The organism is Pandoraea sp. XJJ-1 (assembly GCF_026802345.1).
In the GTDB taxonomy this organism is placed as follows: Bacteria; Pseudomonadota; Gammaproteobacteria; order Burkholderiales; family Burkholderiaceae; genus Pandoraea; species Pandoraea cepalis.
Genome location: NZ_CP113827.1, coordinates 3,667,027 through 3,722,842, shown reverse-complemented (window position 1 = coordinate 3,722,842; position 55,816 = coordinate 3,667,027). Strand labels below are relative to the sequence as shown.

At 64.5% G+C, this 55,816-nt stretch carries 57 protein-coding genes (1 of these 57 cut by a window edge); 25 read left to right on the top strand and 32 right to left on the bottom strand.

Features of this window, described 5'->3' with window-relative positions; all coding sequences use genetic code 11:
- The 12 genes from OYT13_RS17130 to OYT13_RS17075 form a co-directional block, all read left to right on the top strand.
- On the top strand, positions 1-384 hold the 3' portion of the coding sequence (locus OYT13_RS17130) for a CopG family transcriptional regulator (protein ID WP_247561223.1). It extends 81 nt beyond the left edge of the window; the window shows 384 of its 465 coding nt (coding positions 82-465); the start codon falls outside the window, past its left edge; its stop codon occupies positions 382-384.
- Positions 381-1,421, top strand: coding sequence for a P-type conjugative transfer ATPase TrbB (gene trbB / locus OYT13_RS17125; protein ID WP_247561221.1), 1,041 nt, complete (start codon positions 381-383; stop codon positions 1,419-1,421). The genes OYT13_RS17130 and trbB overlap by 4 nt, the downstream gene beginning before the upstream one ends.
- Positions 1,418-1,795 carry a TrbC/VirB2 family protein gene (locus OYT13_RS17120; protein ID WP_247561218.1) on the top strand — a complete coding sequence of 126 codons (378 nt, stop codon included), beginning with the start codon at positions 1,418-1,420 and terminating at the stop codon, positions 1,793-1,795. Before trbB ends, OYT13_RS17120 begins: the two co-directional genes overlap by 4 nt.
- On the top strand, positions 1,792-2,061 hold the full coding sequence (locus tag OYT13_RS17115; RefSeq protein ID WP_247561216.1) for a VirB3 family type IV secretion system protein: 270 nt from the start codon (positions 1,792-1,794) through the stop codon (positions 2,059-2,061). Before OYT13_RS17120 ends, OYT13_RS17115 begins: the two co-directional genes overlap by 4 nt.
- A gap of 10 nt (positions 2,062-2,071) precedes the next feature.
- Positions 2,072-4,522: a conjugal transfer protein TrbE gene (trbE, locus tag OYT13_RS17110; protein WP_247561214.1), complete on the top strand. Its 2,451-nt coding sequence runs from the start codon at positions 2,072-2,074 to the stop codon at positions 4,520-4,522.
- Positions 4,519-5,247, top strand: coding sequence for a P-type conjugative transfer protein TrbJ (trbJ, locus tag OYT13_RS17105; RefSeq protein ID WP_247561212.1), 729 nt, complete (start codon positions 4,519-4,521; stop codon positions 5,245-5,247). The genes trbE and trbJ overlap by 4 nt, the downstream gene beginning before the upstream one ends.
- 11 nt (positions 5,248-5,258) lie before the next feature.
- On the top strand, positions 5,259-6,635 hold the full coding sequence (gene trbL / locus OYT13_RS17100) for a P-type conjugative transfer protein TrbL (RefSeq protein WP_247561210.1): 1,377 nt from the start codon (positions 5,259-5,261) through the stop codon (positions 6,633-6,635).
- A gap of 12 nt (positions 6,636-6,647) precedes the next feature.
- On the top strand, positions 6,648-7,352 hold the full coding sequence (gene trbF / locus OYT13_RS17095; protein WP_247561208.1) for a conjugal transfer protein TrbF: 705 nt from the start codon (positions 6,648-6,650) through the stop codon (positions 7,350-7,352).
- Positions 7,349-8,374, top strand: coding sequence for a P-type conjugative transfer protein TrbG (gene trbG / locus OYT13_RS17090; protein WP_247561206.1), 1,026 nt, complete (start codon positions 7,349-7,351; stop codon positions 8,372-8,374). The genes trbF and trbG overlap by 4 nt, the downstream gene beginning before the upstream one ends.
- A gap of 2 nt (positions 8,375-8,376) precedes the next feature.
- Complete coding sequence (locus OYT13_RS17085; protein ID WP_247561204.1) at positions 8,377-9,669, top strand: TrbI/VirB10 family protein; 1,293 nt, start codon at positions 8,377-8,379, stop codon at positions 9,667-9,669.
- Entirely contained in the window at positions 9,666-9,917 is a 252-nt protein-coding gene (locus OYT13_RS17080; protein WP_247561201.1) for a DUF2274 domain-containing protein, read from the top strand. The genes OYT13_RS17085 and OYT13_RS17080 overlap by 4 nt, the downstream gene beginning before the upstream one ends.
- A gap of 1,181 nt (positions 9,918-11,098) precedes the next feature.
- Positions 11,099-14,605 carry an autotransporter family protein gene (locus tag OYT13_RS17075; RefSeq protein WP_268566698.1) on the top strand — a complete coding sequence of 1,169 codons (3,507 nt, stop codon included), beginning with the start codon at positions 11,099-11,101 and terminating at the stop codon, positions 14,603-14,605.
- Positions 14,606-14,821: 216 nt separating this feature from the next.
- On the opposite strand, the gene OYT13_RS17070 is transcribed toward OYT13_RS17075, so the two are convergent.
- Together OYT13_RS17070 and OYT13_RS17065 are read right to left on the bottom strand one after the other, a co-directional pair.
- A complete protein-coding gene (locus tag OYT13_RS17070) occupies positions 14,822-15,886 on the bottom strand; it encodes a porin (protein WP_017234248.1) in 1,065 nt (354 codons plus the stop codon).
- A gap of 519 nt (positions 15,887-16,405) precedes the next feature.
- Entirely contained in the window at positions 16,406-17,335 is a 930-nt protein-coding gene (locus tag OYT13_RS17065; RefSeq protein WP_017234246.1) for a LysR family transcriptional regulator, read from the bottom strand.
- Positions 17,336-17,510: 175 nt separating this feature from the next.
- Here OYT13_RS17065 and OYT13_RS17060 point away from each other — a divergent pair, with 175 nt between their 5' ends.
- The 3 genes from OYT13_RS17060 (at position 17,511) to OYT13_RS17050 (ending at position 21,772) form a co-directional block, all read left to right on the top strand.
- Positions 17,511-18,392 carry an NAD(P)-dependent oxidoreductase gene (locus OYT13_RS17060; RefSeq protein WP_261938180.1) on the top strand — a complete coding sequence of 294 codons (882 nt, stop codon included), beginning with the start codon at positions 17,511-17,513 and terminating at the stop codon, positions 18,390-18,392.
- A gap of 102 nt (positions 18,393-18,494) precedes the next feature.
- A complete protein-coding gene (locus OYT13_RS17055) occupies positions 18,495-20,009 on the top strand; it encodes an aldehyde dehydrogenase family protein (RefSeq protein ID WP_017234244.1) in 1,515 nt (504 codons plus the stop codon).
- A gap of 395 nt (positions 20,010-20,404) precedes the next feature.
- Positions 20,405-21,772: a DUF3100 domain-containing protein gene (locus OYT13_RS17050; protein WP_017234243.1), complete on the top strand. Its 1,368-nt coding sequence runs from the start codon at positions 20,405-20,407 to the stop codon at positions 21,770-21,772.
- Between the two features lie 104 nt (positions 21,773-21,876).
- On the opposite strand, the gene OYT13_RS17045 is transcribed toward OYT13_RS17050, so the two are convergent.
- Both OYT13_RS17045 and OYT13_RS17040 read right to left on the bottom strand, forming a co-directional pair.
- Positions 21,877-22,449 (bottom strand): EF-hand domain-containing protein, encoded by a 573-nt coding sequence (locus OYT13_RS17045; RefSeq protein ID WP_017234242.1) that lies wholly within the window; start codon positions 22,447-22,449, stop codon positions 21,877-21,879.
- Between the two features lie 100 nt (positions 22,450-22,549).
- On the bottom strand, positions 22,550-22,816 hold the full coding sequence (locus OYT13_RS17040; RefSeq protein ID WP_017234241.1) for a glycine zipper 2TM domain-containing protein: 267 nt from the start codon (positions 22,814-22,816) through the stop codon (positions 22,550-22,552).
- A 779-nt stretch (positions 22,817-23,595) separates the two neighbouring features.
- Here OYT13_RS17040 and OYT13_RS17035 point away from each other — a divergent pair.
- Positions 23,596-24,270, top strand: a complete 675-nt coding sequence (locus tag OYT13_RS17035; RefSeq protein WP_261938183.1) for a TetR/AcrR family transcriptional regulator — start codon at positions 23,596-23,598, stop codon at positions 24,268-24,270.
- 11 nt (positions 24,271-24,281) lie between these two features.
- Positions 24,282-25,238, top strand: a complete 957-nt coding sequence (locus OYT13_RS17030) for a LysR substrate-binding domain-containing protein (protein WP_017234238.1) — start codon at positions 24,282-24,284, stop codon at positions 25,236-25,238.
- 210 nt (positions 25,239-25,448) lie between these two features.
- Here the strand turns inward: OYT13_RS17030 and OYT13_RS17025 are convergent, their stop codons facing one another.
- The 12 genes from OYT13_RS17025 to OYT13_RS16970 form a co-directional block, all read right to left on the bottom strand.
- Positions 25,449-25,808, bottom strand: coding sequence for a helix-turn-helix domain-containing protein (locus OYT13_RS17025; RefSeq protein ID WP_017234237.1), 360 nt, complete (start codon positions 25,806-25,808; stop codon positions 25,449-25,451).
- 212 nt (positions 25,809-26,020) lie between these two features.
- Complete coding sequence (locus tag OYT13_RS17020; protein WP_017234236.1) at positions 26,021-26,731, bottom strand: ABC transporter ATP-binding protein; 711 nt, start codon at positions 26,729-26,731, stop codon at positions 26,021-26,023.
- Positions 26,728-27,498: an ABC transporter ATP-binding protein gene (locus OYT13_RS17015; RefSeq protein WP_017234235.1), complete on the bottom strand. Its 771-nt coding sequence runs from the start codon at positions 27,496-27,498 to the stop codon at positions 26,728-26,730. The genes OYT13_RS17020 and OYT13_RS17015 overlap by 4 nt, the downstream gene beginning before the upstream one ends.
- Positions 27,495-28,469, bottom strand: a complete 975-nt coding sequence (locus OYT13_RS17010) for a branched-chain amino acid ABC transporter permease (protein WP_017234234.1) — start codon at positions 28,467-28,469, stop codon at positions 27,495-27,497. The genes OYT13_RS17015 and OYT13_RS17010 overlap by 4 nt, the downstream gene beginning before the upstream one ends.
- Positions 28,470-28,477: 8 nt before the next feature.
- Entirely contained in the window at positions 28,478-29,398 is a 921-nt protein-coding gene (locus OYT13_RS17005) for a branched-chain amino acid ABC transporter permease (protein WP_017234233.1), read from the bottom strand.
- Entirely contained in the window at positions 29,395-30,267 is an 873-nt protein-coding gene (locus OYT13_RS17000; RefSeq protein ID WP_017234232.1) for an alpha/beta hydrolase, read from the bottom strand. Before OYT13_RS17000 ends, OYT13_RS17005 begins: the two co-directional genes overlap by 4 nt.
- A gap of 159 nt (positions 30,268-30,426) precedes the next feature.
- Entirely contained in the window at positions 30,427-31,620 is a 1,194-nt protein-coding gene (locus OYT13_RS16995) for an ABC transporter substrate-binding protein (protein ID WP_017234231.1), read from the bottom strand.
- 209 nt (positions 31,621-31,829) lie between these two features.
- Positions 31,830-32,825 carry an amidohydrolase family protein gene (locus tag OYT13_RS16990; RefSeq protein ID WP_017234230.1) on the bottom strand — a complete coding sequence of 332 codons (996 nt, stop codon included), beginning with the start codon at positions 32,823-32,825 and terminating at the stop codon, positions 31,830-31,832.
- Positions 32,826-32,862: 37 nt separating this feature from the next.
- Complete coding sequence (locus OYT13_RS16985) at positions 32,863-33,417, bottom strand: 3-hydroxyanthranilate 3,4-dioxygenase (protein WP_268566697.1); 555 nt, start codon at positions 33,415-33,417, stop codon at positions 32,863-32,865.
- Positions 33,418-33,462: 45 nt separating this feature from the next.
- On the bottom strand, positions 33,463-33,897 hold the full coding sequence (locus tag OYT13_RS16980) for a RidA family protein (RefSeq protein ID WP_017234228.1): 435 nt from the start codon (positions 33,895-33,897) through the stop codon (positions 33,463-33,465).
- A gap of 88 nt (positions 33,898-33,985) precedes the next feature.
- A complete protein-coding gene (locus OYT13_RS16975; RefSeq protein ID WP_017234227.1) occupies positions 33,986-35,458 on the bottom strand; it encodes a 2-hydroxymuconic semialdehyde dehydrogenase in 1,473 nt (490 codons plus the stop codon).
- A gap of 192 nt (positions 35,459-35,650) precedes the next feature.
- Positions 35,651-36,217 carry an SRPBCC family protein gene (locus tag OYT13_RS16970; RefSeq protein ID WP_261938187.1) on the bottom strand — a complete coding sequence of 189 codons (567 nt, stop codon included), beginning with the start codon at positions 36,215-36,217 and terminating at the stop codon, positions 35,651-35,653.
- 314 nt (positions 36,218-36,531) lie between these two features.
- Here OYT13_RS16970 and OYT13_RS16965 point away from each other — a divergent pair, with 314 nt between their 5' ends.
- The 6 genes from OYT13_RS16965 to OYT13_RS16940 all read left to right on the top strand — a co-directional run bounded on the left by OYT13_RS16965 (position 36,532) and on the right by OYT13_RS16940 (position 42,398).
- Positions 36,532-37,575, top strand: a complete 1,044-nt coding sequence (locus tag OYT13_RS16965) for a LacI family DNA-binding transcriptional regulator (RefSeq protein ID WP_017234225.1) — start codon at positions 36,532-36,534, stop codon at positions 37,573-37,575.
- 186 nt (positions 37,576-37,761) lie between these two features.
- Positions 37,762-38,775 (top strand): extracellular solute-binding protein, encoded by a 1,014-nt coding sequence (locus tag OYT13_RS16960; protein ID WP_017234224.1) that lies wholly within the window; start codon positions 37,762-37,764, stop codon positions 38,773-38,775.
- A gap of 55 nt (positions 38,776-38,830) precedes the next feature.
- Complete coding sequence (locus OYT13_RS16955) at positions 38,831-39,655, top strand: ABC transporter permease (RefSeq protein ID WP_268566696.1); 825 nt, start codon at positions 38,831-38,833, stop codon at positions 39,653-39,655.
- A complete protein-coding gene (locus tag OYT13_RS16950) occupies positions 39,595-40,476 on the top strand; it encodes an ABC transporter permease (protein ID WP_442796419.1) in 882 nt (293 codons plus the stop codon). The genes OYT13_RS16955 and OYT13_RS16950 overlap by 61 nt, the downstream gene beginning before the upstream one ends.
- Positions 40,477-40,519: 43 nt before the next feature.
- Complete coding sequence (locus tag OYT13_RS16945) at positions 40,520-41,563, top strand: ABC transporter ATP-binding protein (protein WP_017234221.1); 1,044 nt, start codon at positions 40,520-40,522, stop codon at positions 41,561-41,563.
- A gap of 7 nt (positions 41,564-41,570) precedes the next feature.
- The gene (locus OYT13_RS16940; protein ID WP_261938190.1) at positions 41,571-42,398 is read left to right on the top strand and encodes a phosphodiesterase; all 828 of its coding nucleotides are present in this window, start codon (positions 41,571-41,573) and stop codon (positions 42,396-42,398) included.
- 106 nt (positions 42,399-42,504) lie between these two features.
- Here the strand turns inward: OYT13_RS16940 and hmpA are convergent, their stop codons facing one another.
- From hmpA to OYT13_RS16925, 3 genes are all read right to left on the bottom strand, one after another.
- Positions 42,505-43,707 (bottom strand): NO-inducible flavohemoprotein, encoded by a 1,203-nt coding sequence (gene hmpA / locus OYT13_RS16935; RefSeq protein WP_268566694.1) that lies wholly within the window; start codon positions 43,705-43,707, stop codon positions 42,505-42,507.
- A gap of 323 nt (positions 43,708-44,030) precedes the next feature.
- Positions 44,031-45,734, bottom strand: coding sequence for a hypothetical protein (locus tag OYT13_RS16930; RefSeq protein WP_268566693.1), 1,704 nt, complete (start codon positions 45,732-45,734; stop codon positions 44,031-44,033).
- 153 nt (positions 45,735-45,887) lie between these two features.
- Entirely contained in the window at positions 45,888-46,964 is a 1,077-nt protein-coding gene (locus OYT13_RS16925) for a hypothetical protein (protein ID WP_261938193.1), read from the bottom strand.
- Between the two features lie 161 nt (positions 46,965-47,125).
- Here OYT13_RS16925 and OYT13_RS16920 point away from each other — a divergent pair, with 161 nt between their 5' ends.
- Together OYT13_RS16920 and OYT13_RS16915 are read left to right on the top strand one after the other, a co-directional pair.
- Positions 47,126-47,266, top strand: a complete 141-nt coding sequence (locus OYT13_RS16920) for a hypothetical protein (RefSeq protein WP_017234215.1) — start codon at positions 47,126-47,128, stop codon at positions 47,264-47,266.
- Positions 47,267-47,304: 38 nt separating this feature from the next.
- Positions 47,305-47,934: a DUF1415 domain-containing protein gene (locus tag OYT13_RS16915; protein ID WP_017234214.1), complete on the top strand. Its 630-nt coding sequence runs from the start codon at positions 47,305-47,307 to the stop codon at positions 47,932-47,934.
- A 248-nt stretch (positions 47,935-48,182) separates the two neighbouring features.
- Here OYT13_RS16915 and OYT13_RS16910 read toward each other — a convergent pair whose 3' ends face one another.
- From OYT13_RS16910 to OYT13_RS16850, 13 genes are all read right to left on the bottom strand, one after another.
- Positions 48,183-48,479, bottom strand: coding sequence for a helix-turn-helix transcriptional regulator (locus tag OYT13_RS16910; RefSeq protein WP_268566692.1), 297 nt, complete (start codon positions 48,477-48,479; stop codon positions 48,183-48,185).
- A 73-nt stretch (positions 48,480-48,552) separates the two neighbouring features.
- Entirely contained in the window at positions 48,553-48,900 is a 348-nt protein-coding gene (locus OYT13_RS16905) for a DNA cytosine methyltransferase (protein WP_268566691.1), read from the bottom strand.
- Entirely contained in the window at positions 48,897-49,259 is a 363-nt protein-coding gene (locus OYT13_RS16900) for a four helix bundle protein (protein WP_268566690.1), read from the bottom strand. Before OYT13_RS16900 ends, OYT13_RS16905 begins: the two co-directional genes overlap by 4 nt.
- 38 nt (positions 49,260-49,297) lie before the next feature.
- A complete protein-coding gene (locus tag OYT13_RS16895; RefSeq protein ID WP_268566689.1) occupies positions 49,298-49,762 on the bottom strand; it encodes a hypothetical protein in 465 nt (154 codons plus the stop codon).
- 41 nt (positions 49,763-49,803) lie between these two features.
- Positions 49,804-50,232, bottom strand: coding sequence for a hypothetical protein (locus OYT13_RS16890; protein WP_268566688.1), 429 nt, complete (start codon positions 50,230-50,232; stop codon positions 49,804-49,806).
- Between the two features lie 53 nt (positions 50,233-50,285).
- Positions 50,286-52,025, bottom strand: coding sequence for an AAA family ATPase (locus OYT13_RS16885; protein WP_268566687.1), 1,740 nt, complete (start codon positions 52,023-52,025; stop codon positions 50,286-50,288).
- The gene (locus OYT13_RS16880) at positions 52,022-52,684 is read right to left on the bottom strand and encodes a DNA translocase FtsK (RefSeq protein ID WP_268566686.1); all 663 of its coding nucleotides are present in this window, start codon (positions 52,682-52,684) and stop codon (positions 52,022-52,024) included. Before OYT13_RS16880 ends, OYT13_RS16885 begins: the two co-directional genes overlap by 4 nt.
- A gap of 11 nt (positions 52,685-52,695) precedes the next feature.
- Entirely contained in the window at positions 52,696-53,742 is a 1,047-nt protein-coding gene (locus OYT13_RS16875) for a hypothetical protein (RefSeq protein ID WP_268566685.1), read from the bottom strand.
- Positions 53,739-54,230, bottom strand: coding sequence for a hypothetical protein (locus OYT13_RS16870; protein ID WP_268566684.1), 492 nt, complete (start codon positions 54,228-54,230; stop codon positions 53,739-53,741). Before OYT13_RS16870 ends, OYT13_RS16875 begins: the two co-directional genes overlap by 4 nt.
- A gap of 7 nt (positions 54,231-54,237) precedes the next feature.
- Complete coding sequence (locus OYT13_RS16865) at positions 54,238-55,035, bottom strand: RecB family exonuclease (RefSeq protein WP_268566683.1); 798 nt, start codon at positions 55,033-55,035, stop codon at positions 54,238-54,240.
- A gap of 114 nt (positions 55,036-55,149) precedes the next feature.
- The gene (locus tag OYT13_RS16860) at positions 55,150-55,302 is read right to left on the bottom strand and encodes a hypothetical protein (protein ID WP_268566682.1); all 153 of its coding nucleotides are present in this window, start codon (positions 55,300-55,302) and stop codon (positions 55,150-55,152) included.
- A complete protein-coding gene (locus tag OYT13_RS16855; RefSeq protein ID WP_268566681.1) occupies positions 55,299-55,529 on the bottom strand; it encodes a hypothetical protein in 231 nt (76 codons plus the stop codon). Before OYT13_RS16855 ends, OYT13_RS16860 begins: the two co-directional genes overlap by 4 nt.
- On the bottom strand, positions 55,526-55,720 hold the full coding sequence (locus OYT13_RS16850; RefSeq protein ID WP_268566680.1) for a hypothetical protein: 195 nt from the start codon (positions 55,718-55,720) through the stop codon (positions 55,526-55,528). The genes OYT13_RS16855 and OYT13_RS16850 overlap by 4 nt, the downstream gene beginning before the upstream one ends.
- Positions 55,721-55,816: the final 96 nt, after the last annotated feature.

The window sequence follows — 55,816 nt, the reverse complement described above, 5'->3', positions numbered from 1 at the left end:
TCCAAGTCATCCATCGTCGCGGCGGCACTGGCCTCGTGGCTGTCGCCGGATGCGGGCGATCAACGCGAGGCGGCTATCGCCAAGCGGCTTGATCGGCTGTCACGCCAGTTCGAGCGGCTGGAGCGCGACCAGAACATTGAGATCGAGACACTGGCGCTATTCGTTCGCTACTTCCTGACCGTCAGCACGCCGGTTCCCGAGGCGCATCAGGAAGCAGCCCGCGCCCAAGGCAAGGCGCGCTTCGAGCAGTTCGTCGAACAGCTCGGCCGTCACTTGTCGCGTGGGCGCAGTCTGGTGCGCGACGTGGTGGAGGAACTTCAGCCCGATACTGCGCGGCTGGACGAAGCGACGGCGTTGGCCGAGGCCCAGGAGCGTGCCTCATGAGCGCGCTGCCCAAATGCTTCGCCATTACATCGCTTGACCGGCGCATCCGCATGCTGCGCACGGCCATGGGGCCAGTGATCGCCGCCGCGTTGGAAGACCCGGACGTGGTGGAAATCATGCTCAACCCCGACCGGTCACTGTGGGTAGATCGCCTGTCCTCCGGCCGCGCACCACTGGGCGTGGAGCTGTCCGAGGAGGATGGCGAGCGGATCATCCGGCTGGTCGCAGCACACGTCGGCGCGGAAGTTCATCGCGGCCAACCGCTCTTGACTGCCGAGCTGCCCGAGACGGGCGAACGCTTCGAAGGCATCCTGCCGCCCGCCGCACCAGGGCCAGCCTTCGCGCTGCGCAAGCGAGCCGTGAACATCATCGGCCTAGATCGCTACGTGGCCGACGGCATCCTGTCGGTCCCACAGGCCGAGTTCCTGCGTCATGCCGTGCGTGAGCGGCAGAACATCCTGATCGCCGGCGGCACCAGCACCGGCAAGACGACGCTGGCGAACGCCTTGCTCGCCGAGATCGCCGTTACCGGCGACCGCGTGCTGGTGCTCGAAGACACCATCGAGCTGCAATGCGCTGCACGCGACCATGTGCCGCTGCGGACGCGTGCGGGCGTCGTGTCCATGACCGAACTGGTGCGCGCCACGATGCGGCTGCGCCCCGACCGAGTGGTGGTCGGCGAAGTGCGCGGCGGCGAGGCTCTGGATCTCATCAAGGTCTGGGGCACCGGCCACCCCGGTGGCATCGCCACCATTCATGCCGGCTCCGCACTGGGCGCGCTGCTGCGTCTGGAGCAATTGGTTCTCGAAGTCGCGGTGAATCCGCCGCGCGCACTGATCGCCGAGGCGGTGAACGTCGTTGTGTTCATCGTCGGCCGTGGCCGCAAGCGCCGCATTGAAACCATCGCCCGTGTCGCCGGCTTCGACGGCGCGGGCTATCGCCTGGCGGATGTGCTGGAAACGCCGTTTCCAGAGCTGCTACCGCCTTCTTCCGTCGTTCCTTCCCTGTCCCTCAACCACTCTGGAGAACTGCCATGACGCACGCCCATGCTTTCCGCTTTTCCGTAAATCCGGTTTCGATCCTCGCTCGCCTGCGCCGTCTGACCGGGCCGGCGCATCACGGCCTGCTGCTGGCTGCCGCAATGCTGACGATGGCCGGCACCGCGAAGGCAGCCGGCTCCTCGATGCCCTGGGAAGGACCGCTGCAATCCATCCTCGACTCCATCCAGGGGCCGGTGGCGCGGATCATCGCGGTCATCATCATCATTTCGACAGGACTGGCGCTGGCCTTCGGCGACACGTCAGGGGGCTTTCGCAAGCTGATCCAGATCGTGTTCGGCCTATCCATCGCGTTCGCTGCGTCCTCATTCTTCCTGTCGTTCTTCAGCTTCTCCGGCGGGGCCGTCGTATGAGCACGGCCCACGACCTGCCGGGCTTCGAGATTCCGCTGCATCGCGCGCTGACCGAGCCGATCCTGCTGGGCGGTGCGCCGCGCACCGTGGCGATTGCCAACGGCACGCTGGCCGCCGCCGTGGGCCTGGGTCTGCAACTGTGGATTCCGGGCCTGGTGCTCTGGATCGTCGGCCACTCGCTGGCGATGTGGGGGGCGCGCGTCGATCCACAGTTCATGCAGGTGTTTGCCACGCACCTGAAACACAAGCCGCTACTGGACGTGTGAGGACCATGCCATGCTGAACCTCGCCGAATACCGCCAGCGTCCGGCCTTGCTTGCCGACTGGTTGCCCTGGGCCGGTCTGGTCGCGCCAGGTGTCGTGCTGAACAAGGATGGCAGTTTCCAGCGCACGGCACGCTTTCGTGGGCCAGACCTGGACAGTGCGACGCAGGGCGAGTTGATCGCCACCACGGCAAGGCTGAACAACGCACTGCGCCGACTCGGCTCTGGCTGGGCGCTGTTCGTCGAAGCCGAACGCCGGCCTGCAGCGGACTATCCGCACTCGGACTTCCCGGAGCCCTTGTCGTGGCTGGTGGACGAGGAGCGGCGCGCGACCTTCGAAGAGTCGGGGAACCACTTCGAGAGCGGCTATCACCTCACGCTGCAATACCTGCCGCCCGAAGAGTCCCGCGCACGGGCGGCCAAAATGCTCTACGAGAACACGCCCACGCAGGGCGTGGACTGGCGTGAACGCCTGTCGGCCTTCGTTGCAGAAACCGATCGCATCTACGATCTGCTGGACGGTGTGATGCCGGAGATCGACTGGCTCGATGATAGCCAGACGCTGACCTACCTGCATGCGACCGTTTCGACACGCCGTTACCGCATCGGTGTGCCGGAAGTGCCGCTCCATCTCGACGCATTGCTGGCCGACGCGCCGCTGGTCGGCGGCCTCGCGCCCATGCTGGGCGACCAGCACCTGCGCGTGGTCACTGTGCGTGGCTTTCCGACCTCGACCTGGCCGGGGATTCTGGACGACCTCAACCGCTTGGGCTTCGCCTACCGCTGGAGCACGCGCTTCCTGTGCATGGACAAGGCCGAAGCCGAGAAGGAGCTGGGCCGTCTGCGCCGGCAATGGTTCGCCAAGCGCAAGAACGTCCTCGCACTGCTGCGTGAAACCATCTTTCAGCAGGAATCGCCGCTGGTCGATACCGATGCCAGCAACAAGTCTGCCGACGCGGATGCGGCCTTGCAGGAACTGGGCAGCGATCAGGTCGCCTTCGGCTACGTCACCGCGACCGTGACCGTGCTGGATGCCGACGCCAACGCGGCCGATGAAAAGCTGCGCATGGTGGAGCGCGCAATCCAAGGCCGTGGCTTCGTGACGATCCCGGAGACGCTGAACGCCGTGGAGGCCTGGCTATCGTCGGTGCCGGGCAATGCCTACGCCAATGTTCGTCAGCCCATCGTCTCGACGCTGAATCTCGCGCACCTGATGCCGGTGTCTGCGGTGTGGGCTGGGCCGGAAAAGAACGATCACCTCGACGGCCCGCCGCTGATCGTCACTCGCACCGAGGGCGCGACGCCGTTCCGGCTGGTGACGCACATTGGTGACGTGGGGCATACGCTGGTGGCCGGCCCGACCGGCATGGGCAAGTCGGTTCTGCTCGCCACGCTGGTGATGCAGTTCCGCCGCTATCCCGGCTCACGCATCTTCGCTTTCGACATGGGGCGTTCGATGCGCGCCACCATTCTCGGTCTGGGCGGCGAGCACTACGACCTGGGTGCCGATGGCGCAATCGCGTTCCAGCCACTCGCGCGCATCGACCGGGAGGGCTATCGCACCTGGGCCGCCGAGTGGGTTGAAGGCCGCCTGCGACATGAAGGCATTGCAATCGGCCCCGATGAGAAGGTGGCCATCTGGTCGGCGCTCGGCAGTCTTGCGGGCGCGCCCGTGGAGCAACGCACGCTCACCGGCTTGTCGGTGCTGCTGCAATCCAACGTGCTGCGCCAGGCGCTCGCACCTTACGTTCTCGGCGGCGCTCACGGCAAGCTGCTGGATGCCGACAGCGACCGGCTGGGCGTGGGCGACGCTCAGGGCTTCGAGATGGAGGAACTGATACACAGCAAGGCCGCAGTGCTAGCCGTGCTGGGCTATCTGTTCGCGCGCTTCGACGAGCGTTTCGACGGCGCGCCGACGCTGCTGATCCTCGATGAAGCCTGGCTGTTCCTGGATGACCCGGTGTTCGCGGCGCGCATTCGCCAATGGCTCAAGACGCTACGCAAGAAGAACGTCAGCGTCATCTTTGCCACGCAGTCGCTGGCCGACATCAAAGACTCGACCATCGCGCCCGCGATCATCGAGAGCTGCGCGAGCCGCATCTTCCTGCCCAACCCGCAGGCCACCGAGCCGCAGATCCGCACGATCTACGAGGGCTTTGGGCTGAACAGCAGGCAAATCGAGATCGTCGCCACCGCCCAGCCCAAGCGCGACTACTACTACCAGTCGCGGCTGGGCAACCGCCTGTTCGATCTTGACCTCGGGCCGGTCACGTTCGCCTTTGCGGGCGCTTCAACATCCCAGGATCAACGCGCCATCGACAGCGTGCTGCGCGACGCCGGAACACCGGGCTTCGCAGGTGCCTGGCTGCGTCACCGCGGCCTCGATTGGGCGGCCGACCTGTTGCCGTCCGCTCCCTCGGCCGTGTCCTTCCTTGCTTTCCAACCTCTGGAGGTTTCGCCATGAAAAAACGTCTTCTTGCCGTCGCTGTCGCTGTCTTGATCGGCGCCGTACCCGTCGCCCAAGCGCAATGGGTCGTCATCGACCCGACGAATCTGGCCCAGAACATCCTGACTGCCGCGCACACGCTGGAGCAGATCAACAACCAGATCAGGCAGCTTCAGAACGAAGCGCAGTCGTTGATGAACGAGGCTCGCAACCTCGCAAGCCTGCCGTTCAACGTGGTCAATCGTCTGCGATCCAACCTCGACACGACGCGGCAACTGATCGCCCAGGCGCGGGGGCTGGCCTTCGACATCCAGAACATGGATCAGCAGTTCGCACAACTGTACCCAGATCAGTACGCCGCCAGCGTGAGCGGCAACCAGATGTTTCAGGACGCTCACCAGCGCTGGCAAAACACGCTCCAGGGCTTGCAGACCGCCATGCGCATGCAGGCTCAGGTGTCGCAGAATCTGAACCAGGATGAGGGCGTGTTGGCCGATCTGGTCGACCAGAGTCAATCGGCCACCGGCGCCTTGCAGGCCATGCAGGCCACTAACCAGCTCCTCGCCCTGCAAGCCAAGCAGTCCATCCAGACCCAGCAGCTCCAGCTCACGCAAGGCCGTGCGGCCTCGTTGGAACTGGCTCGGCAAGCCGCCGCTGTTGAGCGTGGACGCGAGGTGACGCGCCGCTTCATTGGCAGCGGCACCGCGTACACGCCGCAGTCCGTAAACTTCTACGGCAACTGACGGATGCGGCCATGAACGACGTCTCCGTCATCGACCGTTTCCTCAATGTCTTCTCCACGTACATCGATTCGGGGTTCGGCCTGCTGCACGGTGAAGTCGCTTTCCTGACCGCGACGCTGGTGGCGATCGACATGACCCTGGCCGGCCTCTACTGGGCGCTGAGCCATGCCACCGGCCAGGGCGAAGACGTGATGGCCAAGCTCCTGCGCAAGGTGCTCTACGTCGGTGCCTTCGCCTACATCATCGGCAACTTCAACTGGCTCTCCGGCATCGTGTTCCGATCCTTTGCCGGCCTCGGTCTGACGGCTTCCGGTTCGACGTTGACGATGGCGACCTTTCTGCAGCCGGGGCGCCTCGCCAAGACCGGCATCGACGCTGCCGCCCCCATCCTGCAGCAGATCAGCGAGATGGCCGGGTTCCCGGAGGTGTTCATCAACATCGCGCCCATCGTGGTGATGTTCCTCGCCTGGCTGATCGTCATCATCAGTTTCTTCGTGCTGGCGGTGCAGCTCTTCGTCACGCTGATTGAGTTCAAGCTGACCACGCTCGCCGGCTTCGTGCTGGTGCCGTTCGCGCTCTGGAACAAGACCGCCTTCCTCGCTGAAAAGGTGCTCGGCAACGTGGTGTCCTCGGGCATCAAGGTGCTGGTGCTGGCCGTGATCGTGGGCATTGGCACGGGGTTGTTCGCCGAGTTCCAGGTCACGCCCAGTGAACCCTCCGTCGATCACGCGCTGGTGGTGATGTTGGCCTCGCTCGCGATGCTGGCACTCGGCATCTTCGGCCCCGGCATTGCCACCGGCCTGGTGTCCGGCGTGCCGCAGCTTGGCGCCGGTGCAATGGCCGGTGCGGCGATGGGCGCAGCCGGTACGGCCGTTGCGGTCGGTGCTGCCGCGACCGGCGTGGGCAGCGCGGTTGTGGCCGGGGCGCGCATCGCACCCGCTGCCGCCAAGATGGCCGCCAGCGGAGCGCGTGCCGCTGCCTCGACCGCAGGCAGCGCGCGCTCAGCCTATCAAGCAGGTTCCGCAGCAGCCGGCGGTGGTCTCAAGGGGGCCGCTGCTGGCATGGGCAACGTCGCCAAGACCGGCGCGCAGGCCGTCGGCCAAAAGGCCGCCGCCGGGATGCGCTCGCTCAAGGAGCGCGCGGCATCTGCTTTCCGTTCCGACGAGGCGGGCTCGGCATCCAGAAGCGCCGCCACATCAGGCCAATCCACTACCAGCGAAGCCAATTCCGGAGCTGCCGACCAGCAACAGGCGCAACCCGCCTGGGCCAAGCGCCTGCACCGTCGCCAGCAGATCAGCCATGCCGCCACGACCGCCGCCCACACGCTGCGCGGGGGGGACGGCGGTGGCTCAAGCAGCGGCCCGAGCTTGCACGATTCCAACTCATAAGGAGAACAAACCATGCGATTCAAGCGACCGCAGGCGCGCTATGCCGATACGCCGCAGCCTGCCACTCCCTACCAATCCGCCGCCCAGGTGTGGGACGAGCGCATCGGCTCGGCCCGCGTGCAGGCGAAAAACTGGCGGCTGATGGCTTTCGGCTGCTTGTCGCTCGCGTTGCTGATGGCGGGCGGACTGGTCTGGCGCTCGGCGCAGTCCATCGTCACGCCCTATGTGGTGGAAGTGGATCAGGCCGGCCAGGTTCGGGCGGTCGGCGAGGCCGCCACGCCGTACCGGCCGAACGATGCACAGATCGCCTACCACCTGGCGCACTTCGTCGTGCTGGTGCGCTCGCTGTCCATCGATCCCATTGTCGTGCGGCAGAACTGGCTCGACGCCTACGACTACACCACCGATCGCGGCGCGGGCGTGCTCAACGAATATGCGCGCACCCATGACCCGTTCGCCCGCGTCGGCAGGGAGTCGGTCACGGTGCAGATCACCAGCGTCGTGCGCGCCAGCGATGCGTCTTTCAACGTGCGTTGGACCGAGCAGCGCTTCGTCAATGGCGCGCCGGCCGGCACCGAGCGCTGGAACGCCGTGATTTCCACCGTCCTGCAAACCCCGCGCACCGAAAAGCGGCTGCGCAAAAACCCATTGGGCATCTACGTCAACGGACTGTCGTGGAGCCGCGAACTCGATGCTGCCGAAGGAGCCAAGCCATGAACCTGTCTTTCCGCTTTTACGCTTTCGTGTTGACGCTTGCCGCGTCAGTTCTGTCGCTGCCGGGCTGCGCCACGAAGGGCACACCACCGCCGGTTATCTCGCTCGATGAGCCGGTGCAGGCCCAGCCGCTGCCCGAACCGCCCAAGCCGGTCGAAGTGGTCGAAGTACCGAAGGTGCTCCCGATGCCGGCGCAGATGAAACCTCTGCCCGAGAGCATCGAGGCCAAGGCTACCCCTGAGCCCGCCGATGAAAAGCTCCGGGTCTCGCGTGCCAACGCCGAGGCGCGCATTGCGCCCACGCGTGAGGGCTACGTCAACGCCATCCAGGTCTGGCCCTTCGGGGACGGTGCGCTGTACCAGGTCTATGCGGCACCGGGACGGGTAACGGTCATCTCTCTCCAACCGGGCGAGGAACTGGTGACAGTCGCCGCCGGCGACACGGTGCGCTGGATCGTCGGTGACACCTCCAGCGGCACCGGTGAGGCGCTGCGCGTCAGCGTGTTGGTCAAGCCGATCCGCTCGGGGCTCAAAACCAATCTGGTCATCACCACCAGTAGGCGCACCTACCTGATCGAGCTGACCTCGACCGAACGCGCCTGGATGGCTTCGGTGTCATGGGAATACCCGAAAGATCGGATGCTGGCCCTGCAACGCCAGGCGCAGGCCGCGCAGGCGACTGCACCGGTCGATGCCGGCCTGTCGCTGGAGAAGATTCGCTTCCGCTATGCCATCAGCGGCGGCACGCCGCCGTGGAAGCCGCTGCGCGCCTTCGACGACGGCGAGAAGGTCTATATCCAGTTCCCACCGGGCATCGCACAGGGCGATCTGCCGCCGCTATTCGTGATTGGCGCTCAAGGCGACGGGCAACTGGTGAACTACCGCTTCCGTTCGCCGTACTACATCGTGGATCGGCTGTTCGGCGCGGCCGAACTACGCCTGGGTGGTGGAAAGGGAAGTGATGGGGGCGAAGTGGTGCGCATCGAGCGCACGGATGGAGTCGTGGGCACAGCGCGGGGGAACTGACCATGAGCCAGAACGACACCCCGGACACACCTGTTCCCGATGCCACCCCGAAAGTCGCGCCGGAGAACGTGGCGCTGCGCGCCCAGCCGCGCCCGGTGACACGCTTGAACCGGCGCACATTGGCGATCCTGGTCGGCGGCCTCGCCGTAGCCGTGTTGGGCGCGACCATGTGGTCGCTGCAACCGCGCAAGCGCAGTGCAGGCGAACAGGCCGAGCTTTACAACGTGGATCGCGTTTCGCGTTCGGAAGGTCTGGACCAGCTTCCGACCGATTACTCCAAGCTGCCACGGGCTTTGCCACCCCAAGTACCCGAGCTGGGGCCGCCGTTGCCGGGCGACTTGGGGCCAGCCATCGTGAAATCGCAGCAACCGGTGACGCCCACCTACACCCCGCCTGGCCACGCTCCCGCAAACACGGAGCACGACGCCCAGCGCAAGGAGGCAGAAGCGGCCGCAGGGGCATCGGTGTTCTTCCGTTCCAGCAACCAGCGCGCCGCCGCCACGCCAACGCAGGTGGCCACGGCCCGTCCTGCATCCGGTCTTGCGGGCTTCGATCCGATGGCCGCCGGGCCAGCTTCAACAGCAGCGCAGCCTGCCGATCCGACCGCCGTGCAGAACCGGCAAGATCAGAAAGAGGCGTTCCTGAAAGCCGGAACTACGGAAACCCGCAATTCCGGGAACCTGAAAATGCCAGCTTCACCGTATCAAGTGATGGCGGGAACGGTGATCGCGGGTGCGCTGGTGACGGGCATCAAGTCCGATCTGCCGGGCGACGTGATTGCCACGGTGACGGAGCCGGTCTATGACACGGCATCGGGCAAGTTTGTACTGATCCCGCAGGGTTCACGCATCCTCGGCCGCTACAACAGCCAGGTGAGCTATGGGCAAAGCCGCGTGCAGGTGGTGTGGAACCGGATCATCCTGCCCGACACGTCTTCGCTGACGCTGGACAACTTGGCCGGTGCCGATCCGGCCGGCAACTCTGGACTGGAGGATGGCGTCGATTGGCATTGGGATCGCATCTTCGCCGGTGCTGCGCTGACGACGCTGTTGGGCGTCGGTGCCGAGCTGGCCGCGCCCGAGAACCGCCAGAACGGTGATCGTGTCATCAACGCTGGGCGCAACAGCTTGCAAGACAGCGTGAACCAGGTCGGCCAAGAGATGACCCGGCGCAACCTCAACATCCAGCCCACGTTGACCGAGCGGCCGGGCCTGCCGGTGCGCATCATCGTCAATCGGGATTTGGTACTGCGCCCCTATCAGCCGCTGTTCTTCAATCGGGGGACTTCACGATGAGCACCACGCGCAAGCTGCGGCTGGGGCCGCTGCCCAAGACCGAGAGCGTCAAACTGACCTTCACGTGCCCGACCAGCCTCAAGGCCGACCTCGACCGCTACGCCGCGCTGCATGCGCAGACTTATGGCGAGACAGTCGATGCGATGACGCTGATTCCGCACATGCTAGAGGCATTCATCGCGGGGGATCGAGGATTCAGGAAAGGAGGCCGTGCAAGTAGTCAAGCAACTGGAACTGCCTCACGGTAAAATATGCATACCATTATCAAAGAGGAAGCATTGGAGCGAGAAGACCGATAGTTCAATCAGCCTGACGTATCAACAGATTCAGAAGACAGAGCGAACCGTCCGATTGCTGGGTGAGATTCCCACTAACAACAAGCACCGTACCCTAACCAACGCACAACAAACCAAGGAGGTAACTATGAAGAAAACAAACTTCAAACTTAATTTCGTGGCAAGTTGGGCTGTGGCACTGTCGGTCTTCGTTGGCGCTGGAGGTGCACAGTTCATCTGTGCTCGATCCAATGCTTCTTCGAGTTGATTCCCAAGGGCTAGGGCCGCGTACTAGGCATCCGCTCCAAACAAGAACGCGCAGCTCACGAGCTGCGCGTTCTTGTTTGGCGTAGGGACTTTGCAGATATGGCGATCGGGGAACGAGGTGTTGCCGTGTGCGATCTATTCGCTGTAGCGCTCCTGGGTTTGCTACCGCAATACTCCTACATGGCTCCCAGCCCACAGATCAGTTGTGGGCTGAAATCATCGAAGAACACCCTAAACTATTGTCGCATATAGTCTTTTAATACTATGCCCACCGTCAAGAAGCGCTTGACGGCGGACATTTTTTATGGCGCTCCCAGTGCTTTAGGGAACGTCAGCGTGCGCAAGGGCGAGAGCGCGCTAGGTGGCGGTATCTCGGCCAAGTATCGCTTCTGAGCCTGCGTACCCACGTCAGGCGGGCGAAGAATCGTCCTGTTGTGACCAAGCGGAAGTGAAGAAACCCGTCGTGCCTGAGAGAGCGCGGCGGGTTTTTTTATTGGCGCTGGGTATAGGCATTCGGCTCGCATTGTCCGGCCGGAACGCGGTGCAAAACGCATGATGCCGAGCAGAAATTTTTCGTTGGGATATCTCCCGCTTGGTTTCGATATCCGTTGTTTGCGTGTCGCATGCTTCGCATGATTGGGATTTTAATGATGGGATGTATTGAATTATTGGGACCTTCTTCTTTTTTGATTTTGAATATTTAAAGAATTATCCCAACTTATTGATGGATTGTTTTCTTGGGTTAAGTACCAAAACTCAATGACTTTGCGTCGATTTCGATAATCCGAATTTTAGACTTCGTGAGCCTTGACGCACGCCGTCGTGTCGTGTCTGGAGCGTGATGGAGCAATTCGTCACTTTTCACGAATTAATTTATGGATTATCGAATGCAAAAGAACCATCCGAAGTCGAGCGCGCTGCGTCAGACAAAGATTTGCATGGCCGTCGCGGCCGTAGTGACCGCAGCAGCACTGCCGGGGTATGCGGCGGCGCAAACCGGGCAGAAACAATGGCAGGAGGATCGGACCGCTCGTCTGGGAAAAATTGATACCGATGCCAAGACTGTGACGCCCGAACTCCAAAAGGCCATTGCCACGCGGCGATTTGCGGAACGTATGGCTGAGCAAATGGAAGCCGCCTCCGCCGTCATGGATTCCACGGCTACGTGGAGTGACAAGCGCTTGGCGCTTGAATTCGTAAGTGCCGCCGTCGGTTCCATTCTCACTGAAACTGCCGATGCTTCCATTTCCACTGACGGATTGTCAAAAAAGACGGCGCTCGCGACGCTGAAGTCGAGGATCGATGTGGCCGCGAAGGCAAAACATGCTGGGCGGGCAGAAGCATACGGTGACCTCGCAACCGAGATCAACAAGCACGCCACTTTTGCAAAGGCGAGTGCCGATGCCGTCACGCCGCTGCAACGCTCGGCCGATTTGTTGGCACTGAAGCAGGCGCGTGTGCAAGCCGCCGGGACAGAGGCGGCACTGACGGCGCTCAAGAATACGCGTCAACTGGACGCGGCCACGCCGAATGCTGAGAAGCAAGTCGCGCGTTTGACTTGGCACGACAAGCATCTGACCAACTTCATGGGGGACGAAGCGAATTCCGATACGCATGCCGTCATCGGCGCCGACACCACGCTGGAGATCACGAGTGCCTCCGGGAGGTCGTCGGATGCGATCCACGGTGTCGTCGGAGGCAAACGGGACGTGGGTACGCTTTACGTCGCCGAAGGCGCCGATCATGACGTTCTCGTCGCCGGTACGGGTAAGGAACTGATCGTTCATCGTGCCATCGAGGGTGCGGGCGATCTGTCCATTTCGGTCGTCGAGGGGGGCGCGCTGACCTTCGCCGCGCAAGGTGAGAATCAGACCGGTGCCATCTACGCGGAGAACGTTGCGCTGTCCGCGACCGGTGCAAACGGAAAGATCCAGTTCAATGAAGGCACCAGCGCCGGATCGGCAACGATTGCACTCAACAACGGTGGCGAACTGGTGTTCGGAACGAACGCCAATGCAGGCAACAGCCAGATCACTGTCGGCATGGCGGTGACCCAGGGCGATGTCGATGCCGCCCTGCTGGCGAATCCGAAATCCCGGCTTGGCGTTGCCGCCGCCGGGAAGCTGACGGTCAGTGATGCCTCGGCGGGCGACGCGACGGTCGTCAATTTTGGACTCGCATCGTTCGACAAGTCGAAGCTTCAGAATCTGGCGTTGCTGAATGCCGGCAAGACGACGCTCAGCAATCAATCCGAGGGCGGCAAGGCGGAAGTCATTAACCTTGGCGGCGCGACACTGGACATCGCCGATACGAAGCTGCAGCGCATGACGCTGACAAACGCCGGTGAAGTCACGATGTCAGGCAGCACGGTCGCGGGCGAAGCGACCATCAACCTCGTGGGCGGTTCTCTGGACGTGTCGGCGATTGCGCTTCCCGCGGCGGAGCCGAGCGATCCCGTTGTCAAAGCGCTCACTATCGGCTCGCTGACGGGCAGCGGCGAAGTTGTTGCCGGTGAGACCACGATTCGCCTCGGCGCATTGCATCAAGACGACGTGTTCGACGGCCGCATTCTGAGCGTCAAGGCTGCAGTGTCGGATAGTGACGACGTTACGGTCAGGCTGGACACGTTCAACAAACAGCCGCTCGCGCTGGGCGACGCGCCGTTGAGCCACCAAGCCGACGCGATCTCCGATCCACCCACCCACCTGCAAGTGGTCAAGGTGGGTAACGGCAACCTGACGCTGACCAACGACCAAAGCGCCGTCAAGCGCATGGAGATCGAGGCCGGTACGTTGACGGCGGCGCACGCCAATGCGATGGGCTCGGGCACCGTGAGCGTTGCCAGTGCGGGTACGGTTGCGCTGGGCGCAGACGTCAGCGGCGTGACCGACATCACGAATGCCGGGACGATTGAACTCGGTACGAACAAGCTGGCCGTGCGCAAGTACGCGTCGAGCGAGGGGGCGAAGATCAACTCGCGTGTTGCGAAGCAAGGTGAAGACCTGGCGTTCGGCGCGATTCAAGTCTCGGAAAGCAGCGATTTCCGCGCGACCAAAATCAACGTCGCCGTCGATGACGGCATCGAAGTCGCCGATCTGCTCAAGCAGCAAGTGACGGTCGTGGATGCGCCGGGCGACGCCGACGTGCAGATCGGTGAAGTCGAGTTCGGCAGCATCTCGACTGGCGATGGTGCCGATGGCAATACCGGCGGTCGAGTGACGATTACCGAAACCAGTGCAGTGAATTTCCTCGGGGCAGACGGCGGTTACAACGCCAACGAGCAAGCGGTGCTGGCCTCGGTCGACGGCGTGGCGTTGGGCGATCTGGCCTTGGGCAAGATCGGGGGCAGCGTGCTGTCGGCCATGGCGTTGCAAACGGCGGGTTCGGAAGAGCAACGTCGTTCGGCGCGTCTGCTCTCGGGTGAGTCGCTGGTGAACAACGCGACGACGGCGCAAGGGTCGGCTACGTCATTCCAGCGCGGCATGCAAACGCGCATGATCGCCGGTGGCACGATGTTCGACGACAAGACGGCGAACGGCGCGATGGCGGCGGACAACGGCATCGCGGGTTGGGCCTCGTTCAAGGGCGGCAACGCGAGCCAGCGCGGCGACGGCATGTCGTTCGACGTGAAGGGCCTGGACGGCGCGATCGGTATCGACAAGCGGGTGGGCCAGAATACGCTGGTGGGCGCGTCGATGGGCCTGGGCAACCAGGAGTCGAAGGCGAAGGGCATGCCGGGCGAGTCGAAGGTCAACAGCGTGAGCGTGGGCCTGTACGGATCGCACCTGAGCAGCGCGAACTGGTTCGTGAACGGCGCGTTGTCGTACACGAATCACAGCGTGAAGACGGATCGCACGGTGGCGGCGCGCAATGCGTCGGCCCGCTTGACGGGCAAAACGAGCGGTCAGACGTTCGGGATGTTCGGCGAGGTGGGTAAGCGCTTTGGGGTGTCGGGCGTGAACATCGATCCGTCGGTGGGCGTGCGCGTGGCCTCGACGCGTCTGAACGCGTTCGACGAAACGAACCGGGATGGCCAGGGTAACGACGGCCTGAAGGTGGGATCGCAAACGCAGACCTCGACGCGCGGGGTGTTGGGCGTACGACTGTGGAGCGAAGTGGCGAGCTTTGCGGGCGGCAAGGTGGCGCCGTCGCTGCGCCTGTCGTACGAGCACGAGTTCGGCAACACGCAGAGCCGCCTGACGAATGCGATCTACGGCGCGCCGCGTGACTTCACGGTGAAGGGGCCGAAGTTGGGCCGGGACATCATCGCGGCGGATCTGGGTGTGGACATGCAGATCAAGAAGCAACTGGAAGTGCGCGTGGGCGGCAACGTCAGCGTGCGCAAGGGCGAAAGCGCGATGGGTGGCGGTATCTCGGCTAAGTATCGGTTCTAAGGAAGTCGGCAAGACGCTTTCCTCGCAAGGGGAAAGCGCAGATCGCCTCCGAAGACGATTCAGATCGCGCATCGCGCAGTCATGATCGATGCGTTATTGGCCGAATACATTTGGGTCGAAACCCCCGCTACTTATCGTCAGGAAAAAGCCGTCCGGCAATGCGCCGGACGGCTTTTTCGCATCTCGCGCCCGGGGGCTCGCTACTACGCCGCCTGATCAGAACGAATGCGACACGCCGACATAGGCGCCGGTCTGGCCTTTCCCTGCGGGCGGGTTGTCGAGCGAGTCGCTCGGAATGGCCGCGACCGAGAAGTTCTGGTTCGAACTGTTTTTCACGTAAGCGAGGGTGCCATACAGGAACGTGCGCTTCGACAGGCTGTACGTCGTGCCCACCTCGAACATCGTCGCGTTGCCGAAGCCGCCCGGCACGTTGACATGATAAACCGCCGCATTAGCGGCCCAAACCGGGGTGGCTTGATACCTTACGCCGGCCCAGTAATGGTCGGCACGCGTGGCGAAGTCGGGCGCGGGCGCGTCCGGCGCGGACATATGCGTGTAGCCGAGTGAAATCGTGAAGCGGTTCAGGAACACATTCGCGCCGGCGAAGTACTCGCGCGACGTGGCGAAGACATCAGTGAAGCGCCCCGTGCTATCGCGAATTTCGTCATACAAGGCGCGCAACTGGAACCGGTCATGCGTGTAGGTCAACTGGGCCCCCATGCCACGCCCGTTGTTGAACTGCCCGGCGATGTTGGAGAACGCGTATTGGCCCGCCACGTCGAAGCCGTACCAGTTCGGGCTCTGGTAGTTGACGGTGTTGCTCGCCTGCGGCCAGTTACGCCCGCGCACGAGCGACGCCGAGGAGAAGGCTTGCTGCTGGAATGGATCGAAGTCCCAGACCCCGTTGCTGATGAACAGATTTCGCCCGATCGTCAGTTGCCCCCACGAGCGGGAGTTGAAGCCGACCAGCGCGCGCCGGTCGAAGATCGAACCCGCGCCATTGTTGTTGAAGCCGTTCATCAACTGGAAGCCGCCTTCCAGGTTGAATACCGCATGCAATCCTTGCCCGAGATCCTCATAGCCGCGCAGGCCGAACAGGCTCGTGCCGTAGTCGCCGCCTTGCGCGCTCCAGCGCGAGACGGTGCCGCCGTTGCCGTCCTGAAGGTGGTTCATGAACTGAAAGCCGCCATCGACGCGGCCATAAAGTTGCACGCTCGACTGCGCGTGCGCAAACGTGCCGATGCTGCAAAGCAGGCTCGCTGCGATGAGCTTCTTTTTCATGGTCTGCTCCCCAGTTGCGTTTTGCCCCGCACCTTCTTGCGCGGTTATGACCGTCGTCGTCGCACAGCGTCCAAGCGAAGACAACACGAGATGTCGTCGAAAAAGCTTGAAAAGCCTGAAAATTCGTTACGAGTGACAAAGCATCGGGAAGCGGGCACGCCTGGGCAACGGGCGCCGCATGGGGGCATGCGGGCGGTTGCGAGTGATGCCGTCACGCTCTGGTTGTCAGAGTTCATCGTCATGGCAGTCCACTGGCGTAGCGTCGTCGGCGGGGCGGCGCCAATACAGGCGCACACGCGGCCATACGACCGGATTCGGCTGGCGAGGCGGCAGGCGATGCTTCGCATGTCATGGACTGCGACGCAACGAGCCGTTATCGCCCGGATGGCTTCATTTATAGACGAATTCCCCCGCGCGCAACATCGGGGAAAGGCTTAATACGACGATTGTTGCGTGCCAGCAACCGAAGCCGGGCAACGCGGCGACCGGGTCCATGCCCGTCGACGTTGGCCGTTCACGTCAGTCCGGGGCGCCAAACGCTTCCATCTTGCTCGCCAAATGGGTCAGCAAGCGGTTGGCCGCGCCGGACAGCCGCCGGCCTGTGCGCGTGACGAGATGGGCTTCGGCCTGATTGAGAATCGGGTGATCGATCGGCAGCGCGCGCAGCTCGCCGGCCTCGATCTCCTGTGACACGGCAAACGCGGGCAGGAATGTGGCGCCCAGTCCGGCGCGCACGAAATGCTTGAGCACGGAAATCGAGTTGGTCGTGACCGCGGGCGTCAGCCGATACTTTTCCGACTGCTCGGCCAGCGCCATCAACTGGCGGGTGCCATACGCCCCATGCATAAGGGCGAGCGGCACGTCGTAGAGCGCGTCGAGCTTGAGTCCCCCGGCCGCGCGACACCGCTCTACGAGCGGCGAGTCGGGCGCGACGATCGCGTGCACCGGTTGGCGCATCTGCGCGCGCGACACGATCTTGGGTTCGATCGGGGGGTTATAGACCAGCCCGATGTCCGCATCGTCTTCCGCGACCCGCCGCATGACTTCGTTGGTTCCCGCCAGATCGAGCGTGAGCGTGATGTCCGGATAGCGCTTGCAGAAGTACTGCAGCGGCGCGCCCATCAGATCGCTGACGAACCCCTCGCCGACCGCCAGCCGGATATGCCCGCGCCGCAACCCCCGCACCTCCTGCAGCTTGGCAAGCAAGTCCTCCTGGTGTGCGCGCTGTTCCCGGTAATACTCCATGAGCAACCGGCCGGCCTGCGTCAGATGGACGCCGCGTTTGTGACGTTCGATCAACGGTAGCGCCATTTCGGCCTCCAGCAGGGCGATCTGACGGCTGACGGCCGAAGGGGCAATGTCCAGTCTGTCCGCCGCGGCGCGCACGGTGCCGCACTGGACGGCTTCAAACAGATACAGCAGTCGGTTTTCGTTGATGGCAGGTGTCATACCCTAAAGACTAATTTTTAGAACAAAAATCTTCAAGCGTTGTCATTGAGCGTCGTTTTTTTTCATCCCACACTGCCAATCAATGTCCAAGCGTTGGCCGGCACGTTCGGCCGACGAAGCAACGCGATGTCGCCCAAGGGGGAGACGTCATCCTCGCAGTCAATCTGGAGTCAACATGAAAATCATCGGAGTGGTCGGACTGGGCAACATGGGACGCGGCATGGCGCTGTCGTTGCAGCGCGGCGGTTTCACGGTGCTCGGCTTCGATCCGTCGCCGGCCGCCGGTCGCGCCTTGGCCGACGCGGGCGTCGGACTGCGGGCGTCGGTGGCCGAACTGGCCCGCGAAGCCGACGCCCTCGTGCTGTCGCTGCCGACCTCGCAGGTCGTCGAGGCCGTGGTGAATGGCGCCGATGGGATTGCCGCGAACGGTCGCAAGGGCCTGATCGTCATCGACACCTCGACGGCCGATCCGGCAAGCACGCGTGGACTGGCTGCCACGCTGCGCGAGAAGGGTATCGCGCTGGTCGACGCACCGGTCTCCGGCGGCCCGAAGGGCGCCCTGAACGGCGCGCTCACGATGGTGCTGGGCGGTTCGGTGGAGGACATCGCGCGGATCGAACCGGTGCTCGCCGCCATGTCCGCCAAGCGCGTGCATATCGGCGACGTGGGCGCCGGTCACGTGACCAAGCTGATCAACAACCTGATGTGCGCGGCGCACCTGGTCGTGGCGGGCGAAGCGATGCGTCTGGCCGAAGCCGCCGGCGTAGCGCCGGCGCAAGTGCTGGAGGGGCTGAATGCCGGCTCGGGCCGCAGCGGCGTGACACAGACCAACTACCCGACGTGGATCCTCAACAACGCGTTCGACTCCGGTTTCACGATGAAGCTCATGCGCAAGGACGTGCGTCTGGCGATGGCACTCGCCGAGCAGACGGGCACGCTCGCCACGGGACCGCTCTCGGCCGAAGTCGGTCGTCTGTGGGCCGCAAGCGCGGCAACGGTAGGCGATGACGAGGACTTCAATCGCATCGTGCAGTTCATCGAGCCGGGCCGGGCGTGATCGCGCGTCAGCCCGCTCCGGCATTACGCCGGGTCGTTTGATTTTCCATTGTTGTTTGACGAAACGATGCGCCCGATGCGGCGCGTCGCACGGAGTGTTCTCATGGCAGACCCACAAGCCGCCGCTTTGCTCGGCGCATTCGCAAAGTTCTTCCCCAAGGCCACCACCCTCGGCTCGTTCGTGAATGGCGAACTGCTCGAAGGCACGGGTGACGCGAACATCGAGATCGTGAACCCGGCCACCGGCCAGACGGTATTGTCGTATCGCGACGCCGGTGCCGCCGTCGTGGCCCAGGCGGCCCACGCCGCGCAAGCCGCGCAGAAAACCTGGTGGGCGCTGACCCATGCGGCGCGCGGTCGTGTGATGCAGGCCGTCGGCAGCAAGATCCGCGAAAACGCCGAAGCGCTCGCGCAACTCGAATCGATTGGCGCGGGCAAGCCGATTCGCGACTGCCGCGGTGAAGTCGCCAAGGTCGCCGAGATGTTCGAGTACTACGCGGGCTGGACCGACAAGTTCTATGGTGATGTCATCCCCGTACCGAGCACGCACCTGAACTACACGCGTCGCGAAGCGATGGGCGTGGTGTTGCAGATCACGCCGTGGAACGCCCCGGTCTTTACGTGCGGCTGGCAACTTGCCCCGGCTATCGCCATGGGCAACGGCGTGCTGCTCAAGCCGTCGGAACTGACCCCGGCCAGCTCACTGGCGGTGGCCGAACTGGCCGAGCAGGCGGGCGTGCCGCGCGGTCTCATCAACGTGCTCGCCGGTTTCGGTCACACCACCGGTCAGGCGGCGATCTCGCATCCGGTCGTCAAGAAAGTGGTGTTTGTCGGCTCGCCCGCCACGGGCAGCAAGATCGCCGCGGCCGCCGCGCAGCGCCTGCTGCCGAGCGTGCTGGAACTGGGTGGCAAGTCCGCGAATATCGTGTTCAACGATGCCGACCTGAAGCGCGCCTGCCTCGGCGCTCAGGCCGCCATCTTCTCGAGCGCAGGCCAGAGCTGTGTGGCCGGCTCGCGTTTGCTGGTGCAGCGTGGCGTGTACGACGAGATGGTCGACATGCTTGCGCGCGGCGCGGAGAAGATCCGCGTGGGCGAGCCGCTCGACGACACGACCGAGGTCGGTCCGATCTGCAACCGTACCCAGTACCAACACGTCATGAACATGATCGATGCGGGCGTCGCGGGCGGCGCCCGGTTGGCGGCCGGTACGCAGCAGCGCAGCGATGGCGGCTTCTTTGTGCGCCCCACGGTGCTGGCCGACGCGAACAATACGATGGGCGTGGCGCGTACCGAAATCTTCGGCCCGGTCGTCGTGGCGATTCCCTTCGACACGGAGGAAGAGGCGCTGGCGATCGCCAATGACAGCGAGTTCGGCCTGGCCGGCGCGGTGTGGACGCAGGATGTCGCGCGCGCGCACCGTGTGGCGGCGCAGGTCAATGCCGGTACCTTCTGGATCAACGGCTACAAGACGATCAACGTGGCGTCGCCGTTCGGTGGCTACCACCATAGCGGTTACGGTCGCTCCAGCGGCATGGAAGCGCTGTATGAGTACACGCAGACGAAGAGCGTGTGGGTCGAGACCGCGGCGAACCCCGCCACGCCGTTTGGCTACGTCTGATGCTGGTCCGCGGCGAGCGTAGGGCCATCCGGGGGGAAGGGGTGTCGTCATGCGTTCGGTCGTCGGGGGCGTCGTGTCGACGGGGGCGCGCTGGATCGGGGCGACGGTCGTGAGACCCCGCTCGGTACGGAGCCGTTTCAGCCCGTGAGATTCGGGGCCGAAACGGCCATTTTGGCCGCGTATAATGCCGCCCTCGGGTGGTTCGGCGCGGAACGCTGTTGTTGTCACCGAGGTGTGCCAACCTGGCGAGCCGTCAGGCGTCATGGGGAAGTCCGACGGTCTGGGGACCGGACGGATGGCGTGCCGAATTTCCTTAACCACCGAAATGTTCGTACACCTTCCGGGTCACCGGACGGCACCGGACCGGTTCAATAGCATGTGCAGGGGAGACCCAGATGGCAGTCATGGAAAAAAGCGCGGGCCAACCGCAAGGGGGCGCCTTCAGCGATGGTGTGCGCCTATATATTTGGGCAATCGTGATTCTCGTCATCGCGGAGCTGATCGGGGCGATCAGCATCAATGCGGGGCACGGCAAGATCGTGTTGCTGCCGATGGTCTGGGCGTTGCTGCTCGGCGCGGCGTTGGGTTTGTCGCAAGCGCGTCTGCCGCGTTTTGCGCAGATCAACCTGCCGATGCAACACAAGGCGTCCGCCATTCTGCAACCGGCGCTACTGCTCTTCGTGGCCAAGCTGGGGCTGCTCGTGGGGGGCTCGCTGCCCAAACTCGTGGCCGCCGGTTGGGCGCTCGTGTTCCAGGAGTTTGGCCATTTCGTGGGCACGATCATCCTGGGCTTGCCGGTCGCGCTGATGCTCGGCATCAAGCGCGAGGCCATCGGAGCGACGTTCTCGGTCGGTCGTGAGCCGAGCCTGGCCATCATCGGTGAAAAGTATGGCTTCGATTCGCCGGAAGGCCGTGGCGTGCTGGCCGAGTACCTGACGGGCACGGTGTTCGGCGCAGTGTTCATCTCGCTGTTCGCGGGCTTCATCGCCAGCCTGAATCTGTTCCACCCGCACTCGCTCGCCATGGGCGCCGGCGTGGGCTCGGGTTCGATGATGGCCGCTGCCGCCGGCGCCATCGCCGCGCAGCAAACGCCGGAAGTCGCCAAGGAAGTGGCCACGTTCGCCGCCGCATCGAACCTGATCACGACGACCATCGGCACGTACTTCACGCTGTTCATCTCGCTGCCGCTCGCCGTGTGGGGCTACCGCGTGATGGAGCCGGTGCTGGGCCGCATGAGCCGCCGCGGTCGCGCCAACGCCGAAGCCGCTGCGGTGGCCGATGCCGACGCCGCCAAGGAACTCAAGGAAGCGAGCACGGCGCACACCGTCGAAATGAATTTCGGTGCACGTTTGTTCGCCTGGGTGTTCTCGGGTGCGCTGGCGCTGGTCGGTAACACCATCGCCTTCAAGACGCCGTTCCTCGACGGCGTGCCGGGCATGGTCATCATGATCGGTGCCGTGATCGTGGGCGAGGCGCTGTACTACGTCACGCGCCGCAAGGTGCCCGCCGTGTGCTGGGTGTCGCTCATTGCGATGTTCCTGACGTCGCCGGCTTTCCCGTTCGCGCCGATCGTCGAGCAGTTCACCGGGAAGATCAACTTCCTCTCGTTGGTGACGCCCATGCTGACGTACGCCGGTCTGTCGGTCGCCAAGGATGTGCCGGCGTTCCGTCGTCTGGGCTGGCGCATCGTGGTCGTGTCGTTCCTCGCGAACGCCGGTACGTTCCTCGGTGCTGCGCTCATTGCCGAGTTCTTCCACGTGTAATACGTGCCTGTTGTGCGCGGCGGTGACACGCCGCACGCATGACGCGCAAGCGAATACGCCACGGCATGCCGTGGCGTATTTTTTTGCGCTACCGAGCGAGGGGCTCAGGGTTTCGTGGTTGCCGCGTCGGCTTGCGCGCGCTCGTGATAGTAACGGCGGAAGTAAGCGCGAATCTCCGCGGGCGAGAGCTTGCCGTCACGATTGGCGTCGATCAGCTCGAAATGCCGATCGAGGAACGGCTCGGCGGCCGCCGTTTCGTCGCGGCTCAGATAACCGTCGCCATCCTTGTCCGCCGCCTTGAAATAGCGCTCGAACGTGGCGCGACGCGCCTGCAACTGGCTGTGCTGATAGGCCGACCATTCATTGCGGTCGATCTTGCCATCGCGATTGGTGTCGATGGCGTCGAACGAGCGTTGCAGGTACAGCCCGAGCGCTGCGTTCTGATCCGACGCGTCGCCGTAGTCCGGGCCCGGTAACGGCGCAGGCATGGGCGCCGAAGGTGTCGTCGGCACGACGCCGTTCATCGGCGTCCGCGTCTGTGCATGGCCGGGCAGCGCGACGAGCGACAGGGCGGCGGCGCTGGCGCAAAGCGTGATGACGGCGAGTGTCCGGCGCGCCGTACGCCGTGTCGCGAGGGTTCGAAGCGTACGTTGATGCGGTGTCTGTTGAGATGTCATGCCGCGCTTCTCCTGATTCGTTGAACAGTGACGGCGGTATCGGCCTCGCGATGCGATGCGCTGACGAGAGGGGAGCCGCCCGATGACGGGGAGACCGGTATCAACGGCGACGGCGGTCGTCCGTGATGACGTTACCGATCACGCCGCCGACGACGGCGCCCCCCACGGTCGTGCCCAGGTCGCCGCCGGAGATGAGGGCGCCACCCAGGGCGCCGACGCCGGCGCCAACTGCCGTATTACGCGATTCGCGTGGCGTCATGCCGCCGCAGCCGGCCAGCGTGCCGATCAATGCGGCCCCTGCGAGTACCGGGCCGGCCGAGCGTGACAGACGGGAGAGGTGCGAGATCCATCGTTGTGTAGTTTTCATGACGCATGACTCCTTCAAAGAGGGGGGCGTCGGGCCCCGGGTAATCGCAGGCATCGCCTGCCGTTCAATAACAGCGGTCGCTGACGGCGCAGGCTTGATACACGATCCATTTACGGTCGATGCGCAGTCCAATGCGGTATTGCGCGGTATTGCGCGGTATTGCGCGGTATTCGTATTCATGGCGTCTGTCGCCAGCGCTGATTGATTTAGGTTTGACGCAAGTTGCGGTATTTGGGTCGCCCGATCTTGTAAGACTTTGTAAAGCCCTTGGGTCGGGCGTGACGGTCGCGAACCTGTGAGCTCCACGGTGCTTTCTGTGCGATCGGTATATAAAATGCAGTCCGAAATAAATTGTGGACGTTCTGACGATGCGGAGGGCGACACCAGCGACGCTGGCGCACGCACCATCGCGCATGTTCCTGTGCTTGTGCGACGCCGCGGGCGGATGTCGTCGTAAAGCGGAGCTGTCGAAAGCGTGACATCGAAATTGTTCAAGTTTGAAATGTCTCGGCCGGCGGCTTTAAAAGCCGCCATTCATGCCGGAAGGTGCGGAATGCGCGGAGTATGCGATTACGCGGCGTATTACGCGATGTCTGTCATCGCAAATCGCGCTGAATGCGTTGAAACCATCGGGAAAGTCCGGGGGAGTATTTGCGCTTAGTTTTCGCCGCAAGCTGCGTTTGCGCTGGCATACTGTGCCCGCTGAAGTTCGGTACTGAATTCAGCGATTGTTGAGACAAATCGATTGAGGTGCTCGGCCTATCCGCGCAAGCTTATCCATGCCACAAGTCAAGAAAGAAGACATTCGTCTGGCCATTTTGGAAGCATCGCATGCCCTGTTTCTCGACAAGGGCTATGTCGAAACGACCATGGTGCAGATCGCAAAGCGTGCCGGCATTTCCCACGCGAACATCTACAGCTACTTCACCGCAAAGTTGCAGGTCTTCTTCTGCGTCTACGAAACCTGGTTCAAGGCGCGCATTACCTTGCTCGAAGCCGAGGTGATGGCGGCACACGGCGCCCATGCCCGCATGCGCACCCTGCTCGACGGCCTGCTGGTCCAGATGCCGAGACTCGACAACGGCTTTTCGCACAACCTGGTGCAGGCGCTGGCCACCGTCCGCCCGGGCGATCCGTACGACGCATCGCTGCTGCGCTGGTTTCGCGAGCATCTGTCGGGCATGCTGGCGGCAGTCGCACCGAGCCTTGCGCGCGATAGCGTGCGACGTGCGCGTCTGGTGGATATGCTTGTGCTGACGTTCGACGGATGCCTCGTCAACCATCATGTCAATCCGGCGTCCCTGCCGGACGCCGCGATGCTGGAGGAGTACGTCGTCGCATTCCTGCCGGGCGAACCTGCCGAGTCTGACGCGGCTGCGTCGGTGGCGCCCGCGGCGCAGGGCGTGCCGGGGGCGGGGGCGGTGATACCGTCCGGCTCCGCGGCGGCGGCCTGAACGGCACGCCGATGCGCTCGCTGCCCTGGACCTCCCTCAATCTCGGACGAAAGCTCAAGTTCCACCAGCTTCAGGTGTTTGATCGCGTGCTCGAGACGGGCTCGCTCGTGCGCGCGGCCAACGAAACCGGTCTCACACAACCGGCCGTGAGCAAGATCGTGCACGAGCTGGAATCGTGTTTCGAAGGACCGCTCTTCGTACGCAGTAATCGCGGCATGCAGCCTACGGAACTGGGCGAACTGCTCGGGCATCGCGTGAAATCGCTGATGGCCGAGCTGCGCTACCTCACGGACGAAGTGAATGCGTTCAGCGCAGGTACCAGTGGACACGTCATCGTCGGTACGCTCATCTCGGCCGCCGCGGATCTTCTCCCGCGCACGATTGCGATGCTCAAGTCGCGGACCCCGGGCGTACTGGTCACAGTGCGTGAAGCGACGACCGCGCAACTCTTCCCCGCGCTGGCCAGCGGCGATCTGGATATTGTCGTGGGCCGTCTGCCCGAGCGGGCATTGCCTGTCGCGAACGCCTTCGCCCTGACGCACGAAGTGCTCTTCAACGAATCGCTCAGCGTAGTCGGTGGGGCGCGTCACTGGCCACAGGGGCCGGCGCGCGTGCCGCTTGCGCAGTTGCGTGAAGGGGCGTGGATTCTGCCGGTGCCGGAATCGCCGTCGCGGCTCGCTGCCGAGCGGCTCTTCCACGATGCGGGGCTGGCATTGCCCGAGGACGTCGTCGAGTCGCTCTCGGTGCTGACCAACATCGGCTTGATGCTGGAGACCCCGCGAGTAGCGCTGATGCCGCGTGTGGCGGCCACGCCGTTCGTGGAATCGGGATTGCTGCGGGTGCTGGCCGATACCATGCCCGGCAGCTTCGGCGATGTGGGGTATTCGCTGCGTGCCGACAGGCCGCCGAGCCCGGCTTGTGAGCGCTTCGTCGCCTGCCTTCGCGAAGCGTGCGGCCTCAGGCCGTAGCGCCTTCCTGCCGATGTCGCCAAAACGAAGGGCGGCATGCCGGTGCATCGGCGTGCCGCCCTTTGCGATGGGCCGGCGCATGAACCTGCCCACGCGCCCCAACGGTAACGCGAACTGCCGACGCGGCGAATGGCGTGAACGCAATCGCGACACTTGCGAAACCCTGCAGCGAAGCCACCACGGATGCGATGACGATCGTGCGAATGCGGGTCAGAGACGTGCGAGCGACGAGACTAGCCCGGGGTTCTGTTGCACGAGCCGAATGAGGCAGGCGGCCTGGGCATTGGGGCGCGCGCGACCCTGCTCCCAGTTCTCCAGCGTGCGCGGATTCGTACGCAAGTAGTGCGCGAAGACGTTACGCGACATGCCGAGATGCTTGCGCAGGGCGAGCAATTCGTCGGGAAAAACTTCAAGTTTCGGAAGCGGTGTGCGCGGCAGCTCCTTGATATTGAGCGGAAGATCCGCAGGCAGGCCGTTCTTGACGTGCGCCGGTTCGGCAGGCGGTGGCGCACCGGTGTCCTGAGAGAGCAGCCAGCGGAAGGGATTCGAAGGCGTATTGGAGTAAGCCATAGTCCTACCCGGGTGTCGGTGTTAAGTGAAGGGATAAGCACGCTTGCGAAGTCAATCAAGCGGAACCGATTGCACCACAGAGTTCTACTGGGTGCTTTCACAAAACACTCCGGATTTTCGCGTATGACACCCATCGAGGACCAAGCACCCCGCCGAAACGAGGTGCCGTAGAGTGTACGCAAAACGGTGCGGTACGCAGCGTGGCGCGTGCCTCAAACGCCCAGATACGCCTGTAATTCCGGCAACGCGCGACGCAGGCTTGGCGAGTCGCCTTGCCAAGCTACACGGCCTTTGTCGACGATGTAGTGGCGATCGCCGAGTTCGAGCATCGGTGCAAGGTTCTTGTCGATGCACAGGATCGACAGACCGCTGCCTTTGAGTTGCTTCAGGCACTGCCAGATTTCACCCCGAATGAGCGGTGCCAGCCCCTCCGTCGCTTCGTCGAGAATGAGTAATTTCGGATTCGTCATCAGCGCGCGGCCGATCGCGAGCATCTGCTGCTCGCCGCCGGACAGGTTGCTGCCGAGGTTTTTCTCGCGTTCGCGCAGCCGCGGAAACAGGGCGTAGATGCGCTCCAGTGTCCACGGCGAGCGCGCACCATGACGATTGCTGGCGGTGGCCACGAGGTTCTCGCGCACTGTCAGCGTGGGGAAAATCTGGCGTCCCTCCGGCACGAGCCCCATGCCCGCGCGCGCGATACGGTGCGACGGGCTGGCGTGCACCGGCTGTCCGTCGAACACGATTTCGCCACGGGCAGGGCGCATGAGGCCTGTCATCGACTTGACCGTGGTCGACTTGCCCATGCCGTTGCGGCCGAGCAGCGTGACGAACGCCCCCCGCTCGATGTCGAGTTGCATGCCGAACAGCGCCTGACTCGCGCCGTAGTATGACTCGACGCCAGACAAAGACAACAAGGGGCTCATGCGGTCGCTCCCAGCATTTCGTTGCGGGTGTCATCCCCGAGATAGGCTTCGCGCACGCCCGCGTCGTTGCGGATCGTGTCGGCGTTGCCGCAAGCGATGGCGCGCCCGTAGACGAGCACGGTGATGCGGTCGGCCAGGGCGAAGACCGCGTCCATGTCGTGCTCCACCAGCACGATGGCGTAATCGCCCTTGAGATCGGCGAGCAGATGCGTCATCTGTTCGGACTCGGCCTGCGACATGCCGGCCATCGGCTCGTCGAGCAGCAGCAGTTTCGGGCGTCCCGCGAGCGCCATGGCCAGTTCGAGCTGACGATGTTCGCCGTGGGCAAGCGCGCTGGCGGGCACGTGCATGCGCGCGGCCAGTCCGGTGCGCGCCAGGATCTCGCGCGCCGGCTCGACGAGCGCCGCTTCGCGAATGGCTGGCCGCCAGAAGCCGAAGCTATGGCCTTGCATCGCCTGCACGGCCACGAGCACGTTCTCCAGCGCGGTGAATTCTCGAAACACCGACGTGATCTGGTACGAGCGCGCGAGCCCCGAGCGGGCGCGCTGCTCGATCGGCATGGCCGTGATGTCGTGTCCGTCGAAATGGATGCTGCCTTCGTCGGCGCGAAGCTCGCCGGCCAGTTGGCCGATGAGCGTGCTCTTGCCGGCGCCGTTCGGGCCGATGATGGCGTGCAGCTCCCCCGGCGCGACATCCAGGCAAAAGTGATCGGTGGCGATCAGCCCGCCGTAGCGTTTGACCAGTTGGTCGACTTGAAGCAGGGTCATGCCTTGCCCTCCACGGTACGGGCGCGCCGGGCGAGCCGCACCTGCAGGTCGCCGAGCAGGCCATACAGGCCGCGTCGCGACACCAGCACCGCCACGACGATGAGCGGCCCGAAGATAATCATCCAGTGCTCCGTCATGCCCTTGAGCCATTCCTCGATCAGCAGCATGGCGGCGCTGCCCAGTACCGGCCCGAAGAACGATCCCAGCCCGCCGAGGACGACCATCACGATCAACTCGCCCGACGCCGTCCACGCCATGTAAGCGGGCGAGACGAAATGCGTGAGGTTGGCGTAGAGCATGCCCGCCACGCCGCAGGTCATGGCGCTGATGATGTAGGCCACCAGCTTGTAGCGCAGTGTCGGATAGCCGAGCGCGCGCATGCGGCGATCGTTTTGGCGCGCACCGCGAATGACCATGCCGAAGCGCGCATCGACCAGCCGGCGACCGGCCCATACGCACAGGCACAGCACGGCGAACGCCACGTAATACAGCGTGGCGGGGTCGTCGAGCGTCATGCTGCCGAAGCGGCTGCCGGCGGTGACCGGCAGGCCGTCGTCGCCGCCGTATTGCCTCAGGCCGACGGCGAGGAAGTAGAACATCTGGGCGAACGCCAGCGTAATCATGATGAAGGCGATGCCGGTCGTGCGCAGCGAGAGCAGACCGGTGACGGCGCCGACGACGGCACACAGCAGCAGCGTCGCCCCGAGATGCAGGAAGCCGTTGTCGATGCCGTGATAGCTGAGAATGCCGACGACATACGCGCCCAGCCCGAGATACAGCGCGTGGCCGAAACTCACCATGCCGCCGTAGCCGAGAATCAGATCGAGCGAGACGGCCGCGATGGCGAACACCACAATGCGCCCGAACAGGGTGAGATAGAACGGTTGCTGGGCAAACGTCGCGTAGAGGGGCACCAACGCCAGCACGGCGAGCAACAGCAGCGGCACGGCGGTGCGAAGATTGAGTTTCATTTCCATCGTCAACCGTGTTTGACCGGGAAGAGACCTTGCGGACGCACAGCAAGCACGGCGGCCATGACAAGGTAGATGAGCATCGAAGCGAGCGCGGGCCCGGCGGTGTCGGCGGTGCTGCGCTCCATGAGGCTGCGCAGCAGCGTGGGCAGGGCAGTGCGTCCCACGGTGTCGACCACGCCGACGATCAGCGCCGCGAGAAATGCCCCGCGCACCGAGCCGATGCCGCCGATCACGATCACGACCATCGTCAGGATCAGAATCGGCTCGCCCATGCCCGGCTGCACCGACAGGATGGGGCCGGCCATGAGCCCGGCGATCCCGGCGAGAATCGCGCCCAGTCCGAACAGCAGCGAGTTGAGCAGCACGATGTTCACGCCGAGCGCGCCGACCATCTGGCGATGGGTCGACCCGGCGCGGATCAGCATGCCGATGCGCGTGCGGTGAATCAGCAGATAGCAGCCCAGCGCCACGGCCAGCCCCACCACGATGATCAGGAAGCGATACGCCGGATACGCGAGGCCGAACAGATCCACCGTGCCGGCGAGCCAGTCGGGCACTTCCATGTAATACGGCGACGGCCCCCAGATCATGCGCGCGAGCTCGTTGAAGAACAGGATCAGACCGAAGGTGGCCAGCACCTGATCGAGGTGATCGCGGTCGTACAGCGTCTTGAGCGCGACGAATTCGACGATCAGGCCGATCACGAGCATTGCGGGAACGATGGCGATCGCGGCGAGCGCGAACGATCCCGTATGGTTGTACACGGTGGCGGCGATGAACGCCCCGATCATATAGAGCGAACCGTGTGCGAGGTTGACGAAGTTCATGATGCCGAACACCAGCGTGAGCCCGGCCGCCATCAGGAACAACAGCACCCCGAGTTGCAGCCCGTTCAGGCACTGCATGACGAAAAGCGTCAGACTCATGCGGCCTCCCGGGGTAGCCCCATCAGGCGAAAGATGGCTTGCGTGAGCGGACTGGCGGTGTCGTTGAGCGTGAGCACGATATCGAAGTGATTGGTGCCGGGCATCGGGACATAATCACCTGCGAAGCCACGGGCGCGCCATGCCGCGAGATAGTCCTCGCTCTGGCGCTTGAATTCCGCCGTCTCGCTCTCGCCGTAGGACACCACGATCGGGCAGCCGTGCGCGGGCAGATGGAAGTGGGGGCTGTTGCGATGCGCGTCGTCGGCGGACAGCTTCATCCAGTCGTTGATGTGCGTGAACGGAATCGGCGTGAGATCGAACAGGCCGGAGAGCGGGGCGGCGCCGGCGACGACGTCGTGGGGCACGCCGTAATCGGCGTGCCAACCCTGAGCGAGCAGCATGCCCACGAGGTGGCCACCGGCCGAGCTGCCGCACACGTGGATGCGGCGGGCGTCGCCGTGGTGTTCGCCAATGTGCCGGTGCACCCAGGCCAATGCACGGCGCGTCTGGTCGACGATGGTATCAAGCGAGGCGCCGGGCGCAAGCGAATAGTTGATCGTGACGACCGTCGCGCCGGCGCGTGTGAAGGCGGGCGCCATGTTGCTCGAATCGTCCTTGCCGAGCGCGCGCCAGTAGCCACCGTGAACAAAGAAGAAGACGGGGGCGTCGGGGACCGGTGACGGGAAGATGTCGAGCGTCTCGTCGGGGTGATCGCCGTAGGCGACATCGAGGACGCAGGGCGTGGTCGCGCGGGCGTGCGCGCTCTCGGTGGCGTACTGCGTCAGGATGTCGAGAACGTTGGGCGTGGTGGCGCGAGCGTTGTACTGAACGTCCAGCTCGGCCTCGTCGAAATTGCGGTAGCGCTTCATAAACCCTCGATCGTGCTCAGGTACGGCTCGGGTCGTGCACCTGCAGTGCCGCCGGCCTATCGCGTGGTATCGCGCCCGCCCGGGACGGCCGGGCGGCGCGTCGGCAACGGCGGGCATCGTCCGCGTCGAACCGCACGCCGGCGATGCCCGCCCGTCGCCTTACGACTTGATCTTGCACTGCGCGGCCAGGTCGGCGCGCGTCTTGATCTGAATCTGCCCCTTGGTCGCGAACCGGGCGCCGTTGGCGTCCTTCACGACATCCACGCGGTAGAACTGCGCCACGGGGAACTGGTTGCTGGCGAACTTGAACGGCCCGCGCACCGACGAGAAATCGGCCGCCTTGAGTGCGGCGCGCAACGCTTCGCGATCCGCCACGTTGCCCTTGGTCTTCGTGAGGGCCGAGTCGATCAGGTTGGCGGCGTCGTAGGACTGCGCGGCATACATCGACGGCACGCGGTTGTATTTCTTCTGGAAGGCCGCCACGAACTGCTTGTTCTGCGCGTTGTCGAGATCGGGCGAGTACGGGGCGCTGGTGATGGCGCCGACCGCCAGTTCCTTGAGCGCGGGCAGGGTCGAGCCGTCGATGGTCGACACGGAGATCAGCGGAATCTTGCCGAGCAGCCCGGCCTGACGGTATTGCTTGACGAAGTTCACACCCATGCCGCCTGGATAGAACACATAGACGGCGTCGGGCTTGGCGGCCTGCAACTGGGCGATTTCGGCCGAGTAGTCGGGCTGGTTGACCTGTGTGTACACCTCGTCGACGATCTGGCCCTTGTAGTCGCGCTTGAAGCCGTTCACGGCGTCGCGTCCGGCCTGATAGTTCGGGGCCATCACGTACATCTTCTTGTAGCCCAGGTCGCTCGAGAGCTGGCCACCGGCCTCGTGCAGTTCGTCGTTATCCCACGACGTCGAGAAGAAGTTCGGCGAGCATTGCGCGCCGGCAATCGGGGTCGGCCCGGCATTCGAGCCGACCATGACCACGCCCGCATTCGTCACGGTCTTGTGAATGGCCATCATGACGTTCGAGAACGTCACGCCGGTGATGAGCGACACCTTGTCGCGCTCCACCAGCTTCTGCGCGGCCTGCACGCCGACGTCGGGCTTGAGCTGGTCGTCTTCCTTGATCACCTGCACCGGCACGCCGCCCAGTTTGCCGCCCTTTTGCTCGATGGCGAGCATGAAGGCGTCGTACTGATCCTGGCCGAGCGCGCCGCCCGGGCCGGAGAGCGTGCCGATGAAGCCGATTTTCACCTGGGCGTGCGCGCCGCTCGAGGCGAATATCGCCGCGCCGGCGGCAAGGGCGCCGAGCACGGCGATGGCTTTGCGTTGCGTGGTCTTCGTTCCCGTCATCATGGTCTCCAAACTTAGTTCCAAAACAGGCAAACACTTTCCGCAGAGGACTCGCGCCGGGAGACTTGACCGCTTCTTCACGTCGGTCATCGCAGGCCAGGCGCGTCAGACTACCTAAATTGTTTAAGCATCAAATATTTAAGTGCCCAGCGTAAACGACGCCTTTTACGTAGGCAAGCGATTTCAAAAACACCTCGGGAAAGCACCAGTTACAGGCCGAAGAACTCGCGGGCGTTCGCGGCCAGAATGCGGTGGCGAGCCACGTCGTCCAGATCGGGCTGCTCGGCCACCAGGCGGCCGATGTCCTGCTCGCCGAGCGGGAACGGATGATCCGAGCCCAGCATGATGCGTTCCGAGCCCAGGGTGTCGACCAGCAGGCGCAAGGCGCGCGGGTCGAACACGGCGCTGTCCACGTAGAAACGATCCAGATAATGGGACGGCGGATGCGGGCTGTCGGCACGCACGATGTCGCGGCAATGCCAGGCATTCTCGGCACGGCCAAGCAGATACGGGAACGCGCCGCCGCCGTGAGCGAAGCACAGCTTGAGCGAGCGGGGCAGACGCTCGAACGCGCCCGAGAGGATCAGCGAGAGGATCGAGAGCTGCGTCTCGGCAGGCATGGCGACGAGCCACGGCATCATCCATCGCTTCATGCGGCCGTCGGTCATCATGTCCCACGGATGCACGAGCACGGGGATGTGTTCGTTGCCGCAGTGCCGCAAGAAGGCCACGAGCTGTTCGTCGTCCAGGTCCTTGTCGCCGAGATGGTTGCCGATCTGCACGCCGACGTGGCCGCTCGCCTTGGCGCGCGAGGCTTCCGCGCAGGCCAGATCGAGGTTCTGCAGCGGTACTTGCGCCATCGCCTTCAGGCGCGACGGCGCGTAGGCACAGTGCTCGAGCGCCAGATCGTTCATGCGCTGCACCCAGTCAATGACTGCGTGCCCGTCGTAGCGATAGCCGAACATGATCGGCGTGGCACAGACCACTTGCAGGTCGATGCCGTGACGGTCGAGTTCTTCGACGCGCAGCGCGGGGTCCCACAGCGCGCGGTAGACCGGTCGGAAGGCGCGGTCGTCGATCATGATGTTGCCGGTCTCGCCGCCGTCGTCGATGCGCAGCCACGGCGCGGTAGCGGGGTCAAGGCGGGCCGCCTCGTCCCGCGTGATGCGCGGGAAGAAGTGGGCGTGCATGTCGATTTTCTTCATGATGTAACGGGTAAGGGGCTGGGCGCGGCGTCGCGAATCAGGCCGACGCCGGTGCCGTAGTCGTGGGTTGCGCGGCGCGGCCCGGGTGGATCTCGCCGCAACTCGGGCAGCGGCGCAGCGATTCGGTGCCGTAGAACGTTTCGAACAGCGGCGGCAGGTCGGTCACAATGCTCTTGAGCTGCACTTCCACACGGTGAACCAGCGTGCCGCATTGGAGGCAGTACCACTCGAAGCCGTCGAGCAGGCCGGGCGGGCGCTGGCGTTCGATCACCAGGCACAGGCTTCCCGCTTCGGGCCGCTGCGGCGAGTGGCGCACATGCGGCGGCAGCAGGAAGATGTCGCCCTCCTTGAGGTCGATGCGCTCCGGGCGGCCGTCGATCCACAGATTGACCCACGCGTTGCCCTTGAACTGATAGAAAAACTCCTCGAGCGGGTCGTCGTGATAGTCGGTGCGATGGTTCGGTCCGCCCACCACCGTCACGATGAAATCGCTGTCCTGCCAGACCTGCTGATTGCCGACGGGCGGCTTGAGCAGTGACGCGTGATCGTCGATCCAGCGCTGGAAATTGAAGGGCTTGCCATACGTCAACATGCTGTCTCCCGGGTCATGCGGCGTCAGGTGGAGTCTCGGGGTGCTTCAGCGCGAACGCGGCGCGTAGGCCACGCACTTGATTTCGATAAGCAGCAACGGATGCGGCAACTGGTGGACGGCCACCGTGGTACGCGTCGGCCCGCTCTCGTCGAAATACTCGCCGTACACAGCGTTGTAGCCGCCGAAGTCGTTCATGTTCACGAGGAACGCGCCGACTTCGACCACGTCGGCGAGGGTGGCGCCTTCGCTGGCGAGAATGTCGCGAATGTTTTCAATGACGGCGCGCGTCTGCTCACGAATGTCGAGCTGCGTCACGCCCAGCGCATCGACCTGCGCACCGGCGTAGGTGTTGTCCGGGCGGCGCGAACTGGTGCCCGAGACGAACAGAAAGTCGCCGGCGCGCTTGATGTGCGGGAACTTGCCGCGCGGCTTGGCCTTGCCGGCCACCACGCGGGCCTGCGTGTCTTGCGATGCGCTCATGTGTCGTCAGTCTCCGTTGTGCCTTGTTCTTGGGACGGCGCACGGGTGCGGGGGGCTCGACCCCCATCGATACCCCCGCACCGTCGCCTCACAGTTTGATGCAGATGTTGGTGATTTCGGAATAGAAGTCGAGCGAGTGGCGTCCGCCTTCGCGGCCCAGTCCCGAGCGCTTCACGCCGCCGAACGGCGTGCGCAGGTCTCGCAGGAACCAGGTGTTCACCCACACGAGCCCCGTCTGGAACTGACGCGCCACGCGATGCGCGCGCGACAGGTTCGTTGTCCATACGCAACCGGCAAGTCCGTACTCGCTGTCGTTGACGCGGCGAATCACTTCGTCCTCGCGATCGAACGGGGCGACGTGGCACACGGGGCCGAAGATCTCCTCGCGGACACAGCGCGCCGTATCGGGCAGGCCGGTCCAGACCGTGGGTTGGACGAAGGCGCCGTCGTCGCGGGCATCGCCGAAGGCGGGCACGCCGCCGCCGGTCACGACCGTCGCGCCTTCTTCCACCGCCAGACGATAGTAAGCGAGCACCTTCTCTCGATGTTTGCGAGACACGAGCGGACCCATCTGCACGCCGATGGCGTCGGGCGCGTCGATGCGCAACGCGGCGGCACGCTCGGCCAGCGCGGCGACGAAACGGTCGAAGATCGGTCGCTCGACATAGACGCGCTCCGAACACAGGCACACCTGACCCGCGTTGGTGAACGACGAGCGAACCACGCCATCGAGCGCGCGCTCGAAGTCGGCGTCCGCGAACACGACAGCGGCGTTCTTGCCGCCCAGTTCGAACGAGATTTCCTTCACGCCGTCGGCCACGGCCTTCATGATCGCGCTGCCGGTCCGCGACTCGCCGGTAAAGGTGATCGCCGCTACGTCCGGGTGTTTCGTCAGGTGTTCGCCGGCCGAGTCCGGGCCGAAGCCGTGCACGAGGTTGAAGACCCCGGGCGGCACGCCGGCGGCGTCCATCACCTCGGCGAGCAGGGTGGCGGAAGAGGGCGTTTCTTCGGACGGCTTGGCGACCACGCAGTTGCCCATCGCCAGCGCGGGGGCCACCTTCCATGTGAAGAGCAGCAGCGGCAGGTTCCACGGCGAGATGATGCCGATGACCCCGAGCGGTTTGCGCGTGACGTAGCTCATGACGTCGCCCCCGTCGGCGGCGCGCATGTCGTACATCTCGGTGCCGGCCGTCTTGACGAGATCGGCGAACATGCGGAAGTTGGCGATGCCGCGTGCGATGTCGAGGGTGCGGGCCTGTTCGACGGGGCGGCCCGTGTCGGCCACTTCGGCCGCGACGAAATCGTCGAAGCGCGCCTGGATGCCGTCGGCGATCCGATGCAGCACCGCGGCGCGCTCGGCGGGCGTGGTGTTGCCCCACGGCCCGTCGTGCAGGGCACGGCGCGCGGCGCGCACGGCGCGATCGACGGTAGCGGCGTCGGCTTCGCAAACCTTCGCGACGAGCCGCCCGTCGACAGGGCTGACATTATCGAACTGGCGATCGGTGGCAATGAACGCGCCATCTACGTAGTGCCGCAGCAGCGGCGGAGTCGCAAGGCTCACGAGGTCTCCTGGAGCAGGGTGTTTTGCGGGGTGGCGAGGGCGAGAACGCCAGGGCACAACCGCCGGATGCCCTCCAGTCTAGGCATCTGGCTATATAAAAAATAATGAAAACTATCGTGGCGTCTATTCCTGATTGGAATAGCAAGGGGCAGCAGGGAACAGAAAGGGGGCAGCGGGGAACAGCAGCCAGGCTCAGTGGTGCGCGTCGTGGCTCATCCGTGCGCGCGCCTCGCGCAGGTCACGCGCCTCGCGCGCTTCGCCGATGGCGGCGGGCGGCAGGTCGGTGTCGAGGCACTCGACCAGATGGGCGTTGAGCAATGCCGCGAGACCTTCGCCGCCACGTCGCATGACGTAGTTGTGATTCCAGCGGAACAGCGGACGGGCAATGGGCGCGAGCTTGTTCATCCAGGCGCGCTCCGTATGCACGTCCCAGGCATAGCGCACCGCCGTGATCGGCCCTTCCGTGTCGAAGCGCCACACGCCGGTGCCCTCCAGCTCGCCTGACGCGACACTGCGCACCTCGCGCATCGGGTCGACGTGCGTGACGCGCGTCTCGATGGTGAGCGAGTAGGGCAGCGCACCGTGCCAGGTCAGCACACGCACCGCGCCCACGCCTTGCGCGTCGCCCGGATCAAGCGTGCGCACGTCGCGCACGCACGGCCACCACCGTGCCCAGTGGTCGACGTCGCGAATCGCGTCCCAGACTTCGTCCAGCGGCGCGGTGAGCCGCCACAAGGTGAGGAAGTGATAGTCGTTCATGGCCGATCCCGGTCGTGGAGGGAGAGGGTGCCGTCATGCCCCTTCGGGCTGGGGAATTTCAGTATAGGCGGCATCCCGGGGGCCGGCGTGCCGCTGCTCATGTCGACCACGCCGGGCAATGCGAGCCAGGGCTGGACGGGCGAATTGCCGGCGGTGTCTGCCCGTTGTCGTTCCTTGTCATTTTTTGGGCGATGTCATGAATCCATCACATTGTCTCCATAGAATCCCGAAGTGAAAACGTTTTCGTAAACGTTTACATTTGCAAAAAATCCGTCAACGGCGAGTATCGACGGTACGACACAAGGGAGACGAGCGTGGCAGATATCCGGGACGTGGCGCAGCGCGCGGGGTGTTCGATTGCGACGGTGTCGCGCGCGCTCAATTCACCTCGGTTGGTGCGTCCCGAGACACTGGCGCGCGTGCAGGCGGCCGCCGCCGAGCTCAAATTCCGTCCCAATGCACTTGGCCGTCAGTTGCGCGGCGAGCGCACCGGACTGATCGGCGTGATGCTGCCCACGCTGGGCAACCCGGTCTTTGCCGATTGCCTGGAAGGCATTGAAGCCGCCATTGACGGCACGGGCCGACGGTTGTTGCTCGTTACCACCCAATACGACCCGGAGCGCGAGCGCAACGCCATCGAGACCTTGCTGCAACAGCGCGTTGATGGCCTGCTGCTGACGCTGGCCGACGCCGAGCACAGCGCGCTGCTCGACGATATCGCGGCGGAGGGCGTGGCGTGCCAACTCGTCTATAACGATGCGCCGGAGCGTCCATGCGTCTCCGTGGACAATCGGACCGCTGCCGCGCAGGGGGTGGCCATGCTGATCGAGGCGGGTCATCGCGACATCGTGATGGTGACGGGCGCGTTGCATGCTTCCGACCGCGCCAAGCGCCGCTATCTCGGCTACGGCGATGCCATGCAGGCCGCTGGGCTGACGCCGCGGCCGGCCTTTGAGATCGACTTCAACAGCGGGGCCCGTGGCGAGCGGGTGCGCGAATGGCTGGCGCAGCGCGAGCGCGACGGCGCGCGTCCCACGGCACTTTTTTGCTCCAACGATCTGCTCGCCCTTGGCGTGATGCGCGCCCTGCGCGAGGCGGGGCTGCGAGTGCCCGACGATATGTCGGTGCTGGGCTTCGACGGGCTGGGGGTGGGCGAGCTGCTTTCGCCGACGCTGGCGACTGTCGTACAACCGAGTGTGGACATCGGCCGTCACGCGGCGCAACGTTTGCTCGCCCAGATCGACGCGCGCGTCGGCGCGACGCCCTCGCACGACGCCTCACTGAGCCATGCGCTGATTCTGCCGCACGAGATTCGTCGCGGCGGCACGGTGTCGGCACCGCCGCGCCGGCGGGGGTGAGACGCGCCATCGAACGGTATTGCACGGTTTTGAAGGGAACGTAGTAGCAAGGAAAGCGGCCGACGACTGGCTCCGGAAAGAGAGTTCAGCGCCGGCCGAGGCAATCAGGCATCCGGGCATGAGGCCCGCACTTATCCGGCGGCACGTGAGTTCCGCCAACGCTCAGACATTCAGGAGCTTACCAACATGAAGCTTTGGATCACCCGCGCCGCCCGCACGCTGGCGCTGTTCACCCTGCTCGGCGCTGGCGCCGCGCAGGCCCAGCAGACGGCCATCTGCTACAACTGCCCGCCGGAATGGGCCGACTGGGCCGGTCAGGTCAAGGCGATTGCACAAGACACCGGCATTCGCGTGCCGCTCGATAACAAGAACTCCGGCCAGGCCGTTGCGCAATTGATCGCCGAGCAGAAAGCGCCGGTGGCCGACATTGTGTATCTGGGCATCACGTCTGCCATCGAAGCGGCGAAGAAGGGCCTGCTCGCGCCGTACAAGCCGGCGAACTGGGATCAGGTGCCGGCCGCCATGAAGGATCCGAACGGCATGTGGACGACGATCCATTCGGGCACGGTCGGCTTCTTCGTGAACCGCGACGCGCTGGAAGGCAAGCCGGTGCCGCGTTCGTGGGCCGACCTGCTCAAGCCGGAATATCGCGGCATGGTGGGTTACCTGGATCCGAGCAGCGCATTCGCCGGCTATGCCGCCGCGATTGCCGCCAATCAGGCGCTCGGCGGGTCGATGGACAACTTCGGTCCGGCCATCAGCTATCTCCAGAAGCTCAAGGCGAACGCGCCGATCGTGCCTAAGCAAACGGCGTATGCGCGCGTGCTCTCGGGTGAGATCCCCATCCTGATCGACTTCGATTTCAACGCCTACCGTGCCATCTACAAGGACCACGCCAACGTGCAGTTCGTGATCCCGAAGGAAGGCACCGTGTCGCTGCCGTACGTGATCGCGCTCGTGAAGAACGGCCCGCACCCGGACAACGGCAAGAAGGTGATCGACTACACGCTGTCCGACAAGGGCCAGGCGCATTGGGCGCAAGCGTTCCTGCGTCCGGTGCGCGCGAGCACGATGCCGGCCGAGGTCGCCGCCAAGTTCTTGCCCGCGAGCGACTACGCGCGGGTGAAACCGGTCGATTTGCAGAAGCTCGCCGCGCAGCAGGACGCGTTCGGTCAACAGTATCTGAAGAACGTGCGCTAAGCACGCAGGGTCGTTTCGCCCTGATGTTCAACGAGGAAGAGGAGCAAAACAAGCGATGCGTGACCTGACTCTGCCGCGCGGCTGGCGCGTGGCACTGCTGCTGCCGGCGCTGGCGGTCTTTCTGGCGTTCTGGCTGTTGCCAATGGCTGCCCTGGTGCAGGTGAGCGCCGACGGTCACGCGTTCGAGACCTATCGCGCCATTCTCACCAATGCGCGTTATCTCGACAGCCTGTGGCAGACCATCGCGCTCTCGGCGCTGGTCACCCTTGCCACGCTGGCGTTATCGCTGGTGGCGGGCCTCTTCCTCACCCGTCACGACTTCCTGGGGAAATCGGCGCTCGTATCGATGCTGACCCTGCCGTTGGCGTTCCCCGGCGTGGTGGTCGGCTTCATGGTCATCATGCTGGCGGGGCGTCAGGGGCTCATCGGTGAACTCTCGGCGAAACTCCTTGGCCACAAACTCGTGTTCGCGTACTCGCTCACCGGGCTCTTCATCGGCTACCTGTATTTCTCGATTCCGCGCGTAATCCTCGCCGTGATGGCCGCGGCGGAGTCGCTCGATCACTCGCTCACGGAAGCGGCCGCGTCGCTGGGCGCCGGGCCGTTCGCCATCGCGCGCGACGTGACGCTGCCTGCGTTGGCGCCGGCGCTGATCGCGTCGGGCGCGATGTGTTTCGCCACCTCGGTCGGCGCATTCGGCACGGCTTTTACGCTGGCCACCGACATCGACGTGCTGCCCATGACCATCTACACCGAGTTCACGCTCAACGCCAACGTGGCGACGGCGGCGGCGCTCTCGGTGGTGCTCGGCGTGGTGACGTGGGCGGTGCTCATGCTGGCCCGCAATTTCACGGGGCAGGCGGTTGCCGCCGGAGGTTGATTCGCATGCTCAAGAAAACGCTTTTCACGCTGCAACTGCTGCTCACGCTGCTGATGTGTGCGTTCCTGCTGGTGCCGGTGGGTATGTCGATACTTGCCGGGCTGTCGGTGAACTATTTCCGGGGGCCGTCGGCCGGCCTCACGTTCAAGTGGGTGATCCAGGTCTGGCAGGACTATCACGACGCGATTCTGAATTCGCTGTACGTCGGCGCCGCCACGCTTGTGCTGGTGACGCTGCTCGGGGTGCCGGCCGGTTACGTGCTGGCGCGCTGGCGCAGCCGCGTGGCGCGCTGGATCGAGGAGCTGCTGACGTTGCCCATCGCGCTCCCCGGGCTGGCCAGTGCGCTCGCGCTGATCAGCGTGTATGGCGGCATGCGCGGCTTCCGCGAGAGTCTCGCGTTCATTGTCGTGGGTCACGTCATCTTCACGCTGCCGTTCATGGTGCGTGCCGTGTCGGCGGCATGCGCCGACGCGCGCATCAAGCTGATGGAGGAGGGCGCGGCAAGCCTCGGCGCGGGTTTCCTGCGGCGCTTCACGACGGTGGTGCTGCCCAACATCCGCAGCGAGATCGTGGCGGCCGCACTCATCGTGGTGACGCTCTCGCTCGGCGAATTCAACCTGACATGGATGCTGCACACGCCCGACACGAAGACGCTGCCCGTGGGGCTGGCGGACGCTTACGCGTCGCTGCGCCTGGAGATCGGCAGCGCGTACACGGCGGTGTTTTTCGTGATGATCGTGCCGTTGCTGGTCGTCATGCAGATGACGGCGCAACGGGCCAAAGTGTCGAACGGGAAAACGTCGGCGCGTGGCCGCACTTGATCCGGCGGATGCGAGTACGCCACCGAATGCTTAGGATATGACGATGAAACTGACTTCCATCCCAATTCATCTCGAACGCTGTGCCAAGACGTTTCACGGCACCACGGTGTTGCAGCCCCTCGATCTGACGATCGGCGCGGGCGAGACGCTGGTGCTGCTCGGCCCGTCGGGGTGTGGCAAGACCACGACCCTGCGCATGATCGCCGGACTCGAGCGGCCCGACGCCGGCGGCCGCGTGCGCTTCGGCGACGAAGACGTCACGCGTCTGCCCATCGAGAAGCGCCGCGTGGGGATGGTGTTCCAGAACTACGCGCTGTTCCCGAACTTCACCGTGCGCGGCAACGTCGCGTACGGCCTGAAGCTGCGAGGCCTGCCGTCCGCGCAGATCGACAAGCGCGTGAACGAGCTGCTCGACCTCGTGCAGCTCACGCCGTTCGCCGAGCGCGCGATCGCGCAGCTCTCGGGCGGTCAGAAGCAGCGCGTGGCGTTGGCGCGCGCGCTCGCGCCGGAGCCTCGCGTGTTGCTGCTCGACGAGCCGCTCACGGCCCTCGACGCCAAGCTGCGCGAGACGGTGCGCGCCGATATGGATCGTCTGCTGCGTGGCCTGGGGGTCACAACCGTGTATGTCACCCACGACCAGGACGAGGCGATGGCGTTGGGTGATCGCATCGTGGTGATGAGCGCGGGGCGCATCGAGCAGATCGGCGCGCCGCGAGACATCTACTACCAACCGGCCTCTCGCCATGTCGCCAACTTTGTCGGCACGATCAACCGTCTGGCCGGCGTGTGGCGCGAGGGACATTTCCATCTGGAAGGCGGACGTTTTGCCTGCCCGAATGTGCGTGCCGACGTGCAGGAGTTGTACTTCCGCCCGGAAGATGCGGTGGTCGTGCCGGCGGACGATGCAGCGCTCGTCGGCCGTATCGAGGAAGTACAGTTTCTCGGCGACCGTACCCGACTGACGCTGGGCGGCGTGTCCGCCGCGGGGTCGGTGCTGGTCGAAGTGTCCAGCCGTCGCGCATGCCGCGTCGGCGAACAGGTCGGGTTGTCGCTGCCCGCCGCCCATGTCTTTTCGCTTCACGGATAAACTGCCCATGCTGTTCGCACAAATCAGCGACCTTCACATCAAACGGCCCGGCAAGCTGGCCTATCGGCGCGTGGATACCGCCGCCTATCTCGAACGCTGCGTGGCGCGTCTGAATACGCTGGTGCCGCGTCCCGAATTCGTTGTGCTGACGGGCGATCTCGTCGATTTCGGTGCGCGCGAGGAATATGAGCACCTGCGTCGTTTGCTCGCGCCGTTGCAGATCCCGTACTACCTCATCATCGGCAATCACGACGGTCGCGACGCACTGCGCGAGGTGTTTCCCGAGCACACGTATCTCGGCGAGCCGGGCAGCTTCGTGCAGTACACGGCGACGCTCGGCGCGCTGCGGCTCGTGGCGCTCGATACGCAGGACCCGCCCAACGGCGGTGGGCGCTTGTGCGACCAGCGTCTGCAATGGCTCGAAGCGGTGCTCGCCAGCGATACCGCCACGCCGACGGTGATCGCCATGCACCATCCGCCTTTCGCGTGTGGTATCGAGCACATGGATGCTCAGGCGCTCGATGCCGCCGATGCGGCGAAGCTCGCCGACGTGGTGCGCCGTTTCGACAACGTCGAGCGATTGATTTGCGGTCACGTGCATCGGCCGATTCATACGCGCTTTGCCGGCACGATTGCGAGCGTATGCCCGTCACCGGCCCACCAGGTCGCGCTCGATCTGCGCGAGGGCGGACCGTCCGCGTGGGCGCTCGATCCGCCGGCGTTCCAACTGCATCGATTCACGCCGCAGATCGGACTGGTCTCGCATCTGGCCTTCGTCGACGATGCGGGCGGCTCGCATCCGTTCTATGACGCCTCGGGCGCCTTGATCGACTGAGGTGTCATCGGCGGCGGCCCGCGCGGCGGGGGCACTGCATCTCGATGACAAAACGACACGAGGCCCCCAGATTCGGGGGCCTCGTGTCGTTTACCGCGGGGCTGGATCAGAGCAGGTGATCGAGCGCGTCCGGACCGAAGACTTCACGATGCAGACGCTCAGCCGGCACGCCGGCGTCGCGCAGGGCGCGCCATTGCGTCTGCATGAACGGCACCGGGCCGCACAGCAGGTAATCGGCGTTGGCAGGCAGTGTGAGGCGCGAGATGTCCATGCGGCCGGCGTAGCTGTAGTCGGCGCCTTCGCGTTCGTGGCTTTGCGGCGTTTCGAAGAACGTCGCCACGCGCAGGTTGGGCAGTTGCGTAGCCGCGAACGTCAGGTGACGGCGCAGAGCGACATGCGAGCCGTGGCGGGCGGCATGCGCGAACAGAATCTCGCGGCGCGACCCCTTGGCCGCCAGCGCGGCGACCATCGACATCATCGGCGTAATACCGACGCCGGCGCTGAGCAGCACGAGCGGACGAGCCTCGTCGAGCGACGTCGTGAACTCGCCGTACGGCGCGCTCACGAGCAGGCGGTCGCCGGCCTTCACATTCGCGTGCAGCCAGTTCGAGACCTGACCGGCCGGCTTCGTTTCGTCGGCGGCCTCCGCCTTGACGGTGATGCGCCAGTGCGCGGCTTGCGGAGCGTCGGACAGACTATATTGACGGCGTTGTTGCAAGCCATCCGGCAGCGTCACCGAGACGCTCACATATTGTCCCGGGGAGAACTCACCCGGCGAGCCACCTTCGGGCGTGGTCAGGTAGTACGAGACGATGTGATCCGTTTCGCGGTCGACATCGGCCACCACCAGTTCGCGCAGCGCGCCCAGCGGCGAGTGCGTGCGTTCCGACAAACGGGCTTCGGCCGCGATCAGTTCGCCGGCGAGCAGCCAGTAGGCTTCGTCCCACGCGGCGATCAGTGCGGGCGTGGCGGCGTCGCCCAACACGTCCTTGATGGCACCGAGCAAATGGCGGCCAACGATCGGGTAATGCGACGGCGTGATGCCGACCGACACGTGCTTGTGCACGATACGCTCTAGCACCGGCCCAAGCGCTGCGGCGTTGTCGATGTTCGCGGCGTACGCGAACACGGCCGAGGCGAGCGACTGTTGCTGCGCGCCACTGGCTTGATTGCCCATGTTGAAGAGATTGCGCAGCTCAGGATGGGCATCGAACATGCTTGCGTAGAAGTGGCGCGTGATCGCAAGACCGTGCTCGCGCAAAACCGGAACACTCGCATCGATGTAGGGGCGGGAAGCTGCGGAAAGCATGGCAAAAACTCCTGAGTTTGTAAGATGCAATTCATATGCATCTTTTTTGTCGCACTTGTGGGTATTCCATCAGCACCGCCGGATCTCATTGTGCGGAAGATTCTCGGTGCGGCATTCGGTCGCCGGTGTCCCAGGGCTCACAACACGACCATCTCTTTAGGGACCCGGCGAGCGCATTATAAGATGCAAATTAAATGCATGTTATGGGGATGCGGCGTAATGTCGCATCGTCGCGACGGGCTGTCGCGCGATCGACACGGCCGAAGCGCCCGATCCGCCCGATCCGCCCGAAGCGCGCGATCCGCCGCATGTTGGGGCGCGCGCTATTGCCGTTGGGCGACCTTCTGTCGCGCGCTGTTGCGCGTCTCGGAGACGAACGCGAAGCTGGCCCGCACGAACCGGGTGCGCTCGGTGCTCAGGAACGAGAGTGCCGTATTTCCGCATCGATTGGGCCGGGTGGGATCGCCACCATACCGCAACGCTGTGCTCAGCATGTAGTCGGCCAGGATGGCGCTCTCACGCGTGCGGGTCGCGCCCGCCAGGGCGTGAATGAGCGTATTGCCGTCCGGCCCGCAGGCGTTGGCGTTCGGGTGGAGTGCGAGCAGCACTTCGGCGGCGCCGCAGTATCCCTGTCGGGCCAGCCACAGGACCGGGGGCGTGCCGTCGGTATGTCGTTGCCCGATGTCGACGCCGTCGCGCTGGAGCGACATCCCCAACTGGAAGATCGATTCGTGCGGCAGCAAGGGGTCGTGCCCCTGCGCGATGCGTCGATGCGCCTCGGCGGCCACGGCAATGACGAAGGGCGGTACATGACGGTTGGCGTTCTGGGCACCCGGCGCCGTGGAGGCCGACACGCCACGCCTTGCCCGCTCGCGAGCTTGCGCAATCATCGTCTGATTGAGCCGCAGGTACTGCGCAAGGCCGTCGCGAAGCAGTGCGCACGGCGTCGTGCCTTCCCGGTTGGGTTCGGCGGGATCGTGGCCGAATCGCAAGGCGAGGTTGAGCAGGAAAAAGGCGGAGACGGCGTGTTGCCGGAGGTGCGTCACGGCCGCGAGATAGTGCATGAGCGTATTGCCGTTGCGGTCGGGATGACTACCGCCCGCGCCGAGCGAAAGCAGGGCCTCTGCCGCGGCGCAATAGCCGTTCAGCGCGAGCAGCATGGCAGGGGGGGATCCGGTGCGGGAGCGCTGCGACAGATCGGCGCCATGTGACTGGAACATCGCGCCAAGTTGCTGATACGACACATGCGGGACGAGCAAATCGTGGCCCTCCGCATAGAGACGTTGGGCCTGGGCCGCCAGGGCGGTGGCCACGAGCGGCACACCGTTGACGGTGCGTTGATTGACGTCGGCGCCGTAGTTCAGCAGTGACGGCAACCATTCGGGCGCGACCTGGCTGCACACATGCGAGAGCGGGAGATGGACATCGCCCGCGACTTCGGACGCCGCGACGTCGTTGGTCGTGTCACGGCCGCAGGCGACGAGCACCCGGAGCGCCGCGGCGAGCGTCCCTGTCAGCTCGGCGGGGGCGTTCAGGATCGAATCGACAAACACGCTGAGGTAGCCCGATGGCGACGCGGCAAAACGGAGCCAGAGCCGCAGTCCTTCGTCGCTCAACAGCAAGGCGGCGTCCTCGGGGCGTAACCGGTCACGTCGTGTCCGGTCGATGAAGATGCCGGCGTCGTCGAGTTTGGCGAGGGTGCGGTCCTGCGCTGCCGTGCAGAACAGCGTGGCCATCGAAAAGGCCAATTCCTCGGGGCGGGACGCGCCGGAAATCAGGCAACTGTCGCGTAGCTCCCGGCCTGCCGTCGTGTTCAGGTTCATCAGTATTTCCCATGCCTGCTGCGGTGAGCATTGGCCGTCTTGTTTGGCGATCAGCAGGCGATCGAGCGTCATGTGGGACAGCGCCGAGGAGGCGGTGGCGACTGAACCGCTGGGGCCGATGTCAGAGGGCTTGGGCTGTGCTGCGGGACTCAGGCAAGCGGCCCCGCTACAAGCGGACGGCGTGGCCAGTGGTGATTGAGGCATGGAGAATAGGAGTGCAAAGCAATATGGGGGTGCGCATGTCGAGGCAAGCGCGATGCGGCAAGCCGCCGTCGCGCGACGCCATGTCGCATGGCGATGGCCGCCGCGCGACGGCGTGCGCGCCGGAGGACGGCGGAACTCGGGCCGGTGCGCGAACTAGATCAGTGCGCGAATCCGTCGACGCGCCGTGGTTCTGACGGTGTCGAGGTGCTGATCGCCGATCTGAGGGGCGGCGGGCAACGGTTCGGGGATCCACGAGCGCGGCGTTTGTCCTGCATGGTTGGCTCGGGTCATGTCGCCGCCGTAGCCGGACGCGACGACGAGGGCGTGTCGCGCGAGGCACGCGCAGTCGATCTTTACCGGGTCGTCCTGCAGGCGAACGATGTACGCGAGATGGTGCATCAGCGTGTTGCCGTTCCGGTCGGGGGCGTTCGGATCGGCGCCGGCGGCGAGCAGGGCTTCGGCGGCGCCGCAGAGCCCGTGGAGCGTGAGCAGGGCCGGCCCGGGCATACCATCGCGATTCGATTGTGCGAGATCCGCGCCTTGGCGCCTGAGCAGTTGTGCGAGTTGGTGCAGCGAGTCGTGCGGATCAAGGGGATCGTGATCGGCGGTGTACAGGCGAAGCGCTTGCGCGCGCATGGCGACCACCGTCAGCGGCATGCCTTGGTCGTTCATCTGCTCGGGGCACGCACCGAGTTGGAGCAGGCGGCGCAGCCATTGTGGGGCGGTCTGGCTGCACAAATGCGCGAGGGGATTGCGAGGGGCCGTGGCGGTCGGGTTCGCGGGCGTGGCGTCGGTCTTGTCGCGCCCGACCGCCACCAGCACGCGAAGGATTTTGTCGATGCGCGCGCGGCTTTTGGTGGTGGCTTCGCCGAAGACGTCGGAGCCGTCGAACACGCTCAGATAGCAGGTCGGCGACGCGGCGTATTGCAGCCAGAGTTTCAGGCCTTCGTCGCTTCGCAGCAGGGCGGCGTCGTCGGCGCGAAGTTGCCGGGCGCGGGCCGGTACGAGGAAGATGCCCACGTCAATCAAACGATCCAGCGTGCGCTCCTCCTCGGGCGTGTTGAGCAGGGTTGCCATTTGGAGGAACAATGGTCCGTTGGGGGAGGCGCTCTCGCAAGCGAGTCGTAGTTCGCGACCCGCATCGGCTTGGGGATCGACTATCGCACGCCAGATATCCTGCGTGCGATAGTCGCGCGACCGGCTTGCCGCGAGCAGTTGACTGAGTGTCATGCTCGCCAATGACGCTGTGTCGCGATGGTGGATACGCCGCACGGCCCCATTTTCGGCGGAGGGCGGAGCAGGCGAGAGAATTTCGGGCGTGCTGGCGGCGGGAGACGGGATGGACGACGGACCGGGCATAGTCGTTGGACGCGTGGCGGTGGGAAAACCGCATGGTGGCGCAGATGCCGTCGGGCCGTTTTGGCATTCGTGCCCCTGAATTATCGATGCTGAGCATGCTGGCGGACATGCGTGTTGGACGCGGTGGGAATTACAATGCGGTATTCATGATGAATCGCCAAGTGCCCGTATGACGCAGAAGACCTTTCCCGTCCCTGACACCACACCCCCCATGGCGCAAGCGCAAGCGCAAGACCATGAGGCTGTGATCGCGGCGACGCGTCATTGGCTCACGCGTGCGGTGATCGGGCTGAACCTTTGCCCGTTTGCGAAGGCGGTGCACGTGAAGGAGCAGATTCGCTACGTCGTGAGCGCCGCGCGCGACATGGAAGGGACGTTGCTCGATCTCGAACGCGAGTTGCAGTGGTTGGCGCAAGCCGATCCACAAGCCGTGGACACGACGCTGCTGATCATGCCGGGTGCGCTGCTCGATTTTCACGAGTACAACGACGCGCTGTTCTTCGCGCAGCGCATGCTCAAGTCGTTGCATCTCGAGGGCGAACTACAGATCGCGAGTTTTCATCCGGACTATCAATTCGAAGGTACCGCGCCGGACGACGTGGAAAACTACACGAACCGCGCGCCGTATCCGATATGGCATTTGCTGCGCGAGTCGAGCATCGATCGCGCAGTCGAAGCGTTCCCCGAGGCCGAGATGATCTTCGAGCGCAACGAAGCGCTCATGCGGCAGATGGGCGTGGCGGGCTATCACGCGTGGATGGCGCAGGCGGCGGAAGATGAAGATGGGGCGAATGATAATGCGGTCGATGGCGCGGCCGACGGCAGCCAAGCGAAGCGCTGAACCGCGAGGCGATCGCTCGCGTCCCGGTCGTGGTGTGGTGTGGCGGGAGGCCTCGTTATGCCCCTAAAAATGCCCTCGGATGGGGCGAGAATAGGGGGCATGGCGTCCCAATTGCGAGAAAACAAAAAACCCGCAAAGCTAATGCTTGTGCGGGTTTTGAGGACTTCGTCGTACCCAACGATTTAAGTCGCTGGTGCCGGAGAGAGGAATCGTGAATTGCCGGGAATAGACCTGCTGGCTTGCGTCTGTCAGATTTCGACTCCGACGATACCCCCAGAAGTACCCCCATCGTCGGCGCCGTTGACCGCAATCGAGTTGAGCAGTCGGCGGATATCTTCGACTCGCCACGCGACTGTGCTGGGCGACAATTGGACCGGAGCAGGGTAGCGCTTTTCCTTCACGCCGCGCAACCACGTCGTGCGCGAGACAGGGAAGACGGCGAGCACCTGCGGCAGCCGCACGAAGCCCTCGGCCGGCAACGTCGGTGCGTCGTCGCGTGTGCGCTTCGGTGCGCGGAACTGTTCGGTATGCTGTTGGGCATTCATCCTCGTATCTCCCAAGCGCGGGCCGTGACCCGCAGAATCTTTTCCAGTGCTTCGGCCGTGGCCGGGTGGGTGGTCATGCTGCTTTCTCTATTTCCAAGTTCTCGACGCTCTGTATTCGTCCGCCGATCCACCGCATCACGTTCACCGCCATGCTGTTGCCGAGGGCTTTGTATCGGGGCCCATCCGCTGCAAGTGGCGAGCGGGTGACGTTTCCATGCCGATTACGTTTCGGCAGATTGATCGACGTATAGTCGTCCGGGAATCCCTGAAGGCGCTCGCACTCGCGCGGGGTCAGTCGGCGCACCGCTGTGCCGACCATCACGGCCTGATGGCCACCGCCGTTGGTGTGGCTGTTGGTGGGCTTGTGACCCAGCGGCGCGACCAGATTCCGGCGCACGGGTATGAGAGCCTTGACTGTCATACGGCAGGCGCCTTGTTCGCGGATTTGAGCCAACCGCCGGCCTGCTTTCCGATGCTACCCAGCAGCTCGATCGATTCTGCCCACAGCTTATGCGAGAGGTATCGAGCATCGTGGCCGACATGCAGCAAGACCGTTACGGCCCGCTGTTCAGTCAGCAACTTTTCGATGTACTCGGCGCGCGCCTCACGCTTCGAGGCGTTCGCCAGTGCCATCAGATCGAGCATGTCGACGCAGTGCTGGGTGATCTTCTCGCCCAGAATGCGTTTCATGCTTCGGGGCATCTGCTCCTGCACCTTCAGGGCGAGCGACAACAGACGAACGCCGGTCCGGTGAATGGGCAGTGTGGAATGCAAGGCCATATGGCGGGGCTCAGTTTGAAAGGATTAAAGAATCGAGATCAGAATCTGCGGACGGCAACGGCCAGGCCCTCGGAGCTCTTGTGGGTGAGGCTCGTGCCGCCGAAGTCGAGGTTGCAATACCAAGCGTAGGAGGCGTTTTCGTGAGCCTCGTCGGTCCAGAACCAGCCTTCCTTGGGCAGGTGAGGCCGACAGTTCGCGAGCAACAGACGAGCTTCGGCGCGAGTCGGTCGGCCATAGCCGAGGTTCTTCGCGAATTCAGCAGAGCCTTCCCACGAATGCGCTGCCTCGGGGGAAACGGCGACAAGGACCAGACGGTGCTTTAGCGTGCCGTCCTCGTTGAGAACTTCGCCGGCGTAGTGCTCGCCGGGGCGCAGTTCGACGACGGCGGCGGGGATTTCAATTCGCGTCGTCTTCGGCGTGGCAACCGCTGCGAGCAGTGATGCGGTCAGTTCTGCTAGCTCGGTTTGCTTGGCGTAGACGGCTTCCAGCGTGACTCGGGTCATTGCTTGTGGCTCCGGTGCAGTGCGTTGAAAGGATTGAAGGATTAAGCGGTGAGGGGAATCAAGCGGACGGCAACGGCCAGGCCCTCGTAGCTCTTGAGGGTGACGTTCGTGCCGCCGTAGCTGAGGTCGCAACCCCAAGCGTAGGCAGCGTCATCCTCGTCACCGGTGTCATCGCTGAGCAGATCTGCCGTGTAATACCAGCCGCCCTCTGCAAGTTCCTCCTTTGTGGCGCTGAGGCGCAAAAGATGGAACACCGAGCGCGTTGGTAGTTCACCGCCGGCCTCACGAGCCCAATCAACGCATGCCTGCCAGTTACGTTGCTCGGTCGCCCTGTTCGGCAACAGGATGACGGCGCAATGAGTGCCATCCTTGCGGGTGGTGATGCCGCGGAACGTTCCGCCGGCAAGTTCGCCGCGAAGTTGGGGCAGCGACGAGAAAGACCGGCTTTCGAGGATTTCTGCGTGGTACATGGTTTCTCCTAGGGTGTTTCGATCAGCGCGACTGACGTCGCTTGTTACCGCACTCATGCTGCCGCCTTCGATCCACCGACGCAGTGGTCGGCGATCCAGTAAGTGGTGATGGATTCGGGCATCTGGCCGGGCGCCGACTTCATGCTCATGAAGACCAGGGCGGTGTCGATGTCGCCCGCGTGCGCCAGATCATCGAGCCAATACAGCAGGTTGTCGCGCTCGGCACCGACCAGCACGTCGGCGCGATCGAGCATCAACACGCGCACGCCGGACAGGTGGGCGATGGCCTCGGCGATCAGGGCGTCGGTGCGCCACTTCTCGGACTCGGACAGCAGGGCGTAATCGCGGCCGTCGGCCGTGATCGACATGTCGGCGCCGATGACAACGCGCGACCAGCCAGCGGCATCGGATTGGATCTCGGCCCGGGCGTTGATCGGCCCGAGGGCTGCGGCGAGCAGATCTGCGGGGATGCCGTCCGGGCCCAGCGCGGTCGCGAGCGCATCCCACGCGGCGACGTCTGCGTGGTGCTGCGCCGCGCGCTTCGTCTTGTCGGCGGCCTCGGCGACGGCCCGTTGCGATGCTTCGATACCTGCGACGATCGTGCGCGCCTTCGCGGCGTTGTCTTTTGCTTCGGCATGGGCGCGCTCGACGTCAGCTATTGCCGGGGCGTCGCCGGCCGCATCCGTTGCGGCATCCTTCACGAGCAGATCCAACTGCGCCGCGGCATCGCGCGCCCGGTCGAATTCAGCCTCGCGGCTCTTCACGGCGTTTTGCAGCACCGTCAGGCTCTTCTCGTACTCGGGCAGACTCGCCGCTGCATCCTCGTTGCGCTCGGCCGGTGCGTCGGCCGCCAGCTTCCCGGCGAGATAGCGCAGCAGCGCGCCGCACTCGGGGCAGGTGCACGGCATGCCGTCGACCTTGCCGCCGGCGGCGGCGCGCAGCGCTTCCACCTTCGGCAGAAACTCGGCCAGTTCGGCGCGGGCACGCTCAATCGATTCCTCGGCCTTGGGAAGCTTTCCGGCCAGTTCTCGAAGGCCAGCCGCGCGCGCGTCGCGCTGTTGGCGCTGGCGGTCTGCCGCGTCGATCTCGCCGAGTTGCCGTTGCAGGTCTGCAGCCTCGCGGTCGAAGCTGTCGATAGTCTCGCGGCCTTCGGCCAGCGCGGCAGCCAGATCCGCGGGATCTTCAGTACCTGCCGGCGCCGCGGCGCGCCAGCCGTTGGCCTTCACACTGCCGTACGTCTCACCGGTGACTGCGCGCCATGCGCCTTTGGCGGCCGTTGCCTTCGTCTGCGCCTCGCTCGCGGCGGCGTCGAACCCGGCGCGAACCAGCGGCAGGACCGCTTCGACCTTGTCGCCGGTGATGTCACGGGCGGCGAGGCGCTGGCGCACGTCGTCAGTGCCCACGGTCACGCCCATCAGGTCGAATAGGAACGTGCGGCGAGCCTTGGCGTCGAGGCTGGCGAAGCGTTGCGCATCCAGCACGAACGGCGTGCGCGGGTCGGCCGGAATGGTCTGTGTGATCTTGCCGCCAGGCAGGGCGACGTTGTTCGCGCGGCCACCGTCAGCGACGACGACGATGGAACCCGACTCGGCGCCGTCGTGCACCAGGCGCCCGTATTCCTTCTTCAGCGAGACGCGTACGCTTTCGCCTGCCAGCGCGAGGCGCACGGCGTCCTGAATGCTCGACTTCCCGGCGCCGTTCGGGCCGCAGAAGAGGGCAACCGGCGTGCACAGCTCGACGTCGGCCGTGCGGATGCCGAGGAAGTTGGTGGCGTGGATGTGGGTGATCTTCATGCGTGGGCCTCTTCGTGTCCGAGGATGTCGCGGGTGCCGTCAGCCTTGGCAGCCGAGACGAACGAGCCATGTTCGAGCATTTCAAGCAGCCGGGCAGCGCGGTTGTAGCCGATGCGCAGATGGCGCTGTAACATGCTGATCGACGCTTTGCCTTCGGCGCGTACCAGGCCGATCGCTTCCGGGTACAGTTCATCGACACTGGCGTCGTTTGTGCTGAACGAGTCACCGAAGCCGAGTTCGCCGTTCTGCGGTGACAGAAGCACGTCGATATCGTCCTGGAGGAACTCGGCGATTCGTGCCACCTCGTCTGGGCTCGGCTTGAAGGTGGCGAGCATGGTGAGCGCCACCTTGAAGCCGTCCTTCGGCTCGATCGAAAACTTCTTGACGCGAACCGCGGTGAACACGCTGCCGACCATTTCGAGGCGGTAGTCGCTGAGTTCATTCGTGAACGTGATCGGGCCAAGCGCCTTGTTTCGCACGGCGCCGTTCGAGAAAAACGCGAACGCCGGCAGACCTTCGTCGAAAGCGGCCATCACCAGGTAATCGGTGACGGCGCGCAGCTTGAGGTCGAGCACCAGCTCTTGCTCGTCATCCGGCCCTTCCTTGCGAGTATTCAGGTGCTGGATGACGGCTTTGCCGCTGAATTGGAATTTCTCCATGGCCGTTGGTCTCAGTCAGCGTTCAACGGCGCGCGCGTACGGCGACCGGCCGGTGTGGCGGTGCTCGATTCGTCAGCGGCCTGCGTCAACTCGCGCATGCGGCGTGCGGCGACCTGGTTCAGCGTGGCCTTTTGCGCCTCGTCGGGGATTTCAGCAATCAGGCTGCGCGCGAAGTCCAGTGCCTCGACGCTCTTCGCGCTGAGCAGCTCGCGGTTTACGTCTTGGAAGGTAGGGGCGTCGCCGTCGCGGTCAGCATCGTCGCTTTCGTCGATATCGAGACCGGGTTGCTGGCCGTCGCCTTGGCTGCCGCCATCATCCATAGTGGTGGTACCGACGTCGCTTTGTGAGGACGCTTCGACGATATCGACGGACTGTGCGGGTGTCGCACGGGTGCCACCTCGCAGTTCGTCGACGGTGGTCTTGGCAACCGTAAAGGTGCCATCGGGGTACACGTCAACGATGTCTTGCGACTCCTCGACCGTCGGCAGCCCCATACTCAGCTCCGGCGCATTCGTGCGGGCCCAGAACGCTGCAGCGCGGTACATGAACATCTGATCCGGCATGGTCTTCCACTTCGAGCCGTTCTTCGAATCCCAGCCCTCGGCACGAACCATCTTCCAGGTGACCCAGACGCCGTTCAGGCGTTCGCCCGTGGCTTTCTCGGTGGTCCAGGCGCGGCAGCCATAGTCCTCGGAACCAGGCTTGTCTTCATTGCGCCATTCATACTTGAGCGAGGCATAGCGGCCGCACGCGTTGACGGTGGCGATCAGAAACTTGCTCGACCAGCTCGGTTGCCCGTGCACGTCGTAGAGGTTTTGCATGATGAAGATGGGGTCGGCATTCATCCGCTGAGCCATGTTCAAAGCGATCATGCAACTGGCGAGGTTGCCGCGATATGCCTTCGGAACCAGGTCGGTGCTCACGAAGGCCTTGGCGACGCGCTGCATGAGTTCGAAGCCCTGCAGATCAAAGAAGCCAGCGCGAACAGTGGGCATGTTCGCTTCGCGCGGGGTGCCGGCAGCGAGCTTCATTTCGGCGAGAGAAGTGGTGGCGGTCATTTGTTTTCCTTCTTGGCGGTTCGCTTGTTGCGGTTTTGCTCGATCCGGGTTGCCCAGCGGCAATTCCCGGGCTGGTAGTGGCCATTCGTGTCGATGCGGTCAATGCTTGTGTCAGGCGGGCGCTCGCCCATGTCAGCGAGGAACGACTCGAAGCTGTTCTTCCATGCATCGCAGACGCGAACCCCGCGACCGCCGTAGTCCTTGAACTGTCGGTGCTTCGCATCGCTGCAGCGCGCGAGCATGGCGCGCCAGCTCCGATAGGTCGGCGTGTCGTAGTGACCGTGTGTGGTCTGCTTCTGACGCATCAGCTTGGCGCGCAGGCAGCCGCAAGATCTGGACTCACCGGTGCGCAAGGTCTGCGCGGCGATGACACGCTCGGTTCCGCACGCGCATCGGCACAAATAGCGAGTCGGGGCGGGCGGGTTCATGTCTCGGATCAGGACAGTCCAGTTGCCCATGGTCTTGCCTTCGAGAGGGATGCGTTGCACGGCTGCCTCAGCTCTTGAAGGGGCAGACGGCGTGACGCGGGCAGTACTTCGCCGAGCACAGCACCGATTTGCCGTTGCCGTAGAAGCTGCCCGAGTGGATCAACTTCGATGCGTGCTGAAGCAGCCCCGGCTGCTCTTCGGTGCCGACGAGTGCAGCGCGCGCGGAAGCGATTTCGCCAATGCCGACGCGTTGCGATGCGGGCGTCTTGCCGGTGTTTAGTCCGATGATTTGTGCGGGGGCGGTGATAGGTACACCCATCGAGTGTTCCGCGAGCAGCTCGTAGACGCCCATCTGCGGGCCGTGTCCAGCGGTGACGGCGAGACCGTCGGCGCCCACGGCTCGGCCGCCCGACTTCAGGTCAGCAATGCCCGCGCCGTCTTCCATCGTGGAACGCACGCGGTCGGTCGTGCCGGTCAGCGCGAGTCCCAGCTCGGGAATCTCGAGGCGTTCGCACAGGACTTCTACGCCGATGTACAGCTGCGTGGGGGCGATTTCGGCGCAATAGCGGGCGTGCAGTGAAAGTCCGATGCGCTCGGCATCCGCGGGCTTCGTATCTTCCCAGTCGACCTCTTCGTCGTTCCCATGCAGCGTGTCGACGAGTGCGCCGGCGGCGTCGTCAGCGGTGATGGGCTGGCCGTCGAGTACGGCCTGGTCGAATGCGGCGGTGCCCGCGTGGATAGCGGTGCCCAAGCGGGCGGCTGGGCCGCTAGGCACGCGCATGCCCAACAGGTGTTTGGCTTCCCAGCGCGCGGGGCAGTCGAAAAGCTCCGCCAGCGAACTGGCGCGGATGGTCACGATTTGCATGGCGGTTCTCTCAGTGGATGCGGACGAAAATCAGGTCGTTGCCGGTCCAGCGGCACGACGGCCGCCAGCCCAAAGCGCGCATGCGCTCGATGAGGTCGTGAAGGTAGGGATCGCTCACACGGTCCTCCCGTACGTCGGGACGTCGGCTGCGTAAGAGTCGGCGCTGTACTTGAAGATGCCGACCAGCAGGAACAGGAAGACGAGGACGGCGAGCATGCGCAAGCAGAACGCGCTGAAGTCGCGGGCGAGAAGGGCGAGGCGGATCATGCGGCGCCTCGTGCATCGGCGAGCGCACCGTGAAGCATGCGGAATGCCTCGATGCGCTCCTGGGTAGGTTCCAGCTCGCTCATGCATTGGATCGCCGCGTCAGCGGCGTTGACCAGACCGATGACCTGGTCGGCCCAAGCCGGATAGACCGGCTCGCCGCCTGCCGCCGTCTCGGCGTTGTATTGCGCAATGGCATCGAGCGCCATCTGCTTGATCCCCGTCTTCACAGAACCCCCTGTGCACGACGCACGAGCAGGCGGCGCAGGTCAGCGCTGATCGATTCGGGGTCGCGCAGTTCGTCGCGCGCTTCCTCGATCGTCAGGTCGTGCCGTTCCGCGTAGGCAGCCAGATCGTCGGCCACGTCGAACGAGGTCTGATACCGCTTTTCCTCGAAATCCTCGACGTAGCTGACGTTCATCTCGCTGGCCCCTTCGTGCTTCACTTCCGAATGCGCTTTCGCGCGGCTGACGCAGCTGCCGGTTCCCGGCCCGGCGACCCCGCGTCATGACTCGTC

Coding starts and splice junctions, on each gene's coding strand:
- trbB (WP_247561221.1), top strand. CDS start 381: ATGAGCGCGCTGCCCAAATGCTTCGCCATTACATCGCTTGACCGGCGC.
- OYT13_RS17120 (WP_247561218.1), top strand. CDS start 1,418: ATGACGCACGCCCATGCTTTCCGCTTTTCCGTAAATCCGGTTTCGATC.
- OYT13_RS17115 (WP_247561216.1), top strand. CDS start 1,792: ATGAGCACGGCCCACGACCTGCCGGGCTTCGAGATTCCGCTGCATCGC.
- trbE (WP_247561214.1), top strand. CDS start 2,072: ATGCTGAACCTCGCCGAATACCGCCAGCGTCCGGCCTTGCTTGCCGAC.
- trbJ (WP_247561212.1), top strand. CDS start 4,519: ATGAAAAAACGTCTTCTTGCCGTCGCTGTCGCTGTCTTGATCGGCGCC.
- trbL (WP_247561210.1), top strand. CDS start 5,259: ATGAACGACGTCTCCGTCATCGACCGTTTCCTCAATGTCTTCTCCACG.
- trbF (WP_247561208.1), top strand. CDS start 6,648: ATGCGATTCAAGCGACCGCAGGCGCGCTATGCCGATACGCCGCAGCCT.
- trbG (WP_247561206.1), top strand. CDS start 7,349: ATGAACCTGTCTTTCCGCTTTTACGCTTTCGTGTTGACGCTTGCCGCG.
- OYT13_RS17085 (WP_247561204.1), top strand. CDS start 8,377: ATGAGCCAGAACGACACCCCGGACACACCTGTTCCCGATGCCACCCCG.
- OYT13_RS17080 (WP_247561201.1), top strand. CDS start 9,666: ATGAGCACCACGCGCAAGCTGCGGCTGGGGCCGCTGCCCAAGACCGAG.
- OYT13_RS17075 (WP_268566698.1), top strand. CDS start 11,099: ATGCAAAAGAACCATCCGAAGTCGAGCGCGCTGCGTCAGACAAAGATT.
- OYT13_RS17070 (WP_017234248.1), bottom strand. CDS start 15,886: ATGAAAAAGAAGCTCATCGCAGCGAGCCTGCTTTGCAGCATCGGCACG.
- OYT13_RS17065 (WP_017234246.1), bottom strand. CDS start 17,335: ATGACACCTGCCATCAACGAAAACCGACTGCTGTATCTGTTTGAAGCC.
- OYT13_RS17060 (WP_261938180.1), top strand. CDS start 17,511: ATGAAAATCATCGGAGTGGTCGGACTGGGCAACATGGGACGCGGCATG.
- OYT13_RS17055 (WP_017234244.1), top strand. CDS start 18,495: ATGGCAGACCCACAAGCCGCCGCTTTGCTCGGCGCATTCGCAAAGTTC.
- OYT13_RS17050 (WP_017234243.1), top strand. CDS start 20,405: ATGGCAGTCATGGAAAAAAGCGCGGGCCAACCGCAAGGGGGCGCCTTC.
- OYT13_RS17045 (WP_017234242.1), bottom strand. CDS start 22,449: ATGACATCTCAACAGACACCGCATCAACGTACGCTTCGAACCCTCGCG.
- OYT13_RS17040 (WP_017234241.1), bottom strand. CDS start 22,816: ATGAAAACTACACAACGATGGATCTCGCACCTCTCCCGTCTGTCACGC.
- OYT13_RS17035 (WP_261938183.1), top strand. CDS start 23,596: ATGCCACAAGTCAAGAAAGAAGACATTCGTCTGGCCATTTTGGAAGCA.
- OYT13_RS17030 (WP_017234238.1), top strand. CDS start 24,282: ATGCGCTCGCTGCCCTGGACCTCCCTCAATCTCGGACGAAAGCTCAAG.
- OYT13_RS17025 (WP_017234237.1), bottom strand. CDS start 25,808: ATGGCTTACTCCAATACGCCTTCGAATCCCTTCCGCTGGCTGCTCTCT.
- OYT13_RS17020 (WP_017234236.1), bottom strand. CDS start 26,731: ATGAGCCCCTTGTTGTCTTTGTCTGGCGTCGAGTCATACTACGGCGCG.
- OYT13_RS17015 (WP_017234235.1), bottom strand. CDS start 27,498: ATGACCCTGCTTCAAGTCGACCAACTGGTCAAACGCTACGGCGGGCTG.
- OYT13_RS17010 (WP_017234234.1), bottom strand. CDS start 28,469: ATGAAACTCAATCTTCGCACCGCCGTGCCGCTGCTGTTGCTCGCCGTG.
- OYT13_RS17005 (WP_017234233.1), bottom strand. CDS start 29,398: ATGAGTCTGACGCTTTTCGTCATGCAGTGCCTGAACGGGCTGCAACTC.
- OYT13_RS17000 (WP_017234232.1), bottom strand. CDS start 30,267: ATGAAGCGCTACCGCAATTTCGACGAGGCCGAGCTGGACGTTCAGTAC.
- OYT13_RS16995 (WP_017234231.1), bottom strand. CDS start 31,620: ATGACGGGAACGAAGACCACGCAACGCAAAGCCATCGCCGTGCTCGGC.
- OYT13_RS16990 (WP_017234230.1), bottom strand. CDS start 32,825: ATGAAGAAAATCGACATGCACGCCCACTTCTTCCCGCGCATCACGCGG.
- OYT13_RS16985 (WP_268566697.1), bottom strand. CDS start 33,417: ATGTTGACGTATGGCAAGCCCTTCAATTTCCAGCGCTGGATCGACGAT.
- OYT13_RS16980 (WP_017234228.1), bottom strand. CDS start 33,897: ATGAGCGCATCGCAAGACACGCAGGCCCGCGTGGTGGCCGGCAAGGCC.
- OYT13_RS16970 (WP_261938187.1), bottom strand. CDS start 36,217: ATGAACGACTATCACTTCCTCACCTTGTGGCGGCTCACCGCGCCGCTG.
- OYT13_RS16960 (WP_017234224.1), top strand. CDS start 37,762: ATGAAGCTTTGGATCACCCGCGCCGCCCGCACGCTGGCGCTGTTCACC.
- OYT13_RS16955 (WP_268566696.1), top strand. CDS start 38,831: ATGCGTGACCTGACTCTGCCGCGCGGCTGGCGCGTGGCACTGCTGCTG.
- OYT13_RS16945 (WP_017234221.1), top strand. CDS start 40,520: ATGAAACTGACTTCCATCCCAATTCATCTCGAACGCTGTGCCAAGACG.
- OYT13_RS16940 (WP_261938190.1), top strand. CDS start 41,571: ATGCTGTTCGCACAAATCAGCGACCTTCACATCAAACGGCCCGGCAAG.
- hmpA (WP_268566694.1), bottom strand. CDS start 43,707: ATGCTTTCCGCAGCTTCCCGCCCCTACATCGATGCGAGTGTTCCGGTT.
- OYT13_RS16930 (WP_268566693.1), bottom strand. CDS start 45,734: ATGCCTCAATCACCACTGGCCACGCCGTCCGCTTGTAGCGGGGCCGCT.
- OYT13_RS16925 (WP_261938193.1), bottom strand. CDS start 46,964: ATGACACTCAGTCAACTGCTCGCGGCAAGCCGGTCGCGCGACTATCGC.
- OYT13_RS16920 (WP_017234215.1), top strand. CDS start 47,126: ATGGTGGCGCAGATGCCGTCGGGCCGTTTTGGCATTCGTGCCCCTGAA.
- OYT13_RS16915 (WP_017234214.1), top strand. CDS start 47,305: ATGGCGCAAGCGCAAGCGCAAGACCATGAGGCTGTGATCGCGGCGACG.
- OYT13_RS16910 (WP_268566692.1), bottom strand. CDS start 48,479: ATGAATGCCCAACAGCATACCGAACAGTTCCGCGCACCGAAGCGCACA.
- OYT13_RS16905 (WP_268566691.1), bottom strand. CDS start 48,900: ATGACAGTCAAGGCTCTCATACCCGTGCGCCGGAATCTGGTCGCGCCG.
- OYT13_RS16900 (WP_268566690.1), bottom strand. CDS start 49,259: ATGGCCTTGCATTCCACACTGCCCATTCACCGGACCGGCGTTCGTCTG.
- OYT13_RS16895 (WP_268566689.1), bottom strand. CDS start 49,762: ATGACCCGAGTCACGCTGGAAGCCGTCTACGCCAAGCAAACCGAGCTA.
- OYT13_RS16890 (WP_268566688.1), bottom strand. CDS start 50,232: ATGTACCACGCAGAAATCCTCGAAAGCCGGTCTTTCTCGTCGCTGCCC.
- OYT13_RS16885 (WP_268566687.1), bottom strand. CDS start 52,025: ATGAAGATCACCCACATCCACGCCACCAACTTCCTCGGCATCCGCACG.
- OYT13_RS16880 (WP_268566686.1), bottom strand. CDS start 52,684: ATGGAGAAATTCCAATTCAGCGGCAAAGCCGTCATCCAGCACCTGAAT.
- OYT13_RS16875 (WP_268566685.1), bottom strand. CDS start 53,742: ATGACCGCCACCACTTCTCTCGCCGAAATGAAGCTCGCTGCCGGCACC.
- OYT13_RS16865 (WP_268566683.1), bottom strand. CDS start 55,035: ATGCAAATCGTGACCATCCGCGCCAGTTCGCTGGCGGAGCTTTTCGAC.
- OYT13_RS16860 (WP_268566682.1), bottom strand. CDS start 55,302: ATGATCCGCCTCGCCCTTCTCGCCCGCGACTTCAGCGCGTTCTGCTTG.
- OYT13_RS16850 (WP_268566680.1), bottom strand. CDS start 55,720: ATGAACGTCAGCTACGTCGAGGATTTCGAGGAAAAGCGGTATCAGACC.